Origin of the sequence: Geothrix limicola, assembly GCF_030268085.1 — a bacterium.
Lineage (GTDB): Bacteria > Acidobacteriota > Holophagae > Holophagales > Holophagaceae > Geothrix > Geothrix limicola.
This window is the reverse complement of record NZ_BSDE01000010.1, coordinates 1-55,790: the sequence shown is the minus strand read 5'-3', so window position 1 is coordinate 55,790 and position 55,790 is coordinate 1. Positions and strand designations below refer to the sequence as shown.

Annotated in this window: 54 protein-coding genes, 1 tRNA gene and 1 riboswitch (1 of these 56 running past the window's edge); of the genes, 30 read left to right on the top strand and 25 right to left on the bottom strand. The window is 65.3% G+C overall.

Annotation, left to right across the window (positions count from 1 at the left end; genetic code table 11):
• The 4 genes from deoC to QSJ34_RS18140 all read left to right on the top strand — a co-directional run.
• Nucleotides 1–814 carry the 3' portion of a deoxyribose-phosphate aldolase gene (gene deoC / locus QSJ34_RS18155; protein WP_285578024.1) on the top strand. The gene continues 23 nt to the left of window position 1, outside the view, so the window shows 814 of its 837 coding nt (coding positions 24–837); its start codon lies beyond the left edge, outside the window; the stop codon is at nt 812–814.
• Between the two features lie 42 nt (nt 815–856).
• Entirely contained in the window at nt 857–1,354 is a 498-nt protein-coding gene (locus QSJ34_RS18150) for a roadblock/LC7 domain-containing protein (RefSeq protein WP_285578021.1), read from the top strand.
• A gap of 15 nt (nt 1,355–1,369) precedes the next feature.
• Nucleotides 1,370–1,954, top strand: coding sequence for a GTP-binding protein (locus QSJ34_RS18145; protein WP_285578018.1), 585 nt, complete (start codon nt 1,370–1,372; stop codon nt 1,952–1,954).
• A gap of 80 nt (nt 1,955–2,034) precedes the next feature.
• Nucleotides 2,035–2,110: transfer RNA gene (locus QSJ34_RS18140), tRNA-Asn, on the top strand.
• A 381-nt stretch (nt 2,111–2,491) separates the two neighbouring features.
• Here QSJ34_RS18140 and QSJ34_RS18135 read toward each other — a convergent pair.
• Complete coding sequence (locus tag QSJ34_RS18135) at nt 2,492–3,541, bottom strand: tetratricopeptide repeat protein (RefSeq protein WP_420798883.1); 1,050 nt, start codon at nt 3,539–3,541, stop codon at nt 2,492–2,494.
• A gap of 337 nt (nt 3,542–3,878) precedes the next feature.
• Between QSJ34_RS18135 and QSJ34_RS18660 the strand changes: the two genes are divergently transcribed.
• Nucleotides 3,879–4,334, top strand: coding sequence for a c-type cytochrome (locus QSJ34_RS18660; protein WP_420798887.1), 456 nt, complete (start codon nt 3,879–3,881; stop codon nt 4,332–4,334).
• A gap of 260 nt (nt 4,335–4,594) precedes the next feature.
• Here the strand turns inward: QSJ34_RS18660 and QSJ34_RS18125 are convergent, their stop codons facing one another.
• Nucleotides 4,595–5,758, bottom strand: a complete 1,164-nt coding sequence (locus tag QSJ34_RS18125) for an integrase core domain-containing protein (RefSeq protein WP_285578015.1) — start codon at nt 5,756–5,758, stop codon at nt 4,595–4,597.
• Nucleotides 5,759–6,073: 315 nt separating this feature from the next.
• On the opposite strand from QSJ34_RS18125, the gene QSJ34_RS18120 reads away from it, so the two are divergent.
• Complete coding sequence (locus tag QSJ34_RS18120) at nt 6,074–6,517, top strand: FKBP-type peptidyl-prolyl cis-trans isomerase (RefSeq protein ID WP_420798886.1); 444 nt, start codon at nt 6,074–6,076, stop codon at nt 6,515–6,517.
• A gap of 33 nt (nt 6,518–6,550) precedes the next feature.
• Here QSJ34_RS18120 and QSJ34_RS18115 read toward each other — a convergent pair whose 3' ends face one another.
• The 5 genes from QSJ34_RS18115 to thiC form a co-directional block, all read right to left on the bottom strand.
• Nucleotides 6,551–7,825 carry a trans-sulfuration enzyme family protein gene (locus QSJ34_RS18115; RefSeq protein ID WP_285578011.1) on the bottom strand — a complete coding sequence of 425 codons (1,275 nt, stop codon included), beginning with the start codon at nt 7,823–7,825 and terminating at the stop codon, nt 6,551–6,553.
• Between the two features lie 100 nt (nt 7,826–7,925).
• Nucleotides 7,926–8,026, bottom strand: a riboswitch (SAM riboswitch).
• 77 nt (nt 8,027–8,103) lie between these two features.
• Nucleotides 8,104–8,967 (bottom strand): diaminopimelate epimerase, encoded by an 864-nt coding sequence (gene dapF, locus QSJ34_RS18110; protein WP_285578009.1) that lies wholly within the window; start codon nt 8,965–8,967, stop codon nt 8,104–8,106.
• A gap of 160 nt (nt 8,968–9,127) precedes the next feature.
• Nucleotides 9,128–9,709: a DJ-1/PfpI family protein gene (locus QSJ34_RS18105; protein WP_285578007.1), complete on the bottom strand. Its 582-nt coding sequence runs from the start codon at nt 9,707–9,709 to the stop codon at nt 9,128–9,130.
• A 60-nt stretch (nt 9,710–9,769) separates the two neighbouring features.
• On the bottom strand, nt 9,770–10,216 hold the full coding sequence (locus tag QSJ34_RS18100) for a putative metalloprotease CJM1_0395 family protein (RefSeq protein WP_285578005.1): 447 nt from the start codon (nt 10,214–10,216) through the stop codon (nt 9,770–9,772).
• 54 nt (nt 10,217–10,270) lie between these two features.
• The gene (thiC, locus tag QSJ34_RS18095; protein WP_420798885.1) at nt 10,271–12,112 is read right to left on the bottom strand and encodes a phosphomethylpyrimidine synthase ThiC; all 1,842 of its coding nucleotides are present in this window, start codon (nt 12,110–12,112) and stop codon (nt 10,271–10,273) included.
• Between the two features lie 137 nt (nt 12,113–12,249).
• Here thiC and QSJ34_RS18090 point away from each other — a divergent pair, with 137 nt between their 5' ends.
• From QSJ34_RS18090 to QSJ34_RS18065, 6 genes are all read left to right on the top strand, one after another.
• The gene (locus QSJ34_RS18090; RefSeq protein ID WP_285577999.1) at nt 12,250–12,780 is read left to right on the top strand and encodes a hypothetical protein; all 531 of its coding nucleotides are present in this window, start codon (nt 12,250–12,252) and stop codon (nt 12,778–12,780) included.
• A gap of 60 nt (nt 12,781–12,840) precedes the next feature.
• Nucleotides 12,841–13,149, top strand: a complete 309-nt coding sequence (locus QSJ34_RS18085; RefSeq protein ID WP_285577997.1) for a hypothetical protein — start codon at nt 12,841–12,843, stop codon at nt 13,147–13,149.
• On the top strand, nt 13,146–14,117 hold the full coding sequence (pfkA, locus tag QSJ34_RS18080; protein WP_285577995.1) for a 6-phosphofructokinase: 972 nt from the start codon (nt 13,146–13,148) through the stop codon (nt 14,115–14,117). The genes QSJ34_RS18085 and pfkA overlap by 4 nt, the downstream gene beginning before the upstream one ends.
• 68 nt (nt 14,118–14,185) lie before the next feature.
• Nucleotides 14,186–15,253, top strand: coding sequence for a mannose-1-phosphate guanylyltransferase (locus tag QSJ34_RS18075; protein ID WP_285577992.1), 1,068 nt, complete (start codon nt 14,186–14,188; stop codon nt 15,251–15,253).
• Nucleotides 15,254–15,456: 203 nt separating this feature from the next.
• Complete coding sequence (locus QSJ34_RS18070; protein WP_285577990.1) at nt 15,457–15,816, top strand: phosphomannose isomerase type II C-terminal cupin domain; 360 nt, start codon at nt 15,457–15,459, stop codon at nt 15,814–15,816.
• Complete coding sequence (locus tag QSJ34_RS18065; protein ID WP_285577987.1) at nt 15,816–16,511, top strand: outer membrane lipoprotein-sorting protein; 696 nt, start codon at nt 15,816–15,818, stop codon at nt 16,509–16,511. Before QSJ34_RS18070 ends, QSJ34_RS18065 begins: the two co-directional genes overlap by 1 nt.
• 222 nt (nt 16,512–16,733) lie before the next feature.
• On the opposite strand, the gene fabF is transcribed toward QSJ34_RS18065, so the two are convergent.
• On the bottom strand, nt 16,734–18,044 hold the full coding sequence (gene fabF / locus QSJ34_RS18060) for a beta-ketoacyl-ACP synthase II (protein WP_285577984.1): 1,311 nt from the start codon (nt 18,042–18,044) through the stop codon (nt 16,734–16,736).
• 57 nt (nt 18,045–18,101) lie between these two features.
• Here fabF and QSJ34_RS18055 point away from each other — a divergent pair, with 57 nt between their 5' ends.
• On the top strand, nt 18,102–18,719 hold the full coding sequence (locus tag QSJ34_RS18055) for a TetR/AcrR family transcriptional regulator (RefSeq protein WP_285577980.1): 618 nt from the start codon (nt 18,102–18,104) through the stop codon (nt 18,717–18,719).
• 66 nt (nt 18,720–18,785) lie between these two features.
• Here QSJ34_RS18055 and QSJ34_RS18050 read toward each other — a convergent pair whose 3' ends face one another.
• Nucleotides 18,786–19,703, bottom strand: coding sequence for a flagellar motor protein MotB (locus tag QSJ34_RS18050; RefSeq protein ID WP_285577979.1), 918 nt, complete (start codon nt 19,701–19,703; stop codon nt 18,786–18,788).
• 6 nt (nt 19,704–19,709) lie between these two features.
• On the bottom strand, nt 19,710–20,576 hold the full coding sequence (motA, locus tag QSJ34_RS18045) for a flagellar motor stator protein MotA (RefSeq protein WP_285577976.1): 867 nt from the start codon (nt 20,574–20,576) through the stop codon (nt 19,710–19,712).
• A gap of 103 nt (nt 20,577–20,679) precedes the next feature.
• Between motA and QSJ34_RS18040 the strand changes: the two genes are divergently transcribed.
• Complete coding sequence (locus QSJ34_RS18040) at nt 20,680–21,672, top strand: deoxyhypusine synthase family protein (RefSeq protein WP_285577973.1); 993 nt, start codon at nt 20,680–20,682, stop codon at nt 21,670–21,672.
• Nucleotides 21,673–21,679: 7 nt separating this feature from the next.
• Here QSJ34_RS18040 and QSJ34_RS18035 read toward each other — a convergent pair whose 3' ends face one another.
• The gene (locus tag QSJ34_RS18035) at nt 21,680–22,429 is read right to left on the bottom strand and encodes a class I SAM-dependent methyltransferase (protein ID WP_285577971.1); all 750 of its coding nucleotides are present in this window, start codon (nt 22,427–22,429) and stop codon (nt 21,680–21,682) included.
• A gap of 20 nt (nt 22,430–22,449) precedes the next feature.
• On the opposite strand from QSJ34_RS18035, the gene gluQRS reads away from it, so the two are divergent.
• Nucleotides 22,450–23,346: a tRNA glutamyl-Q(34) synthetase GluQRS gene (gene gluQRS, locus QSJ34_RS18030; RefSeq protein ID WP_285577970.1), complete on the top strand. Its 897-nt coding sequence runs from the start codon at nt 22,450–22,452 to the stop codon at nt 23,344–23,346.
• Nucleotides 23,347–23,356: 10 nt separating this feature from the next.
• Here the strand turns inward: gluQRS and QSJ34_RS18025 are convergent, their stop codons facing one another.
• On the bottom strand, nt 23,357–23,776 hold the full coding sequence (locus QSJ34_RS18025) for a cache domain-containing protein (protein WP_285577968.1): 420 nt from the start codon (nt 23,774–23,776) through the stop codon (nt 23,357–23,359).
• Nucleotides 23,777–23,941: 165 nt separating this feature from the next.
• Nucleotides 23,942–24,205, bottom strand: coding sequence for a 30S ribosomal protein S20 (gene rpsT, locus QSJ34_RS18020; RefSeq protein ID WP_285577966.1), 264 nt, complete (start codon nt 24,203–24,205; stop codon nt 23,942–23,944).
• 206 nt (nt 24,206–24,411) lie between these two features.
• Between rpsT and QSJ34_RS18015 the strand changes: the two genes are divergently transcribed.
• The 5 genes from QSJ34_RS18015 (at nt 24,412) to QSJ34_RS17995 (ending at nt 33,052) form a co-directional block, all read left to right on the top strand.
• Nucleotides 24,412–25,227 carry a transketolase gene (locus tag QSJ34_RS18015; RefSeq protein WP_420798884.1) on the top strand — a complete coding sequence of 272 codons (816 nt, stop codon included), beginning with the start codon at nt 24,412–24,414 and terminating at the stop codon, nt 25,225–25,227.
• A 20-nt stretch (nt 25,228–25,247) separates the two neighbouring features.
• Nucleotides 25,248–27,047: an arginine--tRNA ligase gene (gene argS, locus QSJ34_RS18010; protein WP_285577962.1), complete on the top strand. Its 1,800-nt coding sequence runs from the start codon at nt 25,248–25,250 to the stop codon at nt 27,045–27,047.
• A 127-nt stretch (nt 27,048–27,174) separates the two neighbouring features.
• Nucleotides 27,175–28,770 (top strand): CTP synthase, encoded by a 1,596-nt coding sequence (locus tag QSJ34_RS18005; RefSeq protein WP_285577960.1) that lies wholly within the window; start codon nt 27,175–27,177, stop codon nt 28,768–28,770.
• Between the two features lie 265 nt (nt 28,771–29,035).
• On the top strand, nt 29,036–30,313 hold the full coding sequence (locus QSJ34_RS18000) for an ATP citrate lyase citrate-binding domain-containing protein (RefSeq protein ID WP_285577958.1): 1,278 nt from the start codon (nt 29,036–29,038) through the stop codon (nt 30,311–30,313).
• Nucleotides 30,314–30,322: 9 nt separating this feature from the next.
• Nucleotides 30,323–33,052 (top strand): citrate/2-methylcitrate synthase, encoded by a 2,730-nt coding sequence (locus QSJ34_RS17995; protein WP_285577957.1) that lies wholly within the window; start codon nt 30,323–30,325, stop codon nt 33,050–33,052.
• A 104-nt stretch (nt 33,053–33,156) separates the two neighbouring features.
• On the opposite strand, the gene QSJ34_RS17990 is transcribed toward QSJ34_RS17995, so the two are convergent.
• The gene (locus QSJ34_RS17990; RefSeq protein WP_285577955.1) at nt 33,157–34,467 is read right to left on the bottom strand and encodes a citrate (Si)-synthase; all 1,311 of its coding nucleotides are present in this window, start codon (nt 34,465–34,467) and stop codon (nt 33,157–33,159) included.
• Between the two features lie 272 nt (nt 34,468–34,739).
• Between QSJ34_RS17990 and QSJ34_RS17985 the strand changes: the two genes are divergently transcribed.
• The 3 genes from QSJ34_RS17985 (at nt 34,740) to QSJ34_RS17975 (ending at nt 38,422) form a co-directional block, all read left to right on the top strand.
• A complete protein-coding gene (locus QSJ34_RS17985; RefSeq protein ID WP_285577953.1) occupies nt 34,740–35,621 on the top strand; it encodes a DUF3187 family protein in 882 nt (293 codons plus the stop codon).
• A 37-nt stretch (nt 35,622–35,658) separates the two neighbouring features.
• Nucleotides 35,659–37,188, top strand: coding sequence for a lysine--tRNA ligase (gene lysS / locus QSJ34_RS17980; RefSeq protein WP_285577951.1), 1,530 nt, complete (start codon nt 35,659–35,661; stop codon nt 37,186–37,188).
• Between the two features lie 106 nt (nt 37,189–37,294).
• A complete protein-coding gene (locus tag QSJ34_RS17975) occupies nt 37,295–38,422 on the top strand; it encodes a DegT/DnrJ/EryC1/StrS family aminotransferase (protein ID WP_285577949.1) in 1,128 nt (375 codons plus the stop codon).
• Nucleotides 38,423–38,440: 18 nt separating this feature from the next.
• Here QSJ34_RS17975 and QSJ34_RS17970 read toward each other — a convergent pair whose 3' ends face one another.
• Nucleotides 38,441–38,827, bottom strand: coding sequence for a PilZ domain-containing protein (locus QSJ34_RS17970; protein ID WP_285577947.1), 387 nt, complete (start codon nt 38,825–38,827; stop codon nt 38,441–38,443).
• A gap of 212 nt (nt 38,828–39,039) precedes the next feature.
• On the opposite strand from QSJ34_RS17970, the gene rplI reads away from it, so the two are divergent.
• The 3 genes from rplI to QSJ34_RS17955 all read left to right on the top strand — a co-directional run bounded on the left by rplI (nt 39,040) and on the right by QSJ34_RS17955 (nt 41,017).
• Complete coding sequence (rplI, locus tag QSJ34_RS17965; protein WP_285577945.1) at nt 39,040–39,492, top strand: 50S ribosomal protein L9; 453 nt, start codon at nt 39,040–39,042, stop codon at nt 39,490–39,492.
• 110 nt (nt 39,493–39,602) lie between these two features.
• Nucleotides 39,603–39,902: an HU family DNA-binding protein gene (locus QSJ34_RS17960; protein WP_285577943.1), complete on the top strand. Its 300-nt coding sequence runs from the start codon at nt 39,603–39,605 to the stop codon at nt 39,900–39,902.
• 434 nt (nt 39,903–40,336) lie between these two features.
• On the top strand, nt 40,337–41,017 hold the full coding sequence (locus QSJ34_RS17955; RefSeq protein ID WP_285577941.1) for a methyltransferase: 681 nt from the start codon (nt 40,337–40,339) through the stop codon (nt 41,015–41,017).
• Nucleotides 41,018–41,039: 22 nt separating this feature from the next.
• Here QSJ34_RS17955 and QSJ34_RS17950 read toward each other — a convergent pair whose 3' ends face one another.
• The gene (locus QSJ34_RS17950; protein WP_285577938.1) at nt 41,040–41,951 is read right to left on the bottom strand and encodes a LysR family transcriptional regulator; all 912 of its coding nucleotides are present in this window, start codon (nt 41,949–41,951) and stop codon (nt 41,040–41,042) included.
• An 82-nt stretch (nt 41,952–42,033) separates the two neighbouring features.
• Between QSJ34_RS17950 and amaB the strand changes: the two genes are divergently transcribed.
• Together amaB and QSJ34_RS17940 are read left to right on the top strand one after the other, a co-directional pair.
• The gene (gene amaB / locus QSJ34_RS17945) at nt 42,034–43,548 is read left to right on the top strand and encodes an L-piperidine-6-carboxylate dehydrogenase (protein ID WP_285577936.1); all 1,515 of its coding nucleotides are present in this window, start codon (nt 42,034–42,036) and stop codon (nt 43,546–43,548) included.
• Nucleotides 43,549–43,757: 209 nt separating this feature from the next.
• Nucleotides 43,758–45,461: a sensor histidine kinase gene (locus QSJ34_RS17940; RefSeq protein ID WP_285577934.1), complete on the top strand. Its 1,704-nt coding sequence runs from the start codon at nt 43,758–43,760 to the stop codon at nt 45,459–45,461.
• On the opposite strand, the gene thiS is transcribed toward QSJ34_RS17940, so the two are convergent.
• From thiS to QSJ34_RS17900, 8 genes are all read right to left on the bottom strand, one after another.
• A complete protein-coding gene (thiS, locus tag QSJ34_RS17935) occupies nt 45,448–45,645 on the bottom strand; it encodes a sulfur carrier protein ThiS (protein WP_285577931.1) in 198 nt (65 codons plus the stop codon). The genes QSJ34_RS17940 and thiS overlap by 14 nt on opposite strands.
• 59 nt (nt 45,646–45,704) lie before the next feature.
• Nucleotides 45,705–47,930, bottom strand: coding sequence for an aldehyde ferredoxin oxidoreductase family protein (locus QSJ34_RS17930; RefSeq protein ID WP_285577929.1), 2,226 nt, complete (start codon nt 47,928–47,930; stop codon nt 45,705–45,707).
• A gap of 158 nt (nt 47,931–48,088) precedes the next feature.
• Nucleotides 48,089–48,511 (bottom strand): 4Fe-4S binding protein, encoded by a 423-nt coding sequence (locus tag QSJ34_RS17925; RefSeq protein ID WP_285577927.1) that lies wholly within the window; start codon nt 48,509–48,511, stop codon nt 48,089–48,091.
• A 110-nt stretch (nt 48,512–48,621) separates the two neighbouring features.
• Entirely contained in the window at nt 48,622–49,728 is a 1,107-nt protein-coding gene (locus tag QSJ34_RS17920; RefSeq protein ID WP_285577925.1) for an ABC transporter ATP-binding protein, read from the bottom strand.
• A complete protein-coding gene (locus QSJ34_RS17915) occupies nt 49,725–50,423 on the bottom strand; it encodes an ABC transporter permease (RefSeq protein WP_285577923.1) in 699 nt (232 codons plus the stop codon). The genes QSJ34_RS17920 and QSJ34_RS17915 overlap by 4 nt, the downstream gene beginning before the upstream one ends.
• A 9-nt stretch (nt 50,424–50,432) precedes the next feature.
• Nucleotides 50,433–52,064 (bottom strand): L-glutamate gamma-semialdehyde dehydrogenase, encoded by a 1,632-nt coding sequence (pruA, locus tag QSJ34_RS17910; protein ID WP_285577921.1) that lies wholly within the window; start codon nt 52,062–52,064, stop codon nt 50,433–50,435.
• Between the two features lie 5 nt (nt 52,065–52,069).
• The gene (locus QSJ34_RS17905) at nt 52,070–52,924 is read right to left on the bottom strand and encodes an ABC transporter substrate-binding protein (protein ID WP_285577919.1); all 855 of its coding nucleotides are present in this window, start codon (nt 52,922–52,924) and stop codon (nt 52,070–52,072) included.
• Between the two features lie 78 nt (nt 52,925–53,002).
• Nucleotides 53,003–53,359 carry a winged helix-turn-helix domain-containing protein gene (locus QSJ34_RS17900; RefSeq protein WP_285577917.1) on the bottom strand — a complete coding sequence of 119 codons (357 nt, stop codon included), beginning with the start codon at nt 53,357–53,359 and terminating at the stop codon, nt 53,003–53,005.
• Between the two features lie 73 nt (nt 53,360–53,432).
• On the opposite strand from QSJ34_RS17900, the gene QSJ34_RS17895 reads away from it, so the two are divergent.
• On the top strand, nt 53,433–53,876 hold the full coding sequence (locus QSJ34_RS17895; RefSeq protein WP_285577915.1) for a hypothetical protein: 444 nt from the start codon (nt 53,433–53,435) through the stop codon (nt 53,874–53,876).
• Nucleotides 53,876–55,114, top strand: coding sequence for a molybdopterin molybdotransferase MoeA (locus QSJ34_RS17890; protein WP_285577912.1), 1,239 nt, complete (start codon nt 53,876–53,878; stop codon nt 55,112–55,114). Before QSJ34_RS17895 ends, QSJ34_RS17890 begins: the two co-directional genes overlap by 1 nt.
• Here the strand turns inward: QSJ34_RS17890 and QSJ34_RS17885 are convergent.
• A partial coding sequence (locus tag QSJ34_RS17885) for an integrase core domain-containing protein (RefSeq protein WP_285577910.1) occupies nt 55,111–55,790 on the bottom strand: 680 nt, incomplete at its 5' end. The genes QSJ34_RS17890 and QSJ34_RS17885 overlap by 4 nt on opposite strands.

The following is a 55,790-nucleotide window of genomic DNA, read 5'->3' as shown; positions in this document are numbered from 1 at the left end:
CACCGCCGAAATCCGCGCACGGGTTCCCGAACTGCCGAAGGCTGGCGTGACCCAGCTCCTGGGCTGCACCGAAGGCTACGGCCTGTTCCGCGACGCACGGGGCGTGCATCACCGGGCCCTCGGACAGATCGCTCCCACGGAAGGCCCCTGGGACCTGTCGCCGTTGATCGACCACACCCTGCTGAAGGCCGATGCCACCGGCGCCCAGGTGGAGACCCTCTGCGCCGAGGCGCTGGCCCACGGCTTCGCCTCCGTGTGCGTGAATCCCCTGTGGGTGCCCCTCGCGGCCTCCCTCCTCAAGGGCAGCCGGGTTCGCACCTGCACCGTCGTCGGGTTCCCCCTCGGAGCCTCCGCCTTTCGCGCCAAGGCCTTCGAAGCCGAGACGGCGCTGAAGGACGGGGCCCAGGAGATCGACATGGTCCTCGCCATCGGCGCCGCCCGGGCCGGGGACTGGGAAGCCGTGCGCCGGGACTTCGCGGGCCTGAGGGCCGCCGTTCCCGCACCGGCCGTGCTCAAGGTAATCCTGGAAACCTGCCTGCTGGGCGACGCCGAAAAGGTGCGGGCCTGCGAGCTGGCCCAGGAGGCCGGTCTGGACTTCGTGAAGACCTCTACGGGCTTCTCCAGCGGCGGCGCCACCGAGGCCGACGTGGCCCTCATGCGCCAGACGGTGGGTCCCGCACTCGGCGTGAAGGCCTCCGGAGGCATCCGCACCTACGAGGTCGCGCTCCAGATGGTCCGGGCCGGCGCCACGCGGCTGGGCCTGTCCGCCTCCGTGGCGGTCGTGAGCGGCGGCACAGGCTCCGGAGCCTACTGAAAAGTGCGGTATCCTCCAGCTATCAGTCCCTCGGAGGCGGTCGTGGCAAAGCTGGATCTCATGTTGTTTGAGGAGGAGTACAAACTCCTCCAGGAGATCATTGGCCGCCTGGAGAAGGACGCTTCCGCCAAAGTGGTCTTCCTGGTGGACAAGAACGGTCAGCAGATCGCCGCGGCCGGGGACGTGAAGAGCATCGACGCCACCAGCCTCGCCTCCCTCACAGCCGGCAATGTCGCCGCGACGGACGGCCTAGCCAAGCTGATCGGCGAAAAGGAATTCAGCCTGCTCTTCCACGAGGGGGAGAAGGACAACCTGCACATCTCCATCGTGGGCAAGCGCGGCATCCTCGTCGTGATCTTCGATCAGAATTCCAGCCTCGCCCTCGTGCGCCTGCGCGTGAAGAAGGCCAGCAAGGAGCTGCAGGAGATCTTCGACCAGGTCGAACAGCGCGCCCAGAAGGAATCCGATGCGGGCAGCCGCTTCGAGAGCCCCTTCTCGGAGATCACCGACGAAGACATCGATCGCCTGTTTGGCGACTGAGGCCCAGGACGCGCCATGACCTTCATCAACTACGCGTCCCGCGAGATCAACTGCAAGATCGTCTATTACGGCCCGGGCCTCTGCGGCAAGACGACCAACATCCAGTGGATCTTCGAACAGGCCAACCCCGAAAAGCGGGGCAAGCTCGTCAGCCTCGCCACAGAAACCGACCGCACGCTGTTCTTCGATTTCTTGCCCCTCGACATGGGCACGGTCAAGGGCTTCAAGGTCCGCTTCCACCTCTACACGGTGCCCGGCCAGGTCTTCTACGATGCCAGTCGCAAGCTCATCCTCCGCGGCTGCGACGGCATCATCTTCGTCGCCGACAGCCAGAAGGCCCGCATGGAGGCGAACATCGAATCCATCGCCAACCTGGCCACGAACCTCAAGGAGAACGGGTTCGACATCCGCTCCATCCCCTACGTGCTGCAGCTGAACAAGCGGGACATGCCCTCGGCCGCGCCCGTGCAGGAGATGGAACGCCTGCTCCGGTTCCGCGGTGAGCCCATGATCGAAGCCGTGGCCAACAAGGGCACCGGCGTCATCGAAACCCTCAAGGCCTCCGCCCGCCAGATCCTCATGGAGCTCCAGCGGGCCTAGCCGTGGACCGGGATCACAGATCCCGCACCCTGACGCTTGAAACCACGCGCCCATCCGGTAGAATGGACGTTCGACCTTTTTCCGGAGTAGCTCAGGGGTCAGAGCGGGTGACTGTTAATCACTAGGTCGGGGGTTCAAATCCCTCCTCCGGAGCCAGCAAAACCAAGCACTTAGGCCACCTTGACCCGGTGGCCTTTTTCTTTGGCCTACCGCGGGCCTACCTTCGGGATGAAACTCCGGCCGGGATTGGACCGGCCGGACCCCCTCAGGCCATGTCTATCTGGCCCGCATTTGACTTTGATTGGCGAGGCTGCCTGACCCATGAGTGAGAACGCCAGGCGGTAAGCCCGCTTGCAGCTTGTGCTGGTGGGCTCTGACAGGGGTCAGTGCCCGCATCCCCTCAACAGGGAGTCCAAGCCCACCCTAACCATCAAGAATGCCGACCTTGTGGCGTTGGAGGGCGACAAAGGCAAGCAGGTGAAGGCCATCCTCACATTCGAAGAGCCACAGAACCACTCTGGGAGCCCACAGAACGCGCTACGAGGCCGAATCAGGCCATGGCAGGGATGGATCGCTGGATTCGGTTTCAGACCAAAGGGGGAATGCATCCAGGGCTTGTACCAGGGTCGCGTCGAGGATCGCCTCACCCAGGGCTCGAAAAAAGGGGGGCTCGTTTTCCAGGAGATGGGGAAATACGGCCTGGAACGCGGATTCGAAGGACCAATTGCCGCGAGCGAACTCCCTGACCATCAGGCCCTTCAGTCTGGCCAAACCGCCTTTGATCGGCCGAGATTCTTTGCGGTCTAGAAGGAGTAGGTAGAGTGCGGCCTCGGCTCGGCATTGCAGCGGGGTGGACCGCTCCCCATTCCACGCGCGAACGGCGAGAGCGCGGGCTTCGGTATCTCTGCCTCTGCTGAGTTCGAAGGAGGCGAAGTTGGCGATGTTGTCCCCATCGTTGGGATCGAGTTCAAGGGCGCGGTGGAAGAGGCGCTCGGCTTCGTCGTAGTCCTTTCGGACGTCATTCATGAACGACGCGAGGTTGCCGGTGTGGTGCGCCTCGTTGGGATCAAGCTCCAGGGCGCGACGGTAGAGGCGCTCGGCTTCGTCGTAGTTTTTTCGGACGTTATTCATGAACACCGCGAAGTTGCCGGTGTTGCCCGCATCGTTGGGATCAAGCTCCAGGGCGCGACGGTAGAGGCGCTCGGCTTCGTCGTAGTCCTTGCGGACGTCATTCATGAACGACGCGAAGCTGCTAGTGTTGTCCGCATCGTTGGGGTCAAGCTCCAGGGCGCGACGGTAGAGGCGCTCGCCTTCTTCGTAATTTTTTCGGACGTTATACATGAACAACGCAAAGTTGCTGGTGTTGTTCGCATCGTTGGGATCAAGCTCCAGGGCGCGACGGTAGCCGAGCTTGCGCGTGCCGCTGATGAGGACCCGGCTTCTGCCTGGATCCACGCCGTGTCTCTGGTAGCCCTTGTCCACGAAGGAGGTGTTGGGAACCTTGCCGGTGAGGCGTTCCACCTGGTCGAGTTGTCCCTCCAGCGTGTGTCCATCGAAGGGATTGCCGGGGCAGGTCTGGATGCCCACGCAGAAACCCTCCTTGTGGGTGACTGCTAGGCTCACCTTCACGCCGAATTCATAGGGGCGGTGGGCCTTCCCCTTGCCGCGCGTGTCACATTTTGGATGGCAGGGGTGGTTACTTCGGCCCGTCGCTGAACGCCACGAGACGTCGTCTGAAACCAGGCTGGCTCTATGCATGGATGAAGGGGCCACAAGAGCAGAGAGCTGACGTCCGTTGCCCAAATTACGGACTCGCGAACTCAGATGCCCTGAAGCTCACGTCATACCTCCAGGCGCTCCGTCAGAACCCGAAGATCCCCAGGGGTGAAGGGGGTGTTCGTTGAGGCCACATTTTTTATCCACAATGTGGAGTTTGATCATAGTGCTGTTTGCAACTAACAGCTGTGACAGAAAACAGGAGAAGAGTGCCGCCGTAGCAGCTGTTAAAAAAAAACAATCCTCTGTACAGCGCATAGAAAATCCCACGTGGCTCCTCCACTCGGAGCTTTCGGTGTCGTATGAGCTTCGGCTTGGAAAGCATGTTTTCCTTCACTATTGCCAAATTTGCCACGGCAAAACCGGTGCAGGGGATGGGTTCAATGCATTCAACATACTCCCTCGTCCCCGAGATCTGTCGGACCCGATTTTTCAAAATTCGATGAACGATGAACGCCTTACCGGGACCATCTTCCGTGGCGGGAAAGAGGTGGGGCTTTCAGCCACGATGCCACCATGGGGGAAAACACTTTCACATGATCAGATCAACCAGGTCATGCGATATGTGCGCAACCTTAAACGTGTGGACCATCTGCCTTCCTGAAACGCATCAACCTTTTCCAAAGGCGAAACCCAATGGTGAAACGGGTTGTGCCTTGCCAAAACCTAATCCGGGCCATTGAGGCTCGATCACAGAGGCGAATCCGATGGTGCAATCCACGCGGGGAAGTCGGAATTCACCCCTGAATTGCATCAGCAGAACCACTTTCAAGCCCTTTGGAGAACTACACCCGATCCAAATCTTGCGAATATATAGGCCTTCGGCCGGGTCTGGTGACGAGTCACTCATGTCAGGCAACTCGTTCAGGCCGCGTCCGTCCAGCGGTAGCGATGGTGAAGCCCTCCGCAACGCAGAAGAGTCACTATTCCGGCTGATTCATTGGGTTTCATCTCACTTGGACGCCTCAGTGGGGAATCCTTGTTGAGCCCGAGATGGGTGCGATCCTCGTGGTAGTAGCGCGTGTATTCCTTGAGCAGGCGGGTCAGATGCGCTTCGTCCCGGACTACGACGTGATCCAGAAGGTCGCGCCGAAGGGTCCCAATGGCGCGCTCGCAATGCCCGTTCTGCCAGGGTGACTGGAATCCGATTTGTTTCGGAGTGATGCCCAAGGCCTGCACGAAAGCGCGCGCGGCCCCGAAGATGGCGTCCCGGTCGAACAGAAGGTAGGTCGGGAGATCGTCAAAGGGGAAGGCATCACGAAGCTGCTGCCGCACCCACTCCGCCGTGGGATGGGCCGTGACGCTCACGTGCCGGATCATCCTCCGCCCGTGGTCCAGGATCATCAGGACGTAGAGCAGCCTGAAGTTCCAAGTCGGCACCACGAGGAAGTCCATGGCCGAAATCAGGTCGCGGTGGTTCTCGAGAAAGGCTTTCCAGTTCTGGGCGCGTCGGGGATCGGGTTGCCTTTGAGGCATCCAGCGCGCCACGCTGCGCTCTGAGATTTTGAGCCCGAGCTTCAGCAGTTCGCCATGGATGCGGGGGGCACCCCAAAGCGGATTCTCCCAGGCCATCTGAATGACCAAGCGGCGCAGCGTTGGTTCAAGGTGCGGCCGTCCGCTCCGCCGACGCGACTTGATGCGCCAGAACAAGCGGAACCCGGAACGGTGCCATCCCACCACCGTCGCTGGTTTCACCAGGAGACAGGCTTCCCTCCAGCCCGACCAAACACGGCTCAGGCCGATCCAGAAGGCCCGGTCCCAACGGGTGGTCTTGGATCGTTTGGCGGTTCGTTGGAGCACGGCCAGTTGATGCCGGAGGGTCAGGTTCTCCAGCTCCAGCGTCTGGATTCGGGCCTTCAATCCATCAGGGGATGGCCACATCTTGATGAAAAGCAGACGAGCAAGCCAACGCATCTCAACAGCATGACCTGGCGAGTCGGCGATGCCCCGCCTCCGGGATCGGCTGGCTGTCACGGTTTGATCTGTTCCCGGTTTCGAGCATCTTGTTCCCTGTTCCGCCTCAAACAATTCCCTGATCCACTCGAACGAGGTTCAGCCCGGAAGGAAGGCCCAAACCAAGGCTGGTCGGGTTTTTGAGTCCATGCGGGTCTCTTCAGGATGGTCAAAAATTACCTCGATTCCCTGTTTATTGCCTGTTACCAGGGAATCGAGAGCTTCTCACCCTGTGAGTTGGTCCGATGGATCCACTGCCGAGCCAGACAAGATGAGGGGCCCCAATGGGCCCCTCACGCGTTCCGGAAACAAGGCAGGGCCGGTTCTGGGTTAGGCTCGAAGGGCGATGCCTTTTCGAGGTGGGACATGCTGCGATCTGCTGCGGGCTTGATGATTCTGGCGCTGAGCTTTCCCCTCGCGGCGGGCGACGCGCCGAAGGTTGCGGCGGCGAAACAGCCCGGGCCGAAAGTCCCCGCCGTGGTGACGACCGACAGCGGACTGAAGTATGTGGATGTCGTCGTGGGCACGGGCGCCACGCCCCAGCGGGGGCAGAAGTGCACCGTCCACTACACGGGCTGGCTGGATGACGGGCGGGGCGGGCGCGGCAAGAAGTTCGACAGCTCCCGGGATCAAGGCAAACCCCTGGCGGTCCCCGTTGGCGAAGGGAAGCTCATCAAGGGCTGGGACGAGGGCATCCTCGGCATGAAGGTGGGCGGCAAGCGCACCCTCTACGTGCCCTCGTACCTGGGCTACGGTCCCAGGGGCGCCGGGGATGGTGTGATCCCCCCCAACGCCGACCTGATCTTCGATGTGGAACTGATCTGGGTGAAGTAGCCGCCGGGGCACGCCCCGAGGAGGCGCTCAGGCCTAAGCGAAGCTCAGGGCCTGCGCCAGATCGGCGCGCAGGTCCTTCACATCCTCCAGGCCGATGGACAGGCGGATGAGGTCGTCGCTGATGCCCGCGTTCTTGCGGGCTTCGGGCGTCATGGAGGCGTGGGTCATGGAGGCCGGGTGGGCCACCAGGGATTCCACGCCGCCCAAGCTTTCGGCCAGCGTGAACCAGCGCAGCCGCGTGAGCACGTGGTTCACGCGCGCCTGGCCGCCTTCCTTCAGCTCGAAGCTGAGCATGGCGCCGAAGCCGTCCTGCTGGCGCTTGGCAAGCTCGTGCTGGGGATGGCCGGGCAGGCCCGGGAAGTGCACTTTGCCGACGGCAGGATGGGCCGCCAGGAACTCCGCGATCTCCTGGGCATTGGCCTCGTGCTGGCGCATGCGGAGGGGCAGGGTCTTCAAGCCGCGCAGGACGAGGAAGCAGTCGTGGGGCGACTGCGACGTGCCCAGCAGGTTGTTGACGCTCTGGATCTGCTGGGTGAGGGCCCGGCGGTGCGGCCCCGCGACGACGGCCCCGCCCACCACGTCGCTGTGGCCGTTGAGATACTTCGTCGTGGAGTGGATGACGAGGTCGGCGCCCAGGGCGAAGGGGCGTTGGAGGTAGGGCGAGAGGAAGGTGTTGTCGACGGCCACGAGGCAGTCGGGCTGGCGGTGGCCGATCTCGGCGACGGCGGCGATATCGGTCAGCCGCAGCAGCGGATTCGAGGGCGTCTCGATCCAGATCATGCGCGTGTTGGGACGGATGGCGGCCTTCAGGGCCTCCAGGTCGGAGAGGTCCAGATAGGTGACCTCCAGCCCGTAGAAACGCTTGGCGTGTTCCAGCAGGCGGAAGGTGCCGCCGTAGCAATCCACCGTGGAGATGAGGTGGCTGCCGTGTTCCAGCAGGTTGAGGGCCACGAGGATGGCGCTCATGCCCGTCGAGGTGCAGGTGGCGCCCTGGCCGCCTTCCAGCAGCGCGATGGCCTCCTCCAGCGCCGCGCGGGTGGGATTGCCGCTGCGGGTGTAGTCGTAGCCCGCGTTGGTGCAGATGTCCTTGAACGCGAAGGTGGAGGAGAGGTAGAGCGGCGGCATCACGGCGCCGTAGGCGGGATCGGGCTGGACGCCCGCGTGCACGCACTGGGTGGCGCGGCCCGCGTGGGGCACCAGCTCCGGGCGGTCGATCCAGCCCGCCTTGCCCTCCCGGACGGGAGGCTGGATGGTGAAGTGGTAGGCGGGATTGCCCGGCACGTTGGTGTCTAGAAACTGCTCGCTCACAAGAGCCTCCTGGTGGGGAGGACCCTCGTCGTTTCAGCGCGATCCAAAAAGCGAAGGGGCCCGATTGCTCGGGCCCCTTCGCATGTCAGCTTCTGACACGTCAGCATCTCTCCGCAATCGCTTGCGGCAGGAATTGGCACCTTGCTTTCGCAGGTTGCCAAGGTTTCACAGGGCCCGTCCCTCCACCTTTCTGGATATCGCGTGATGAAACTGACAAAGATCCTACTGAAGCATCAGTATCCGACAAGTCCATTGAACTGCCAAGGAGAATCAATCTCTCAGGGCATCCACTCGGTGCGCAGCCGGCCCTCGTAGACGGCCTGCACGGGCCCGGTCATGAGAATCCGGCCTTCGCTCGTGAAGGCGATGTCGATGGCGCCTCCGGGCATGAGCACCTGCAGATGGTCCTCCACCAGGCCCAGGCGCTTGCAGGCCGCCGCCGCGGCGCAGCTGCTGCTGCCGGAAGCCAGGGTGTAGCCCGCCCCCAGCTCCCAGATCTCGACGCGGATGCGCTTGCGGTCGACCACTTCCACCAGCTGGACGTTCACGCGGTTGGGGAAGTCCGGGTGGCGCTCGATACGGGGGCCCAGCCGCTGGGCCTCTGCGGCCGTGACCTGGCCGGGGAAGATGACGCAATGGGGGTTGCCCATGCTGAGGGCCGTGATGGTGATGGGCCCCGTGGGAAAGAAGAGGAGGGCCTCCAGGACCTCCTGCTGGGCGGGGATGCCCGTGTAGGGAATCTCGCCGGCCCGGAAATCCGGCCTGCCCATGTCCACCTGGATGCGGCTGCCGTCTTCGGTCAGGTAGCTCACCTCCGCGAAGCCTCCGGCGACGTGGATGCGGCAGCGCGACCCCTTCACGTGTCCCGCCTCCAGGAGGTAGCGGGCGAAGACGCGCAGCCCGTTGCCGCTCTTCTTGGATTCGCTGCCATCGGGATTGAAGACCCGCAGCCCGAAGGCCTCGGGATCGCCGGGCACGGGGAAGGGGCCCAGGATGAGGCCGTCGGAGCCGATGCCGCGGTGGCGGTCGCAGAGGGCCTGGACGAGCTTGGGGTTCGGATCGAAGGCCGTCTTCGACGGATCGATCACGATGTAGTCGTTTCCGAGCGTTTGGAATTTGGAGAAGGCGAACACGTTCGTCATGGGCCGTCCTGGGTGTCAAAGCTGGGATCCGGTGGGCTCCCGGTCTCCCGAAGGCATCCAGGGCAGCACGTCCGACCGGCCAGGCGATTCCTTCCAAAGACCAAGCAGGCTAGCACCCGGGCGCGCGGGCAGCAACCGCGCGGCGCCGGACGGCCCTCCCTCAGAGGGTGATGCGGGTGCCCAGCACCTGGAGGAACTGCGCGATCCAGGCCGGGTGGGCGGGCCAGGCGGGCGCGGTGACGAGGTTGCCATCGGTGACCGCGCCGTCGATGGCGATCTCGGCGTATTTCCCGCGGGCCACTTCCACCTCGGCACGGCAGGCCGGATAGGCCGAGCAGGTGCGCCCCTCCAGCACGCCCGCGGCGGCGAGCAGCTGGGCGCCGTGGCAGATGGCGGCCACGGGCTTCTTCGCGGTGAAGAAGTGGCGGACGAACTCAAGCACCTTGGGATTGAGGCGGAGGTACTCGGGTGCGCGCCCGCCGGGGATCAGCAGCGCGTCGTAGTCTTCGGCCTTGAGGTCGGCGAAGGTGGCGTTGAGCGTGAAGCGGTGGCCCGGCTTTTCGGAATAGGTCTGGTGGCCTTCGAAATCATGGATGGCCGTGGCCACGGATTCGCCGGCCTTCTTGTCCGGGCAGGCGGCGTGGACCGTGTGGCCCACGGCCAGCAGGGCCTGGAAGGGCACCATGATTTCGTAGTCCTCTCCGAAGTCACCGACGAGCATGAGGATGCGTTTCGCGGCCATGACGGTCTCCTTGGGAACGGACCCCATGCTAGTCCTCTCCCGGAGCTTCGGCGTGAATTCTCAGGCCACCACGTCGAGGTTCTGGCCCAGGGATTCGGCGGCCTTGGCCTTCTGGAGATCCTGTTGGGCCTGGATGGCCATGGCGGCGGCCGCCGCGGCGACGCTCCGGTCCTGCGGCGAGGGATCCGCGGGCGCCAGGGCCGCGGCCTGGATCTGCTGGGCCTTGGCCAGGGTGGCCCGGGGATCGCCGGGCACGGGGCTGGTGTCGAGGGTGACCTCGCCGCCGATGGCGTAGCTCTTCCCATCGGGGCCTTGCTGGTAGGTGAAGGAGGCCCCGCCCAGGGCCAGGCCCCCGGCCGCCGCCAGGTGGGCGGCCTCGTGGGCGCGCACCTGCCGGTCCCGGGCCTTGAGGGCCTCGATGGCCCGGGACTTGGCCAGGTCGGTGGGGCTGAAGGGGGTTGGGAAGGCCGCCGGGCGATTCCCCCCCACGAGGGGTGAGACGCGCATCGACCATCAAGATGGCGCGGCTGTCCAGGCGGGCAAGGCCCGAAGCGGCCGTTTCTAGCCCTGGATGTAGACCTCGGCACCCTTCTGCACGAAGGTCTCCGCCATCTCCTCCATGCCCTTCTGAAGGGCCTCCTCGGCGTTGTAGCCGTGGGTTTCGGCGTACTGGCGCACGTCGTCCGAGATCTTCATGGAGCAGAAGTGGGGGCCGCACATGGAACAGAAGTGGGCCGATTTGGCGCCTTCGGCGGGCAGGGTCTCGTCGTGGAATTCCCGGGCCGTATCCGGATCCAGGGCCAGGTTGAACTGGTCCTCCCAGCGGAACTCGAAGCGGGCCTTGCTCATGGCGTCGTCCCAGATGCGGGCGCCGGGATGGCCCTTGGCGAGGTCGGCGGCGTGGGCGGCGATCTTGTAGGCGATGACGCCGTCCTTCACATCCTTCTTGTTGGGCAGGCCCAGGTGTTCCTTCGGCGTCACGTAGCAGAGCATGGCGCAGCCGAACCAGCCGATCATGGCGGCGCCGATGGCCGACGTGATGTGGTCGTAGCCGGGCGCGACGTCCGTGGTGAGGGGGCCCAGGGTGTAGAAGGGCGCCTCGTCGCAGACTTCCAGCTGCTTGGTCATGTTCTCCTGGATGAGGTGCATGGGCACGTGGCCGGGGCCCTCGATCATCACCTGCACATCGTGCTTCCAGGCGATCTTGGTGAGCTCGCCGAGCGTTTCCAGCTCGCCGAACTGGGCCTCGTCGTTGGCGTCCGCCGTGCTGCCGGGACGCAGGCCGTCACCCAGCGAGAAGGCCACGTCGTAGGCCTTCATGATCTCGCAGATGTCTTCGAAATGCGTGTAGAGGAAGTTCTCCTTGTGGTGGGCCAGGCACCACTTGGCCATGATGCTGCCGCCTCTGGAGACGATGCCCGTGACGCGCTTGGCCGTGAGCGGCACGTAGCGAAGGAGCACGCCGGCGTGGATGGTGAAGTAGTCCACGCCCTGCTCGGCCTGCTCGATGAGCGTGTCGCGAAAGATTTCCCAGGTCAGGTCCTCAGCCTTGCCGTTGACCTTCTCCAGGGCCTGGTAGATGGGCACGGTGCCGATGGGCACGGGGCTGTTGCGCAGGATCCACTCGCGGGTCTCGTGGATGTTCTTGCCCGTGCTGAGGTCCATCACCGTGTCGGCGCCCCAGCGGATGGACCAGGCCATCTTCTCCACTTCTTCTTCGATGGAGGACGCCACGGCGGAGTTGCCGATGTTGGCGTTGATCTTCACGAGGAAGTTGCGGCCGATGATCATCGGCTCGGTTTCCGGGTGGTTGATGTTGGCGGGGATGATGGCGCGGCCCCTGGCCACTTCGTCACGCACGAACTCGGGCGTGATGCGGCTCTTGAGGCCGGCGGCTTCGCGGCCGAGGTTCTCGCGGATGGCGATGAACTCCATCTCGGGGGTCACGATGCCCTGCTTGGCATAGTGCATCTGGGAGACGTTCTTCCCGGCCTTGGCACGCAGGGGCTTGCGGTCCGCGTGGAAGCGGATGGCGTCCAGGTCCCGGTCCCGCTCGCGCAGCTTGCGGTAGAGGCTGGTGGCCCCTGCCAGTTCCTCCACGTCACCCCGGCCCAGGATCCAGTCCTGGCGGAGGGGCTTCAGGCCCTTGGCCACGTCGATGGTGACGGCGGGGTCGGTGTAGGGGCCCGAGGTGTCGTAGAGCCTGACGGGCTCGTTTTCCGTGAGCTGGTCGCGGAAATCGCGGGTGGGATTGAGCTTGATCTCGCGGAAAGGGACCTGGACCCCAGGCTGGGTGCCGGCCACGTGGATCTTGGTGGAGGCGGGGAAGGGTTTGAGGCAGGCCGCCAGGGCCGTTCCGTCCACGGGGACGGGCGCGGACGCCGGAGCGGAATTCGACTGCATGGTCATGGAAACTCCGGACTTGAGAAAATTCGGGCCGGGCTTGATCCCGAATTACAAAGTTTATCGCGAGGGGGGCAATTGAGACGAATTCAAAGATTATCGGCCCCCAGCCGATATAGGCCTCACGGAGCCCTCCCATGCCGGAAAAGCCCCCAGACAACCAGGCCATTCCTGATCAGCTCATGCAGATTGCCCAGGAGCAGGAAGGCGGAGCCGAGCGGGTGCTCGGCCAGATCGAGGTGGTTCAGCACAGCTTCGAGGAGATCCAGTCCCTCTCCAAGGAGTGCCAGGAGATCCTCAGCAACCTGGTGGCCCCTTCGGAAGAACTGGAAGTCCTCATCGCCAAGCTGGAGGAGATCGGTTTCCACGCGGACAACGGGGCCTACAACATCCAGGGTGCCTTCGACCTCTACCAGTACCAGGATGTGGTGCGGCAGAAGCTCGAGCGGGTGGGCCGCAGCCTCATCGAGGTGTCCCAGTATGTCCTGACGCGCCTGCAGCCCACCGAGGACCACCTGCCGAAGATGGCGCCCTCGGGCCGGGACATCCTCCACCGCGAGCCCCAGATGGCCGACGTCACCAAGGCCGACGCGGATTCCGTGGTGGCGGAATTCTTCGCCAAGGCCCTGAAGGAAAAAGCGGCCAAGAAGGCCGAGGGTTCAATTTAGGTATCCATCTGCCTGAATTTAGGTACCCAACTGGTGGATAATCATCCACTGGGAGGGATCATGCCCCGTCGCGCCCTTTTCATCAGCAGCCTGGCCTTGGGCCTCGTGGCATCGACCCATCCCCAGGAGGATCCCGTCCTGCGCGCCCGCGCCCAGCGGGCCTCGTCCCAGGGCATTTCCGAAGGGGACCTGCCCCCGGTGCCCCGGGGCATCGTGGAACCTCCGCCCCTGCCCCCGCCCGAAGCCCACGTGAAGGACACGCCCCGGGGGAAGAAGGCCAAGGGCAGGGCGAAAAAAGGCAAGGCTGGCGCGAAGAAGAAGGGAACGGCGGCCCGTTCCAAGAAACCGGCGAAAGGGAAGGGAAAATGAAAATCGGAGTCCTGACTTCCGGGGGCGACGCCCCGGGCATGAATGCGGCCATCCGCGCGGCGGTACGGCAGGCGGATTCGCTCGGGCATGAGGCCTGGGGCATCTACCGGGGCTACCAGGGGCTGCTGGACGGGGACATGGAGCCGCTTCCCAGCCGTGCCTGTGCCAACATTCTCCAGCGGGGCGGCACCATGCTTCGGACCGCCCGCTGCAAGGCCTTCCATGATCCGGACGTCCGGGCCAAGGCCGCCGAAAAGCTCAAGGCCGCGGGCATCGAGGCCCTGGTCGTCATCGGAGGGGATGGCAGCTTCCGCGCCGCCGAGACGCTGCTGCGTGAGCATGGCGTGGCTTGCGCGGGCATCCCGGGCACCATCGACAACGATCTGCCGGGCACGGATCGGACTCTCGGGTTCGACACGGCCCTCAACACGGCGGTGGAGGCCATCGACCGCATCCGCGACACGGCCTCCAGCCACGGCCGACTCTTCCTCGTGGAAGTCATGGGCCGGGCCTCGGGCATGCTGGCCGTCCACACGGCCATCGCCTGCGGCGCCGAGGCGGTGCTCTATCCGGAATCCCCGGACGACAGCTACGAGGCCCTGGTGACCCAGTTGGAGGAGAACTGGAAGCGCGGCAAGCGCAGTTCCATCGTCGTCGTGGCCGAGGGGGACGCCGTGGGCGGCCGGGCCATGGCCGTGGGTGAGCGCCTGAAGCGGGACCATGAGCTGGATCTGCGTGTGGTCGTGCTCGGCCACGTCCAGCGCGGCGGCAGCCCGTCGGCCCTGGACCGCATCTGGGGCAGCCGCTGGGGCAGCGAAGCCGTGCGCCGTCTGGATCGCGGCGAACGGGGCTTCTACCTCGGCGAAGTCGCGGGTGCGCTCGTGGCCCAGCCCCTCTCGCGGATCCTCGAACCCCAGCCCGTGCCCCCGGGGGACCTGGGCCGCCTGGTGGCGGTGCTCGCCCGCTAGGGTGCCGGTTGTGAAGTGCCGTGAGGCCGTGGTCTGCTGAAGGGCCGCGTGGCAGCAGGAGGTCGGTGATGACGGACAGTCACAAGGATTCGTTGGTTGCGGTCGTGATGGCCGGTGGCCGGGGTACGCGCTTCTGGCCCCGGAGCCGGAACGCGCGGCCCAAGCAGTTCCTCTCCATCGTCGGCACCGAGACCCTGCTGCATCAGACCGTGCGCCGCCTCGATGGCCACGTGAGCCCCGACCGCATCTTCGTCGTGACCACGGAGGACCTCGCCGCCGAGACGCGGCGCATGCTGCCTGAGCTGCCCGCCGGGAACGTGATCGTCGAGCCCGAGGGCCGCAACACGGCGCCCTGCCTCGCGCTGGCTCTGGTGGAGATCGAACGGAAGTTCCCCCATGCCGTGATGGCCGTGCTGTCGGCGGACCACTGGATCGGCGACCGGGAGATCTTCCTGGAGGACCTCGATCTCGCCGTGAAGCACGCCGCCTGGGAGCGCGAGTTGGTCACCTTCGGCATCAAGCCGACCTACCCGGAAACGGGCTACGGCTACATCGAATCCGAAGGCCACGGCCCCGTGCTCAAGGTGAAGGCCTTCCGCGAGAAGCCGCCCGTGGAGGTGGCCCTGCAGTACCTCGAATCCGGGCGCCACTACTGGAATGCCGGCATGTTCGTGTGGACCCTGGCGGATTTCCGCGAGGGCCTGCACAAGCACGCGCCCGAGGTGCTCGCGCCGCTGGATGCCTGGGTGAAGGCCGGCGCCGATCCGGCGGCCCTCATGGCCACCTACCGGCAGCTGCCCAAGGTGGCCATCGACGTGGCCCTCATGGAGAAGGCGGAAACCGTGGCCGTGGTGCCCACGCGCTTCCGCTGGTCGGACGTGGGTTCCTGGCCCGCCGCCATCGAATTCCAGGAGACCGATTCCGAGGGCAACGTCAGCCAGGGCGAAACGCTCCTGCTGGACACCCGCAACAGCGCCTTCTTCGGCGGCAAGCGCCTCATCGCCGCCAGCGGCGTGGATGACCTCATCGTCGTGGATGCCGATGATGCCCTGCTCATCTGCCGCCGGGACCGCGCCCAGACGGTCAAGCAGATCGTCGAACGACTCAAGGCCGAAGGTCGCGAAGACCTTCTCTAGCCTTCTTCACCAAAGGACAATCATGCAAAGACCCGAAACCCTCCACGTTGAAAAGCCTTGGTGGACGGGGCCCCGTCCGCGAGCCTAGAGGCGAGCGGGAGCACGCCACGGGCGTGGCGTGCGATCCGGGGGTAGTCCCGGAGCCCCCCACGAGGCGAAGCCGAGTGGTGATGATGAACGAATCCTTCCTGCGAGAGAGAATCATGCAAAGACCCGAAACCCTCCACGTTGAAAAGCCTTGGGGCTCCTTTGATCAGTACGCCCTCAACACCAATTGCACCGTGAAGATCCTCACCTGCAAGCCGGGGCAGAAGCTGAGCCTCCAGCGGCACAGCCACCGCGGCGAACTCTGGGTGGCCCTGGATCCGGGCGTGGTGGTGGATCGCGATGGCGAGGAGCTGCGGCCCGTCGTGGGCGAGGAGATCTGGCTGCCCCTGGGGAGCACGCACCGTCTGCGCTGCGATGCGACGACGGCCCATCCGGTGCGCGTGCTCGAAGTGAGCCTGGGCGTGTTCGACGAGGCGGACATCGAGCGCCTTCAGGACGATTACGGGCGCAACTGATGCGCCTATGGCGCCCCGCGGCCCTTCTGCTGGCCGCCCTTCCCCTGCTCGCCCAGAGCGGTGAGGAGATCCTGGCCAAGGTGGACCGTCTGCGCCATCCCTGGCCGGCCTTCACCATGGAGCTGACCCTCAAGGCCGTCGGGGCTTCCCAGCGGTGGAAGGTGTCGGCCCGGGAGAACGGGGATGCGCGCCTCGACGGGCTTTCCGAAAAGGAGAAGGGCCGGGCGGTGCTGCTTCTGGGCGATCAGATGTGGCTGCTGCTGCCGGGCTCGAAGCGTCCGCTGAAGGTCACGCCCCAGCAGCGCCTGATGGGGCCAGCTGCGGGTGGAGATGTGGCGCGCACGCGGTTCCGCGAGGACTACACGGTGCGGACTCTGGCCGAGGAGAACCTGGACGGGCAGGCCTGCTGGCGGCTGGACCTCGCCGCCAAGCGGCCCGCCCTCAGCGCGCGCCAGGTGGTGCTGTGGGTGGCGCGGGAAGGCACCCTTCCACTGAAGGCGGAATTCCGGATGGCTTCGGGCAAGCTCGCGCGGACCGCCCAGTTCGGCCCGCCGGTGCAGGTCCACGGGCAGGCCGTGCTTTCCCGCATGACCCTCGAAGAACCCTCCGGGGCCCGCGCCGAGCTGGTTTTCGGGGCCTGGACCAGGGGTGGGGTGGAGGCTTCGGTGTTCGAACTGCCGAATGGGGATCGGTGATAAACTGATCCCGAGGTGCCCGCAAGGGCTTCCCGCCACCAACCATCCCACCACATGACACCAGTCCCGTTCAGGGACTCCCGCTTCAACTCCCCACCACTCGAAACCCCGCCAAACTTACCCTCACGAAGCGCCCGCACCTCCGGGCGCTTCTTCTTTGGTTCGCTGTGCAGGACTGGGAAAGTTGTTCGGATGGAGAGGGCGCCCCCTCTCACCTGGATCTCAAGCCTGCCCAAAGAGCAGGGCCCCGTTGGTGCCCCCAAATCCGAAGCTGTTGGAGAGCGCCAGGTCCAGGGTTGCGTGCAGCCCCCGCTCCCGCACGAATTCCAGGCCCGGGCGGTCGCAGTCCGGGTCCAGCCGATCCAGGTTGGCGGTGGGCGGCACGATCTGGTCGCGCAGGCTTAGCAGCGAAAACATGGCCTCGGTGGCGCCGGCGGCGCCGAGAAGGTGTCCGGTGACGCCCTTGGTCGAGGACACATGCAGGGGGCGGGATCGGCTGGACGTGACCAGCTGGCCGATGGCGCGCGCTTCTTCGCGATCTCCCAAGGGTGTCGAGGTGGCATGAGCATTCACATAATCGATGCGATCCGGAGACACACCGGCCTCACTCAGGGCCGCCATCATCGCCTGAAGGGCTCCGGTCGCGCCTGGGGGTGGGGACACCAAATGGTGGGCGTCGGAAGAGGCACCATAGCCCAGAATCTCTCCGTAGATTCTGGCGCCGCGCCGTCGGGCGAATTCGTAATCTTCCAGCATCAGGACTGTGGCCCCTTCTCCCAGGACGAATCCGTTCCGATCCGCGTCGAAGGGACGGGACGCCTTGGCGGGATCCTCGTTCCGAAGCGACAGCGTCTTCATGGCCGCGAAGCCACCCAAGGCGATTTCGCAAACCACGGACTCGGCACCACCGGCCAGCATCACCTGGGCGATGCCCTGCTTGATCATGCGGAACGATTCACCAATGGCATGGGCACTGGTGGCACAGGCGGTCACGTTGCAGTGGTTCGGTCCTTTGAATCCGAGCTGCAGCGCCAGCTGTCCTGAAACCAGGTTCGGGATGACTTGAAGGATGAAGAAAGGGCTGATGCGCCGGTAGCCCTTGGACTCCCATTGGGCATGGGTCTCCTGGATCTCGGGAAGCCCCCCCATTCCGCAGCCCACATTCACGCCCAGCCGGGCATCATCCAACCGCTCACGATGGAGGTCCAGTCCGGAGTCGATGTAGGCTTGCAGGCCTGCATAGATGCCCAGGTGCGCGTAGCGGCCGAACTTCTTGACGTCCTTTGGCTCCAGCGAATGGGATAAGGCAGGGCGTCCTGCCCGCGCTTGGTCCAGGATCGGCAGGGGCACCGAAGGCTCGAAATCCCTCACCTCCGCGGCGAAGCGAACCGGCGCCTCCGAGGGGTCGAAACGGGTGATTGGCCCCACTCCGGATCGTGCTTCCAGGGCCGCGCGCCACGTGACTTCGGGGTTAAGCCCAAGGGGATTGGCGGTGCCCATGCCCGTAACCACGACCCTATGCTCTTGACGCATTCAGCCTCCATGACATGCTGAATTTAGATTATAGTCATAATCCAAATAGGACAAGCCATGCCAAGACGCTCCAAAACAGAAGCAGCCCACACGCGAGCACGTCTCCTGAAGCAGGCGGCCCATCTGTTCCGAACCCAGGGTTACCTCGGGACCAGCATTCAGGACATTACCGCTGCCGCCGGGATGACCGTGGGCGGGTTCTATGGTCACTTCAGCTCCAAAGCGGCCCTGTTTGGAGAGGTGCTTCAGGACAACCTGCGCCACAGCGGCGAGTTCCTGTTCGGAGACAAGCTGTCCCAGCTTGAAGGGGAGGCATGGCTGGAATCTTTCATCGCGGGCTATATCTGTGAACAACACAGGGATGCCGCGTCACGGGGTTGCATCCTGCCAGCCATGATTTCAGAGTTTCCCCGCATGGAGGCCGCTTCCAGGGCCCAGCTTGAACAAACTCTCATCCAGGCCCTCAGCCGCTGGGAGGCCAAGGCGGGTCCCGGGAGGGAGGGAACCCTCCTGGCTGCTCTGTGCGCGGGCATCGGCGCACTCGCCATGGCCCGCTCGGTGCAGGATCCGCTTCTTTCGCACCGGATTCTCGAGGTTGTGCGTGCCCAGTTCCTCGGTGACCGGATGCGGTCATCGGCCTCGGGTGTGGAGGCGGGTTCCGGCCTTGCGCCGTGAGCGTTTTTTGGGATGCCTCCTCTCGCAGCCACATCGCGGGCAGCGAGAGGCGCTGCGAACCTAGCCTCAGTGTTTCGGGGTCTCGCGGGCCTCCGGAGAGGGCTCGACTTTCCTTCCCTTATCCAAGGGCTGGGCCTTCTGGCGCTTGGACTCGGCGGCTTCGGTGGCGGCAGAGATCACGACGATGGAGATGCGGCGGTTCTGGGGATCTTTGGGATCCTTGCCTTCGAGGGGGATGGTGTCGGCGTAGCCCGTGACGCGCCGCACCTGGCCGGGGCGGAGGCCGCCGGCGGCGCCTTCCATCACGCGGCGGGCCGCATTGGCCCGCTCGGAGCTTAGCTCCCAGTTCGTGTAGGCCTTGTTGGAATACTGGGCGGCATCCGTGTGGCCGCCGATGACGACGCGATTTGGGAGCTTGCCGAGCTCCTTGGCGATCTCCTTGAGGATCGACATGGTGTAGCTCTTCAGGGTGGCGCTGCCGGAATCGAAGAGCACCTGGGAGGCCTTGTCCTGGATCTGGATTCGCAGGCCCTCGTCGGTGAAATCCATGGTGATCTGATCCTTGAAGGCCTGGAGCAGTTCGTCCTGCTGGAAGGCCTTGTCGATGGCCTCGGCCGTGGCCTCCATGGCCTTGTGTTCTTCCTCGGTGACTTCGGGATTCTCGGCGGTCGTATCGCTGCCGCCGTCCCCATCGGGGCCCGGCGCCATGCCGCGTCCGCCGGGGAGGATGCCCTTGCCGTGGTTGGCCAGGATCTCCTTGCCGCGTTCGGTGTTGAAGAAGTTGGCGTCCTGGAACATCCCGGCGATGCCGGCCTTGGTGTTCTTATCCGCGCTGTTGAGCAGCCACATCAGCAGGAAGAAGGCCATCATAGCCGTCACGAGATCGGCGTAGGCCACCTTCCAGGCGCCGCCGTGGGCTGCGCCGTGGCCGCCCTTCTTCTTGACGAACCGGACCTTGACCTCGGGCTGTTGCTGGTCGGCCATCGGTCATCACCTCGGCTTGATCTGCCGCACCACTTCCTCCAATTCGCCGGAGCCTGGGCGTTCGGTGGAGGGAATGTTGCGCCGGGCGAACTCCACGGCGGTGATGGGGGCCGCGCCGTTGCCGAAGCTGGTGAGGCCGGAGCGGATGCAGTTGAAGTAGAAGGCCTCGACGGCGTTCACGGCGTCGATGTTCTTGGCCAGGGGCTGGAAGACGCCGTAGGCCAGCAGGATGCCCAGGAAGGTGCCCACGAGGGCCGCGCCCACCTTGGCGCCGATGATGTTGGGCGGCTGATCCAGGAAGCCCATGGTGATGACCACGCCCATGACGCAGGCCACGATGCCGAAGGCGGGGAAGGCATCGGCCATGGTGCTCATGGCGGTGCCCGGGGCGGCGTTCTCGGCGTGGTGGACGTCCAGTTCCGCGTCCATGACCATGTCGATCTCGTCCATCTTGGCGCTGCCGTTGATGAGCAGCTTCATGGAATCGCAGAAGAAATCCATGGCGTGGTGGTTGTGCGTGAAGGTGGGATATTTCTTGAAGATCGCGGAATTGTGGGGATCGTTGACGTCCTGTTCCAGCGCCAGCAGGCCGCCCTTCTTGATGTTCACGTAGACCTCGTACTGCATCATGAGGACTTCCATGTAGACAGCCTTGGTGTAGGGGCTGCCCTTGAGGGGCTTGGCGATGTCGGCGGCCACCCGCTTGATGAGGTTCATGGGGTTGGCGGCCAGGAACGAACCGACTCCGGCGCCGAAGATGATGAGTCCTTCCGCGGGCAGGGGGTGCACCAGGGTGGCGATGCTGCCGCCCTCCATCAGGTACCCCCCGATGACCGCGCCGAAGACAACCACCAGGCCGATGATGAAGAACATGCTGCAGCTCCTGCCGATATCATCGGCCAGGAAGGGCCGATGCTGAATTCTGCACTCGGTGCATGGCCTTCCGGCTGGCACAATGAAAGGATTCGGAGGATTTATGGCCCCTACCAGCCCCCAGCTCGGCCCCGTCGGCAGCTATGTGAAGCATCATTTCCGGCATTTCAACGCCGCGGCCCTGGTGGACGCGGCCGAAGGCTACCGGGCCTACCTCGACCAGGGCGGCAAGATGATGGTGACCCTGGCCGGCGCCATGAGCACCGCCGAACTGGGCCTGTCGTTCGCCGAAATGATCCGCCAGGACAAGGTGCACCTCATCGTCTGCACCGGCGCCAACCTGGAGGAGGACATCTTCAACCTGGTGGCCCACGACTTCTATGAGCGCGTGCCCCACTACCGAGACCTCACCCCCGAGGACGAGGCCGGCCTCCTGAGCCGCCACATGAACCGCGTGACGGACACCTGCATCCCCGAGATGGAGGCCATGCGCCGCATGGAGAAGGCCATGCTCGAGGTGTGGATGGAGGCCGATGCCAAGGGCGAGCGCTACTTCCCCCACGAGTTCTTCCAGAAGGTGCTCAAGAGCGGGAAATACAAGGAGCACTACCAGATCGATCCCAAGCACTCCTGGATGCTGGCGGCCCTCGAAAAGAACGTGCCCATCGTCGTCCCCGGCTGGGAGGACAGCACCCTCGGCAACATGTACGCGGCGGCCGTCATCCGCGGCGATGTGAAGAACGTCCACACCGTGCGCACGGGCATCGAGTACATGACCTGGCTGGCCAAGCACTACCAGGAGGTGACCAAGACCTCGACGCTGGGCATGTTCCAGATCGGCGGCGGCATCGCAGGCGACTTCCCCATCTGCGTCGTGCCCATGCTGCACCAGGATCTCGAACTGACCGAAGTGCCGCTCTGGGGTTACTTCTGCCAGATCAGCGACAGCACCACCAGCTACGGCTCGTACTCCGGTGCCGTGCCCAACGAGAAGATCACCTGGGGCAAGCTGGGCGTGGACACGCCGAAGTTCATCGTCGAAAGCGACGCCACCATCGTCGCCCCGCTGATCTTCGCGTACCTGCTGGGCTGGTAGTCGGTCCTCACAAATCCCAAACCAAGAGCCGCGCCCCATCGCGCCCCTTCACGGGGATCACGCGGTGGGGCGTTTCTCCAGGCACTTCGAAGCTGTGGCTGATGAAGCGGCTGCCGGGCTTCATCTCGCGGCGCGTCTTGGCCCAGAGGGCGGGCATGGGCACTGGCGAGAGGAAGGCGAAGGCCACGTCGAAGGTTGCGAGATCCGCGCGCCAGAGGCTGCCCAGGCGGATGTGGGCGTTGGGCCTCGGAAGGCAGCGCAGCCAGGCCACGAGCCAGCTGAAGGGCGAGGCCTCGATGCCGACGAAGACGCCGTCGGGACGGGCCTTGGCGAGGTGGGCCACGGGGCCGCCGAAGCCGCAGCCCAGGTCCACGAAGTTCAGGCCCGATGTTGCTGGCAGGAGCGATTCCAGCTTCTCCCAGGCGTCGCGGCTGGCGTGGTAGAGGGGCACACGGGTGAGCAGGCCCCCGCCGAATATGAGCGCCAGGGCCAGGAAGAGCGCGAGGTAGACCCAGGCGGGGATGGGCGCGCCCCACAGCGCGCGCACGAGGAAGGGCAGGGCCGCCTGCATGAACACCCAGCGGGAACTCAGCGCCATCCAGCGCGACAGGAAGACCGCCAGCACCGCCTGTAGCAGCACCCAGATGAGCGGCGGAAAACGCAGGCCCACGCGCACCAGGGCCACCAGCACCGCGAAGGCCAGGGCCTGCGCCAGCAGCGCGCGCAGGACCGGGGGCAGGCGGCGGAGGAGGGACATGCCTCTATCCTAGACGGATGATGACCGGCCGCTTCGCCCCTTCGCCCACGGGCATCCTTCACCTGGGGAACCTGCGCACGGCGCTGGCTTCCTGGCTGTCGGCGCGGGCCGTGGGCGGGCGCTGGATCATCCGCATGGAGGATGTGGATGGTCCCCGCTGCCGCCGGGACATCGGCGAAGCGCAGCTGAGGGACCTCGCCCGGCTGGGGCTGGAATCCGATGAGCCCGTGATCTGGCAGTCGGATCGTAGCGAAGCCTACCGGGAGGCCTTGGCGAGGCTCCATCGCGCGGACCGGCTGTATCCCTGCGTCTGCACGCGCAAGGATCTGCAGACCCTCGCCGCGGCGCCCCATGCTGAGGATGGTCTGCGCCCCTATCCGGGCCGCTGCCGCGACCGCGGTTGGGAGGGCTTCGAGGCGGCCCTGCGCTTCCGATTGCCGAAAGGGACCGTGTCCTGGGAGGACCGCGTACTGGGACCGCAGGCCGAGGATCCGGCGGGCCTCACGGGGGATCCGCTGCTTTTCCGCCGGGACGGCTGCTTCGCCTACCACCTCGCCGTGGTGGTGGACGACGGCGCCCAGGGGGTGACCGAAATCGTCCGGGGCGCGGACCTGCGATCCGTGACCGCCACCCAGATCCGGTTGCAGGAGGCCCTGGGTCTCCCACGCCCGGTCTACGCGCACCTGGGCATGGTGATATCCCCGGACGGGAACCGGCTCGGCAAGCGGGCCGGGGCCCTGGGGCTCGAGGCGCTGACGGGCCGGGGCCTCCCGATGGAGGTGCTCGTGGGCTGGCTGGGTTGGAGCCTCGGCTGCCTGGACGAGCCCAGGGCCTGCGGGGTCATCGACCTGATCGGATCCTTCGACTGGTCCCGCGTGCCGAAGGGCGACGTGCGGGTCCCCGAGGACTGGAGCTGAGGCACTCCGGCTACAGTTCGCCGGCCATCACCCAGCCGAACAGCACACCTTCCTGGAATTCCCATTGGAGGGTGGCCTTCACCTGGCTGCTGCCCTGAGGCATGAAGAAATGGACCTTGCCCTTGCCCTTGGCGCGGGCGTCCAGGGCCTCCTTGATGTAGAGGCGTCCTCGCGCGTCCTTGAGGTTGGTCATGTTCACGCCGATGAGGCGCGAAGATTCGCCGTGGATGAGGGTCTTCCCGGTTTCATCGAGCACGATCAGGTAGCCGGCGGGCGAGATGTGGAACTTGCCCGAATTGGCCTCCTTGATGAGCGCCACGGCTCCGTTGCCGTAGTAATAGGTGATGGCGTCCTTCAGCATGGCCGTGCCGTCGGCCGCCAATGGCAGAGCCGCGAGCAGGCAGAGAAGGGTGCGGGCCGACTTCAGCATGGTGCCTCCATGAACCACCCTCTATCGGTCCCCCTGAAACCCTTCTTGATCTCTGGATGGGCTCGGTTCCGTTCTGTGATCGAAGGCACGTCCTCGTTCTTTCTGGAGATCTTGGTAAAAAAACGGACCCGCCTGGGCGGGTCCATTCAGAGGAAATTCGGCGTCTTAGGCCAGCTTGTTCACTTTCTCGGCCAGGCGGGACTTGGTGCGGTCCGCGGCGTTCTTGTGCATGACGCCCTTGCGGCAGGCCTTGTCGACCAGGCCCTGGGTCAGGGGCAGCTGCTTGGCGGCCTCGGCCTTGTTGCCACCGGCGATCAGGGCCAGGAAGCTCTTGACGGCGGTCTTCAGGGTCGAACGGTTGCTGCGGTTGCGCAGGCGGGCCTCGGCATCGCGACGGGCCTTCTTGGCGGCAGACTTGTGATTGGCCATGTTCGATTCTCCAGCTTCCGGGGCCGTCCCCCGTACAGGGACTTGGGGAAGCGCGAAAGACCATCCTATCGCAAACCGCCCGAAGGTCAAGGGCAAAAGGCCGGGCTCAAAGCCCAATCGCCCCCTTCCGAAGCGGGCCTCCCCAGGGCATCCTAGTCGGAGGCGATGGGCCTCCCGGGAAGGATGGGGTCATGCCGCAGCAGAAATTGGAGTCCGTCGTTGATATGGCGGCGAAGGCGAAAGCCTTGCGCAGGGACATCCTGCTGCAGGTCTACAAGGCCCAGAGCGGACACCCCGGGGGCAGCCTCAGCTGGATCGATTTCGGCGTGGCGCTCTACTACCACGAGATGACCGTGTTCCCGGAGGATCCCTCCAACCCCGCCCGGGACCGCTTCGTGCTGTCCAAGGGCCATGCCTGCCCCGCCCAGTACGCGCTGCTGGCGGACCAGGGCTTCTTTCCCAAGGCCTGGCTGGAGACCTTCCGCCAGTACCCCACCAAGCTCCAGGGCCACGCCGAGAACCACTACACGCCGGGCGTGGAAGTGACCACCGGCAGCCTGGGCCAGGGCCTGCCCCAGGCCGTGGGCATCGCCATCGGACTGAAGGTGCAGAAGTCCGACAGCCGCGTCTACTGCGTGGTGGGCGACGGCGAAAGCCAGGAGGGCGTGATCTGGGAGGCGGCCATGGCCGCGGCGCACCACAACCTCGACAACCTCTGCGTCTTCCACGATCTCAACGGCCTGCAGATCGATGGCGCCGTGAAGAAGGTGATGAACATCCACCCCATCGCCGAGAAGTGGCAGGCCTTCGGCTGGGCCGTGAAGGAGATCGACGGCCACGACTTCACGCAGATCCTCGAGGCCCTGGCCTGGGCGCGCACCATCAAGGGGCAGCCCGTCATGATCTGTGCGGCCACGGTGAAAGGCAAGGGCGTGAGCTTCATGGAGAACCAGTCAGGCTGGCACGGCGTGGCGCCCAAGCAGGAAGAATTCGAAAAGGCCCTGGCCGAGCTCGCCGACTAACCGACTGAGGATTGACCTGCATGGATGCTTTGCGACACACCTTCGAACAGCGGCTGGCGGCGGCCCTGCCCGGCGTGGACATCACGCTGGAGCGGCCCAAGTCCGGCGAGCTGGGCGACCTGGCCTTTCCCTGTTTTCGCGCCGGCAAGCAGCTGGGGAAGAACCCCGTGCAGCTGTCGCAGGAGCTGGCCGCATCCATCGCCATCGAAGGGGCCCAGCTGGTGGCCGCGGGTCCCTACCTGAACCTGAAGCTGACCGCGGAGACTCGCGCCAAGGCCGTGCTGGGCGCCATCCTGGAAGCGGCACCGGAGCGCCCCTATGGCTTCCGGCCCGCCAACGGCAAGAAGGTGATCGTCGAGTACAGCTCGCCGAATATCGCCAAGCTCTTCACCATCGGCCACCTGCGCTCCACCATGATCGGCCACGCCCTGGCCCAGACCCACCAGGCCCTGGGCTACGACGTGATCCGCCTCAACCACCTGGGCGACTGGGGCACCCAGTTCGGCACCCTGCTCGCCGCCTACACGCGCTGGGCCCAGGACGGGAACGCCGATCTGGAGCGGGACTTCGACTGGGCGGAGCCGGCCCCGGACAAGCGCCGCACGCCCCTGTTCCGGCTTTTCCAGTTGTATGTCCGCTTCCATGCCGAGGAAGAAAATGATCCCGCCATGCGCGACGAGGCCCGCGGCTGGTTCAAGCGGCTGGAAGCCGGAGACGCCGAGGCCCGGCGCCTCTGGAGCTGGTTCCGCGAGATCTCGCTGAAGGAGTTCCAGCGCATCTACGACCGCCTGGGCGTGAGCTTCGACACCCTGGCCCAGGGTGAGGCCTTCTACGAAGACCGGCTCGTACCCACGATGCAGCGCCTCGAAGACGCGGGCCTGCTGGTGGAGGGCGACAAGGGCGCCCGCATCATCAACCTCGAAGACGTCGGCATCTCTACGCCCTGCCTCGTGCAGAAGGGCGACGGCACCAGCATCTACGCCACCCGCGACCTGGCGGCGGCCCTGTATCGCAAAGAGGCCTACGGCTTCGACCGCTGCCTCTACGTGGTGGGCACCGATCAGGTGCTCCACTTCCAGCAGATCTTCGCCGTGCTCGACAAGCTGGATCCCTGGTTCAAGGGCCGCATGCTGCACACGCCCTTCGGCATGGTCAAGCTGCCCGAAGGCAAGATGAGCACCCGCAAGGGCAACGTCATCTTCCTGGAGGATGTGCTGGACGAGGCCCGCGAGCGCGTGGCCGCCATCATCGACGAAAAGAATCCCGAGCTGGCCGACAAAGCCGAGGTGGCCGAGATGCTCGGCATGGGCGCCGTCGTGTTCTTCGACGCCATGAACGACCGCGTGAAGCCCATCACCTTCACCTGGGACCGCGTCATCGCGCTGGATGGCGACACGGGCCCCTACGTGCAGTACGCCCACGCGCGCATCATGAGCGTGCTGCGAAAAGCGGGAGGCGACTGGGCCGCGAAGGCTCAACCCGGCGCATGTGTGGGCCCCGTCGTGCCCTTCGAGCCCGCGGCGCTGCCTGCGGATCTGGTGGGTCTCGAAGCCCCGGAAGCCCAGGCCCTGCTCTTCGAACTGGCCGGCCTGCCCGGCGCCATGACCGCCGTGGTCGAAGGCTGCATGGCCACGCCCCTCGCCCGCCAGCTGGTGGCCGTGGCGCGCTCCTTCAGCGGCTACTACACCAACTGCCCCATTCTCGCCCCCGAGAACACCCCGACTGTGCGTGACGCTCGCCTCGCTCTGTGCGTGGCGACGGCCCGCGCCCTGCGCCAGGGGCTGTTCCTCATGGGCATCCAGGCCCCGGAGGAGATGTGAACCTCCACGCAAGATCCCTGTTTCAGATGTGAAGCACGGCCTTTCTTAAATTCGTTCTTTCGAGGTTTGACGCTGCTTGGTGCTCCGGCGCCATGGCGGTGATCGATTTGAGTGTGAGGAGCAGGCGATGACCAAGTATGTGTTCGTGACCGGCGGTGTGCTGAGTTCCCTGGGCAAGGGGATCGCGGCGGCTTCCTTGGGCGCGCTGCTGGAGGCCCGCGGGCTGAAGGTGACGCTCATGAAGATGGATCCCTACCTCAACGTGGATCCGGGCACCATGTCGCCCTTCCAGCACGGCGAGGTCTTCGTCACGGACGACGGCGCCGAGACGGATCTGGATCTGGGCCACTACGAGCGCTTCACGTCGGTTCCCACCACCCAGAACCACACCATCACGACGGGCCGCATCTACAACACGGTGATCCAGAAGGAGCGCCGCGGCGACTACCTGGGCAAGACCGTGCAGGTGATCCCCCACATCACGGACGAGATCAAGGCCGTGATGAAGAAGGTCGCCAAGGACATGGACGTGGTGATCGTCGAGATCGGCGGCACCGTGGGCGACATCGAGAGCCAGCCCTTCCTCGAGGCCATCCGCCAGTTCAAGCTGGAAGCTGGTCTCGGCAACGCCATCAACATGCACCTCACCTATGTGCCCTTCATCAAGGCCGCGGGCGAGCTGAAGTCGAAGCCCACCCAGCACAGCGTCAAGGAGCTGCGCGCCCTCGGCATCCAGCCCGACGTGCTGCTCTGCCGCGCCGAGCAGGACATTCCCCGCGACCTGAAGGACAAGATCGCCCTGTTCTGTTCCGTGACGCAGGACGCGGTGTTCAGCGCCCGGGACGCCCACTCCATCTATGAAGTGCCCCTCAACCTGCACCTCGAAGGCCTGGACGCCAAGGTGGCCGAGCTGCTGGGCCTGGGCGAGAAGAAGCCCGACCTCAGCGCCTGGCAGAACCTGCTGCAGCGCATCCGCAACCCCAAGGGCAGTGTGCGCATCGCCGTGGTGGGCAAGTACGTGGAGTTCAAGGAGAGCTACAAGAGCCTCATCGAGGCGCTCCACCACGCGGGCTACGGATTGGAAACCCACGTGGACCTGAAGTGGATCGAGGCCGAGGACCTGGAGGACCAGGATCCGGCGAGCTTCCTGCAGGACTGCCATGGCGTCCTCGTGCCCGGCGGCTTCGGCGTGCGGGGCACCCGCGGCATGATCAAGTCCATCCAGTACGCCCGCGAACACAAGATCCCCTTCTTCGGCATCTGCCTGGGCATGCAGATGGCCTCCGTGGAATTCGCGCGGAACGTGGTGGGCCTTGAGGGCGCTGATTCCACCGAGTTCGACGACGCGCCGAAGCACCGCGTCATCTTCAAGCTGCGCGAGCTGGTGGACGTGGAAGAGCTGGGCGGCACGATGCGACTGGGCGCCTACCCCTGCCACCTCGCCGCGGGCAGCCAGGCGGCGAAGGCCTACGGCAGCGCGGACATCAGCGAGCGCCACCGTCACCGCTACGAATTCAACCACGAGTACAAGAAGGCTCTCGAGGACCAGGGCCTGATCTTCACGGGCATGAGTCCGGATGGCGTCTTCGTGGAGATCGTGGAATTGAAGGATCACCCCTACTACCTGGCCTGCCAGTTCCATCCCGAATTCAAGAGCCGCCCCCTGAATCCGCACCCGCTCTTCACGGCCTTCGTGAAGGCCAGTGTGGCCAACCGGGGCTGAGCCAAGCCAACAAGATCCAGCGTGTGTCGCGACAGGGGAAAACCCTCTGTCGCGACTTTTTTTTACACAAAATCTTCAGCTCTGATGCAGGCTACTAGGGCAGACAGGGGATTCTGGCAAGGGCCTCCGGGGAGATTTTGACACAGGACCAAAGAGTGATCTTTGGCTTGGTTTCGAAAATGATACATGTATCATTTATGCGGACCCGGACCATCGGCACGGACCGGAACTCCAGCTCATTGCCAAGGTCGACGGAGGAGGGATCATGCAACTTTCGGGCTTGCGGTACGGCTCCAAACTTCTGCAGCTGGTTGAATTTCCCGTGGCTGAATTCATTGACGGCTCGGCCACCAACCAGGACATTCAGCAGTTCCTGGAAAAGCATAAGAAGCTGGTGGTGAAGCCGGCCTTCTACGGCGGCGTGGGCAAGAAGGGCAAGGCGGGCCTGGTGCGCATCGTGAGCACCCTCCAGGAGGCGCTGCAGGCGAAGCGGGATCTCTTCTTCGCCCAGCACACCTACGGCAACAAGACAGTCACGGCCAACGGCGTGACCATGGAGGCCTTCGTCCCCTCGGATCTGGAGGTCTACTTCAGCATCTCCAGCTCCAGCGTGCATCGCGGTCCCGTGTTCACCATCACTCCCTGGGGCGGCGTCGACATTGAGGAACTGCCCGCCGAGAAGAAGGCGGTGGTGGAGATCGATCCCTTCATCGGCATCAACGCCTTCGAGATCACGAACGCGCTCACGGACACGGGCTGCCCCGAGGCCTTCATCTCCGCGCTGGTCCAGCATCTGCCCAAGCTGTGGGAACTCTACGATGGCTACGGGCTGACCACGGTCGAACTCAATCCCATCCGCGTGCAGCGCAAGGGCAACCAGATCCTGCCCGTGGCCTGCGACGTGAAGGCCAGCTTCGATCAGGACAACCCGTCCTGGAAGCGCATCGGGCTGCCGGAGGATCTCTTCCAGACCGAGACGACGGCCTTCGAGGCCGACATCAACGAGCTGCGCACCTACCAGGGCCAGAGCGACGTGCTGGAGATGAACCCCAACGGCAGCATCATCCCCTTCATGTTCGGCGGCGGCGCCAACAGCGCCGGCACGGAAACGCTGGGTGAGGCGGCCATCTTCTCATCGGATTTCGGCGGCAATCCGCCCTACGAGAAGATGTACGAGATCAGCCGCATCGCCTTCGAGCACTGGTACGACAAGGCCAGCATGCTCCTGCTCATCGGCGGCAAGGCCAACAACACGGACATCTACGTGACCTTCAAGGGCGTGTTCGACGCACTGCGCGACCATGTGTCGAAGGCCGGGTGGAAGCCCCTCTACGTGGTGATCGGGCGGGGCGGGCCCAACGTGGTGAAGGGCATGTTCTACGCGAAGGACATCCTCGACCGCCTGCGCCTGCCCTACAAGGTGTTCGGCCACGACACTTCGATGATCCTCACGCTGGAATACGCGAAGAAGGTCGACGAGTGGTGGCGCGCGGAAGGCGCGGAAGCCTATCGCAAACAGGTTGAAACGCAGGTTCGGGCCTAGGAGACAGCCATGCGACGACTGAAGACCAAACCCTTCCCCTACTATGTCGGGCTGCACTCCCTCGAAGAGCTCGTGACCCGCGAGAACCGCGTCTGCGTGATGAACATCCTGGGCAGCGAAAGCCGCAAGGTGACGCCCGTGTCCCACGAGTACAGCGGCGGCAACATCGTGGCCGGCGTGCAGTACGGACGCCGCGGAACCTTGGAGACGAAGATCGGCAGCATCCCCGTCTACCGCAGCATCCGCGAAGTCATGGAACACGGCATCACCTTCGACATGGGCGTGGTCTACATTCCGCCCCTCGGCGTCTGCAAGGCCGTCTCCGAACTGGTGACGCACAACGAGGCCCTCAAGCGCATCGTCATCGTCACGGAAAAGGTACCCGCCCGGGATTCCCGCAACATCCGCGCGCTCTGCCAGGAAGCGGGTGTGGATGTCATCGGCGCCAACTGCCTGGGCATGGCCAATGCCTGGGACCGTGTGCGCATCGGCGGCAGCCTCGGCGGCGACCATCCCGAAGAGACGCTGGTGAAGGGCTCCATCGCCATCCACTCGAATTCCGGCAACTTCACCACGACCATGGCGGAGTACCTCCGCACCGCGGGCTTCGGCATCAGCACGGCGGTATCCAGCGGCAAGGATGTCTACATCCATTTCGCGCTGCCCGAATTCCTCTATGCGGCGCAGAACGACCCCCGCACCAAGGCCGTGGTGATCTACGTGGAGCCCGGCGGCTACTACGAGAAGATGGCCCTGGACTGGATCAAGGATCGCCATTTCGGCTTCACCAAGCCGATCATCGCCTGCGTCACGGGCCGCTGGAAGAAGAACATCACCCGCGCCTGCGGGCACGCCGGGGCCCTCTCGGGCAGCGGTGATGACGCGGAAAGCAAGGAACGCTGGTTCGACGAGTATTTCGGCGTGGACGTCTTCGACCCGAAAACCCGGCAGGTCAGCAAGCGCGGCGTGCGCGTGCCCAGCATCCAGTACATTCCTGACGCGGTGCGGGCCGTCTACGAGAAGATGGACGAGAAGCCTGACTTCGAAACCACGGGCGACCTGTCGCTGAAGCTCTGGCTGGGCGACACGATGATGAAGCTCCCGCCGGCCCTGGACCTGCCCATCGTGCAGGCGCCCTCGCCCTACGACCACCAGATCGTGGAGGTGAACAAGCAGGTGGGCGCCCACTACCTGCGGCAGAACATGGCCGACAAGTCCGGCGCCTCGCGCATGAGCCCCGAGACCCAGGTGTCCGAACTGCACGGCAAGTCTGTGCTGGATCTCTCCAGGCGGACTCTGGAGGAGAACCTCTTCTTCTCGCTGGCGAAGGTGATGCCCGAGAAGACCGACGTCCCCACCCTGAACCTGATCCTGAACCTCTTCATGAAGATCGATGAACGCCGCATGGAGATCATCGACGTGGGCCGCGCCAACGGCTGCACGCCCAATGCCTACCTGGCCTCCCAGATCGCCCTCGTGGGCGACAAGGACCTGCTGGCGAAGTCACGGGAGCACGCCAAGTTCATCATCGACCTCATCCGCGAGTTCGGTCTGGACGAGCACACGCGAACCTTCCCCGCCGAGCTGGATGATTTCGTCGCGAAGCACCTGCTGAGCATGGAACCGTCACGCAAGACCGACGTGTCGGACCTGCTCTTCAAGGAGGTCAAGAAGTCGAAGAAGTCCTGCGTGGCCCTGCGGGTCTGCCAGCACATCATCGACCTTGCGGAAAAGCGCGGCCTCGAAATCCGCGACACCTACGAGTTCCTGCTGGCCACCATCGCCGTGTGCGTGCTGTGGAACCCCATGCTGGAGAAGCGCATCAGCCGCCAACTCGTGGAGGATTCGGTCACCTACTTCTACCTGCTGTCGCGCATCGTGGCCTACTCCGTGGTGAACCGCGAGCACAACCCGCACTGGAAGAAGCTGGTGGATCAGAAGCTGTCGAACCTCAACCACAGTTTCACGGAGAACGCCTTCAAGGTGCTCTTCAGTCGGGTGCCCGATCCGGCGGAACTGCTGGAGTTCCAGACCCTGCTGGGCCTCACCATCACCAACGGCCCGGGCACGCTTTCGGCCAAGGGTGCCAAGGAGAGCGTCAGCGCCCGCAACGACATCTCCATGGCTTTCGTCGGCTTCCTGGCGAACACGGGCCGCGCCCACGGCGGCAACGGGTACGAGGCCATCGACTTCCTCGTCGAACAGTTCAAGGATGTGAAGCTTCCGGATCCCGGCGATCCGAACCACGGCCTGGATCTCAAGGCCATGGCCAACCGGGCGGCGAAGGCCTACGGCGCCTACAAGAAGCAGGTCCGCGAAGAGTCGGAGGATGGCGTCGTGAAGCCCATCCCATGCATCAACCACCCGATCTTCCGCGGCAACAAGATCAATGTGGATCCTCGGGAGCAGTTCGTATCGGGCATGCTGGGCGAGAAGGCGATCTACAACGCCTTCTGGGAGTTCTACCGGCACCTCGTCAAGGAGCTCTACGCCGAGGGCGTGACGAAGAACGTGTTCTGCGTGAACGTGGACGCCGTGCTGGCGGTGATCACGCTGAAACTGGTGTGGAAGGATCTGCAGGCGGGTCGCATCACCTTGCGTCAGGTGCAGGAGCTGGCCTTCACGCTCTTCCTCTTCGGCCGCAGCGTGGGCGCCTCCGCCGAGATCGCCGACCACCGCGACCGCGGCATCGACATGGACTGCCGTACGCCGGAGCAGCATCTAACTTTTGTGTTCTAAGTTCTCCGGGGGTCCCGCGCTGCGCGCACACCCCCGGACCCCCGCGAAAAGGCCCGGCGAAGCCGGGCCTTTTCGCGTCCACTACTAATGTGAAGGAGTCGGGTCTACTTCCGGCCGCCCTTGGCCGCCCACTCCTCGAGCATGGCGGTGGTGACGGACTTGGGGCGCTCCAGGGGATAGGACAGGGCGCGGTCCCAGGTGATGTTGGCGAGCACGCCGAGGCCGCGGCCCACACCGAAAAGCACGGTGTAGAAATCGTATTCGCGCAGGCCGTAGTACCACTGGATGACGCCGCTCTGGGCATCGACGTTGGGCCAGGGGTTCTTGGTCTTGCCCTGCTCGGTGAGCACGCCGGGGGCCACGTGGTAGATCATGTTGACGAGCTTGAAGAGCGGGTCCGTCGGAAGGTGCTTCTGGCAGAACTCCATCTGCGCGGTGTAGCGGGGATCGGTCTTGCGCAGGATGGCGTGGCCGTAGCCGGGGATCACGTGACCGGAGTTCAGCGTGTCCCAGAGGGCCTTCTTCACGTTCTCCTCAGTGGGCTCGGCGCCGTTCAGCTGCTTCTGGAAGCTGAGGATCCAGTCGAGCACTTCCTGGTTGGCCAGGCCGTGGAGGGGGCCCGCCAGGCCGTTGAGACCCGCGCTGAAGCTGTAGTAGGCGTCCGATAGCGCCGAGGCCACCAGGTGGGTGGTGTGGGCGCTGACGTTGCCGCTTTCATGATCGCTGTGGAGGATGAAATACATGCGGGCCACGTCGTCATAGGGCTTGGCGATGCCCATCATGTGCGCGAAGTTGGCGCCCATGTCGAGGCCCGGCTTGGGGGCGATGATGTCGCCGTTCTTGTACTTGTAGCGGTAGATGAAGGCGGCGATCTGGGGCAGGCGGGCGACGAGGTCCGAGGCGTCCTCGAACATGGGATCCCAGTAGTCATTCTTCTTCATGCCGTGGTAGGCGGCGGCGAACTTGCTGTCCTTCTGCATGGAGAGGACGGCGGCCGAGAGCATGACCATCGGGTGGCTGTCCTTGGGCAGGGCGCGGATCACGTCGAAGACGTACGAAGGCACCTGGCCGCGGATCTGGAAATCGGCCACCAGCTCTTCGGTGTCTTCCTTGGTGGGCACTTCACCGGTGAGGAGGAAGTACCAGAAGGATTCCACCGTGGGGTACTCGCCGCCGGGGGCCGTGGGCAGGGCCGCGAAGGTCTCGGGGATGTTCTTGCCGCGGAAGCGGATGCCTTCCTGGTAGTCGAGGTAGGAGATGTCCGTCACGAGCGCGTGGATGTCGCGGGCGCCGCCCAGGGCCTGGCTGATGGTCACCTGATCGATGACCACGTCGCCGAATTCCTTGTTCAGTCTTTGGGTGCGGGGGCGGTGCTCCTGAATCTTCTCCAGCAGTCGGGCTTTTAGGCGGGTCATGGGCGGCTCCTGTGCAAAGGTGGAGGGGATGGGCAGGCCGAACTAATCATTATGCGTGGCTCTTTTATCGAAGCCACCGCAAACATTCGTGAGTATCCGAGTATTCAATCTGGTCGGGCCAGGGGGGTCTCGGCAGAGTATTACCGTTGCACAAAGGATCTTCCGTGACCTTGATCAATCTCTCCTTTCGGGTCTTCAAATCCTCTTTCCCACTGATCTTGGGGTTTGCAACCTGTGGCCTCCGGGCCCAGGAGACTCCCCGACCCAACCGGGTGGCCTGGTTCGAGGGATTCCCGGAGCCCCAGCCCCAGGGCGTGACGGAACTGGCGCTGGAGGCGACGAGCCAGATGTTGCGTCCCGATCTCGAACGCACCTCCGATGGCCGCAGCTTCGCCCGGCTCGACGGCGAGGAGTGGCAGCTGACGGGAGACTGGGCCATGAAGGCCGGATCCTCGCGGATCAACGTCCGGGCCCGCCTGGCCTCAAGGTCCGGCGGCATCGCCGACCAGGCCATGTGGAACTGGCACCAGATGTTCAACCTGCCCCAGGGCGGTCGCGAGGATGCCCCGAAGAACCGCCTGGCCTACCACCTGGAGCGGGATGGCCGCGTTGTGGGCGATCTGTCGAAGCCTGGCGTGACGCTCATGGATCTCGACGTGGCCTGGGTGCGGCCCTTCGGAACGGCGGACGCGGGCGGTCGCATCGGCGCCTCGATCCAACTGCCCACGGGCAAGCAGTCCGATTTTTCCGGCGACGGCGGCACGGACGGCCTGATCGGCGGGGCCCTCTGGCGCCGCTTCGGACGCTGGAAGGTGTTCGCCCAGGCCGAGCGGGTGATGCTGGGCCTCCCCGAGCACAGCCCCCTGCGGGCGGTCCTGGGCCAGACCTCCTTCAACCGTGCCTGGACCAGTCTCGCCTGGCAGGGCGAGGGGCCGGGCCTCATCTCGGGCCTCGGCCTCGAGATCAGCCTCGGCTATGCCGGCAGTCCCTACCGCACGGGCCTGAACCGCCTGGACCGCGCCGGCTGGCAGCAGCACTGGACCTTCCGGCACACGCGCCTGCCCCGCTGGCGCTTCGGGTTCTCCGAGGAGGCGGGATCCTTCACGGCCCCGGACATCTCGGCCTTCACGGCCTATCGCTTCGGAGATCGATAGGCCTCCGCTAAACTAATTGGTTCGTGCCGGAGTTCCCATGCAGCCCAACCAGTACCGCGACGCGCGCCTCGACAAGCTCGAAAAGCTGAAGGCCCTCGGCCTGGACGTGTGGCCCCGGAAGGCGCAGCGCACCCACGGCCTGGCGGAACTGGCGGCGACCTATGCCGACGCCGAAGCCTGGCCCAACGAGAAGCTGGAGGGCCTGGGCCTCTCGGTTTCGGTCATGGGCCGCGTGCTCACCATCCGCGAGATGGGCAAGAGCGTCTTCGCCCACCTGACGGAGAACGGCGAAAAGGTGCAGGCCTTCTTCCGCATGAACGACATGAGCGAGGCCGCCTGGGAGACCCTCAAGCTCCTCGACATGGGCGATTTCATCAGCGTCACCGGCCCCCTCATGCGCACCAAGACGGGCGAGCTGAGCGTGCGCGTGAAGGAGCTGCAGTTCCTCAGCAAGGCCCTGCTGCCCCTGCCCGAGAAGTGGCACGGCCTGCAGGACAAGGAGCAGCGCTACCGCCAGCGCTACCTCGACCTCATCTCCAACGGCGACGTGCTGAAGACCTTCCAGACCCGCTCGCGCATCGTGAGCGCCGTGCGGCGCTTCATGGAAGAGCAGGGCTACCTCGAAGTCGAGACGCCCATGATGCAGCCCATCCCCGGCGGCGCCACGGCCCGGCCCTTCATCACGCACCACAACGCCCTGGACATGGACCTCTACCTTCGCATCGCGCCGGAGCTCTACCTCAAGCGCCTCATCGTGGGGGGCTTCGAGAAGGTCTTCGAGATCAACCGGAATTTCCGCAACGAAGGCCTCAGCCAGCGCCACAACCCCGAATTCACCATGATGGAGTTCTACGCCGCGGGCCAGGATCTGCGCGACATGATGGCCCTCACGGAAGGCCTGGTCTCCAGCCTGGCGAAGGACGTGGTCGGCTCGGAAACCCTGCCCTGGGGCGAGCAGGAGATCTCGTACGCCGCGCCCTTCCGCCGCCTCACCATGAAGGACGCCATCGCCGAGTACGGCCACCTCGACCGGCACCTGCTGGAGGATGGCGACTGCGTGCGCACCTTCGCCAAGGCCGCCCACATCGAGGACGTCGAGAAGAAGACCGTGGGCACCCTGCTGGGCGACCTCTTCGAGCACTACGCCGAGAAGCAGCTCATCCAGCCCACCTTCATCACGGACTACCCCATCGAGCTGTCGCCTCTGACGAAAACCCTGGAAGGCGACGACCGCTTCGTGGACCGCTTCGAGCTGTTCATCGGCGGCATGGAGCTGGCTAACGCCTACTCCGAGCTGAACGATCCCATCGATCAGATGGGCCGCTTCCAGGCCCAGATGGACGAACGGGAATCGGGCAACGACGAGGCCATGCTGCTGGACCAGGACTTCATCACCAGCCTGGAGCACGGCTTTCCGCCCTGTGGCGGCGAAGGCATCGGCATCGACCGCCTCGTCATGCTGCTCACCAACAGCGCGAGCATCCGCGACGTCATCCTCTTCCCCCTCATGAGGCCCCACTCTGCTGAGCGGGGCGAAAGCCCTGCGAAGCAGGAGGACGCGACCTGATGTCGCGTCCGATCGTGGGCGGAACCGTTCGGTTGTAACCCCGCCCGATGTGACTGAATCGCCTTTGACCCGCTGGCATACTTGAAAACCGAATTTGGAGGCTCCCATGCCTGTCCCGATGCTTGAGCTCGCCCCGCAGAACGCCGCCGTCAAGACCAAGGTCCTGGAGGGCCTCTCCGGTCTCATCGACCGCTCGGCCTTCATCCTCGGCGAGAACGTGAAGGGGCTCGAAGCGGAGATCTCCGCCTATGCCGGCGCCGCCCATGCGGTGGCCATGTCCAGCGGCACGGACGCGCAGCTGGCGGCCCTCATGGCCCTGGGCATCGGGCATGGCGACGAGGTGATCGTCCCCAGCTTCACCTTCTTCGCCACGGCGGGCGTGGTTTCGCGCCTGGGTGCGAAGCCTGTCTTCATCGATCTGGAACCCGCCACCTTCAACGCCACCGGTGCCCTGGTGGAAGCGGCCATCACGCCCCGCACCAAGGCCATCATGCCCGTGCACCTCTTCGGCCAGCTGGCGGACATGCCGGGCATCATGGCCGTGGCGAAGAAGCACGGCCTGCCCGTCATCGAGGACGCCTGCCAGAGCCTGGGCGCCAAGGGCTGGGGCAAGTCCGCGGGCCAGTTCGGCGACATGACGGCCTACAGCTTCTATCCCACGAAGAACCTCGGCGCCTTCGGCGACGCGGGCATGACGGCCATCCGCGATGACGCGGCGCTGGCTGCGCGGGTGCGGCGCATCCGCGTGCACGGCATGGAGCCCGTCTACATGCACCACGAGGTGGGCATGAACGGGCGCATGGACGAGTTCCAGGCCCTGGTGCTGCGCGCCAAGCTGCCCAGCCTCGACGGCTGGCACGAAGGCCGCCGCAAGCACGCCGCCTGGTACCTGGAGCGGATGAAGGGGCTCGGGGCCGACGAGGTGGTGCTGCCCCTGGAAGTGGTGCCTGACGGCCGCCACATCTACAACCAGTTCACCATCCGCGTGAAGGGTGGGAAGCGCGACGCGCTGCAGGCCCACCTGAAGGAGCGCGGCATCGGCAGCGCCATCTACTACCCCATCTGCCTCCACGAGCAGCCCTGCTTCAAGGATCTGGGCTACAAGGCGGGCCAGCTGCCGGAATCCGAGCGGGCCGCCAAGGAAGTGCTCAGCCTGCCCGTCTACCCCGAGATGACCGAGGCCATGCGCGAGGAAGTGGCCACGGCGATCCTGGGCTTCTTCGGCAAGAAGTAGCCCCTAATTTCCCTGGGCCTAGTTTCCTTGGGCCTGGGAGGCTGTCGCGGCATCGATCCAGGTGTCGATGGCCGCCTGGGTCGTATCGTCCACGCCCAGGAACTGGATGCCGATGCCGACCATCTCCATGGGGTCGGCGGAGGGGCGTCCGCCCAGGACGTAGGACACGGCGGCGATGATGGGGGCCTTGGGCAGCTCGGCGTGCATCAGCACCAGGCCCTCGAGGACGGCGCCGCGCTCGAACAACCGGGCATCGCGTGCCCCGACCAGGGCGAAGCAGCCCCCGCTGCTCAGGTTGGTGATGCGCACGTCCTGGTAGGCATGTCCCTTCAGGATGAAGGAGATGCCGAACTCGGGGCCGACGATGATGCGGCGGGTATCGCGGCGATCGGCATAGGTGCTCATCCGGGGCTCCGAGGGGGAGGAAATCCTGGCTTGGGTATCGGGTCCTCCCAGGATAGACTGGATTTTCCGATCGGCCTTAACCCATCGGGGGAAAGGGAGGGTTCTCATGGCCCGGCCCTGACGGCGCAGGACGCCGTCTCACCCACGCGGGGACAACGCGAGCAGCATGGCGCTGGCCGGACTCAAACCCTCAATCCCCTCAGGGAGAACCCATGGAAATCCTTCTGATCGAAAACGTGCAGCACCTCGGCGTCCGCGGCGATGTCGTGAACGTCAAGGACGGCTACGCCCGCAACTTCCTCCTGCCCCGCAAGATGGCCCTGCCCGTCACCGCCGGCAACAAGCGCCAGATCGAGCTGGAGAAGGTGCGCGCCGAGAAGCTCCGCGCCAAGGAACTGGCCGATGCCAAGAGCCTGGCCGAGAAGCTCGAAGCCATCAGCCTGGCAGTCTCGAAGAAGGCCGGCGAGAGCGGCCACCTCTTCGGTTCCGTCACCAACGCCGACGTGGCCGAGCTCTTCAAGGGCAAGGGCTTCACGCTGGACCGCCGTGACATCACCGTGCCCCACATCAAGGACGCGGGCACCTACGTCGTGGATGTCCGCCTCTACAGCGGCGTGCACGCCAAGGTCAATCTGGAAGTCAGCGCCACCGCGGCCGCTGAGTAATCCACCATTCCCCATCCCCTCCTGTGGCCGGCCCCCGAGGGGAAGCCGGTCGCGCCGGGATTCGCGTGTCATCGGGGATCCCGTTCATTCCCTCCTCAAGGAGAAGCTCCATGGCCAAGACCACTTCCAAGCCCGAAACCCTCGGCATCGCTGAACTCGCCGCCAACCTCGCGGAGGCCCAGGACCTGTCCAAGGCCCGCGCCAAGGCCATCCTGGACGGCGTGCGCGATCACATCGTCGAGACCCTGCTCACGGGCAACCGCGTGAACCTCTTCGGCCTCGGCACCTTCGAAGTGCGCGCGACCAAGGAGAAGATGGGCCGCAACCCCAAGACCGGCGAAAGCATCCAGATCCCCGCCGGCCGCAAAGTCGTCTTCAAGACGGCCAAGGGCCTCAAGGATCAGATGTAAGGATCGGCAGAGAACGCCGCAGAAGGCCGCCGAAAGGCGGCCTTCGTCGTTTAAGAGAGACGACTTTGCGGCCGTGCAAAGTCGTCTTCACCATCCGACCGAAGCGCAGCGGAGGGAGGGTGGGGCCGCATCGGCGTAGCCGATGGCGGGGGCGAAGCCCCGAGGGCCGGAGGTCCGAGCCAAGACGGCCAAGGGCCTCAAGGATCAGATGTAAGGATCGGCAGAGAACGCCGCAGAAGGCCGCCGAAAGGCGGCCTTCGTCGTTCAGGAGAGACGACTCGGCGGCCGTGCAAAGCCGTCTTCACCATCCGATGGGCGAGGCGCCGAGACCCGAGCCATGACCGCCAAGGGCCTCAAGAATTCAACCTGCTCTAGACTCGGCTTGATGGAATGCCCCACTGAACGCCCCTCAACCGACAGGATCTGGTGACGCCATGGATCGTTCCTCACGCAATCGGCTCACCGAGAAGCTGCTCCCTCAGTTCGCGGGGGAGACCTTGTTTAATGCTCTCGCCCGGGCCGTTTGCCGCGCCGGATGCCTGCCGCGGAAGGAGTTGTACGAAGCCTGGGAGGTGGCCCGAAGGGTGCGCCGTCGCTTCCGGGGGAGGCGGGTCGTGGACCTGGCGTGTGGGCACGGGCTGCTGGCGCAGGCCCTCCTCCTGCTCGACGACAGCTCCCCCGATGCCTGGGCCGTCGACCAGAGGATCCCCAAAAGCGCCACGACTCTGGAGGCGTCGCTGAACGAAGCCTGGCCGCGACTGCGGGGTCGGGTCCACCATGTCGAGGCCGACCTCAGGGACGTGCCGCTGTTTCGAGATGATCTGATCGTCTCCGCCCACGCCTGCGGGGGGCTGACAGATCTGATCCTGGAACGGGCCGTCGAGGTGGGGGCCTGTGTGGCCGTCCTGCCTTGCTGCCACGATCTCCAAAGTTCCGATCTCGGCGGCCTGGAGGGGTGGCTGGATGGTCCGCTCGCCATCGACGCCACCCGCGCTGCGCGGCTGCGGCCCAGGGGATACCGCGTGATCACGCAGGTGATTCCGGGGGACATCACGCCCAAGAACCGTCTTCTCATGGGCGCACCCGAAGCGGCCCAAGCCTCCTTGCTCCCCTAGCCGGATCCCCCGGAACGCCCGCCTAGGATCCGAATTCCGCCGGGCTCAGGGACTGCAGGTAGCGCGTCAGCAATCGCTGCTTCTCGTGGCTCGCCTTCACCTTCTTCTGGTAGATGGAGAAGCGGTCCTCCGTGGGGCGGATGGCGGGGAAGAGGGCCACGAGGTCGCCGCGCCGGAGTTCCTCGAGCACGGCGTAGCGGGGCACCAGCAGGGCGCCCATGCCCTCCATGGCGGCATGCACCATGGCCCGGATGTGGTTCACGGCGATGATGCGGTCCAACTGCGGCTGTTCGCGGTCAGGCACGGCCATGAGGAAGCGGTTCCACCAGGCGCCCGCCTTGTCCAGGGAGAGCACGGGGCAACCCGACAGGTCCCCGGGAAGGTGCAGGCGGTGCGCTTTCCTGAAAGCCTTGGAGCAGGCCACCACGTAGGTTTCGCGAAAGAGCGGCGCCTTCTTCAGCGTGGGCAGGGGGTGTTCCTGGCAGTCGATGATGAGGTCGAGGTCGTCGCGCAGCAGGGGGCCCAGCAGGTCGTGGCTGAGGGTGAAGTCGATCTCCAGATCCGGGTGGGCGGTGAGGAAGGGCTGCATGTGCTTCATGAGGATGCTGCTGCCGAATTCGACGGTGGTGCCCACGCGCAGGCGCCCCCGCGCCAGGGTCTGGTGCCGTCGCAGGTCGTCGGCCGCCGCGTCGAGGGTGGCGAAGGCCTGCTCGCAGGCCAGGTAGAGGCGCCGGCCTTCTTCGGTCAGGCCCAGGTCCCGGCCCTTGCGGTCCAGCAGCGGCACGCCGGCGAGGTCCTCCAGCTTGGCCATGGCGTGGCTGACGGCGGACTGGGTGCGGCCCAGCTTGCGGGCGCAGGCCGTGAAGCTGCCCGCCTGGGCCAGGGTGTAGAAGGTGCGCAGCTGGGGCAGGTCGAGGAGGGTGTCCATGATCATGAATCATATTCATGGATGGCGTGAATCGAATGAGTTTTGTTGTTGAAACAAAAAGCGATATTAATGGATCGTGGAGGCAGTCATGGAAAAGATCCTGAATTCGCTGGGTATTTCAGATGTGAACCCCGGGGGCTTCTCGGGCGCGTGGACGGGCAGCGGGAAGGCCCAGAAGGTCGTGTCCCCCATCAACGGCGAGACCCTGGCCACGGTCACCAACGTCACCCCCCAGGAATTCGAGGCCATCCTGGCGAAGAGCCACGCCGCCTTCGCGTCCTGGAAGCTGGTGCCCGCGCCCAAGCGTGGCGAGGTGGTGAAGGCCCTCGGCGACGAGTTGCGCAAGCACAAGGCGGCGCTGGCCGAACTGGTCACGCTGGAGATGGGCAAGACCCTCCGCGAGGGCCTGGGCGAGGTGCAGGAGATGATCGACATCTGCGACTTCGCCGTGGGCCTTTCGCGCCAGCTCTACGGGCTCACCATGCCCAGCGAGCGCAAGCAGCACCGCCTCCAGGAGCAGTGGCACCCCTTGGGCGTCGTGGGCGTCATCACGGCCTTCAACTTCCCCGTGGCCGTGTGGAGCTGGAACACGGCCCTGGCCCTCGTTTGCGGCGACACGGTGCTGTGGAAGCCGTCGTCCAAGACGCCGCTCACGGCCATCGCCTGCACGAAGATCGCCGAGAAGGTGCTGCGCGACTTCGGTTTCGATCCCGCCATCTGCAGCCTGGCCATCGGCAAGGGCAGCGACATCGGTGACCTCATCAACACCGATCCCCGCGTGGCGCTGGTTTCCTACACGGGTTCCGTACCCGGCGGCCGACACGTGGGCAAGCTGGTGCAGGAGCGCTTCGGCCGCCACATCCTCGAGCTGGGCGGCAACGGCGCGGTGATCGTGAGCGACAAGGGCGATCTGGAGATCGCGCTGCGCTCCATCTACTTCGGCGCCATCGGCACCTCGGGCCAGCGCTGCACCTCCACCCGCCGGGTCATCGTGCACGAGTCCATCTACGGCACCTTCAAGGCGCGCCTGCTGGAGCTCTACGCGAAGACGCCCATCGGCGACCCCCGCGATTCGAAGAACCTCATGGGTCCCCTGGTGGACGCCGGTGCCGTAGATACCATGCTGACGGCCATCGAGACGGTGAAGGCCGAGGGCGGAAAGATCCTCTGCGGCGGCGAGAAATTGCCTCACGCAGGTGGCTGCTACATTACGCCCGCCATCGCCGAAGTGAAGGGCAACCTCGCCATCGTGAAGGAAGAGACCTTCGCGCCCGTGCTCTACCTCATGACCTACCGGACCATCGAGGAGGCCATCGCCCTCCAGAACGGCGTGCCCCAGGGCCTTTCCAGCGCCATCATCACCAACGACCAGCGCGAGAGCGAGCTCTTCCTCTCGGCGGCGGGCAGCGATTGCGGCCTGGCCAACGTGAACACGGGTACCAGTGGTGCCGAGATCGGCGGGGCCTTCGGCGGCGAGAAGGAAACGGGCGGCGGCCGCGAAAGCGGGTCCGACGCGTGGAAGGCCTACATGCGCCGCCAGACCAGCGCCATCAACTTCAGCGGCCAGGTGGAGCTGGCCCAGGGCATCACCCTCGAACTCTGAGGACGCGCGAATTCAGATATGGAAGGGGGGCTTCGCCCCCCTTTTTTGTCGAGTCCATGCCTCTGGCGACGATTCCCTTGGACAGGGCCCCAGGGCTTCCCGCTAAGCTCAGGGCAACCACTCGAGAGGCGCCCTTGAAAGGGCCAGATTCCTTCATCCTGTCCTCGGACCCGGCTGCGGCCACGGCGCCCCGGCCCGCAGGAGAGGGCATGGCGTCACGGATGCGACAGACCGCGCGGGTCCTGCTGGTGGGGGCGTGGATGCTGGTGGCCGGCCTCCACCTGGCCTTGCGCCCGGAGCAGCGGCGTCTCACCTGGCCCCTCGGCTACCTGCTGCTCGAAGCCCTGGCGGCCGCCAGCCTCGCCTACCGGGCCTGGCGCACGCCCGGGGAAAGCCGCACCGCCTGGTGGCTACTGGCCGCTTCGGCCTTCCTGGAAGTGCCGAACCTGATCTTCAACAGCCTCGAACTCCAGGGCCTCCTTCCGGCCTGGGCCGAGCACCTGCAAAGCTACCTCGCCCTGGGCACCGGACTCCTCGTGCTGGCGGGGGTACTGAGCTTCCCGATGGGGCACGACCGGGGCCTGAGGTTCCGGCGGCGTGCCCTGGACAGCCTCATCTTCGCGGCCTCACTCCTGTTTCTGCTCTGGGTGATGGGGATCCAGGGATCCCTCCACGCGGCGGCCCACGGCATCGGCCTGCGGGTCTTCGCCGCCTACCTGAACGCCGCCCTCTTCGGCGGCGGCCTGGTCTTCATGACCTCGTACCATCCGGACTGCATCCGGGGGCCCCTGGGTTGGCTGGCGGCCTCGTCCCTGGCCTGGCTGGCGGCGCTCTCCGGCTGGACGCTGAGCGGCCTTCCACCGGTGGTGGCCATTCACGGATGGATCATCGTCGCCGCCGCCATCCCGCTGTTCCAGGGCCTGGCGGCCTGGTCGCCGAAGTCCGTGGAGGAGATCGTCGTCGAGGTGGACTTCGACCGGAGTTCGGGGCTGTTCTCCTACCTGCCGGTCCTGCTTGCGGTGCTGGTGCTGGCGGCCCTGCTGGCCTGGGCGCCCCGGCAGGTGACGCGGGAGACCTATGCCCTCTTCCTCGCCGTGGTGGTGCTGCTCCTGCTGCGGCAGTTCCAGGCCATCCTGGATCTCCGGGCCGCGCGCAGCACCCTCGAGGCCCGCGTGCAGCACCGCACGAAGGCGCTGGAGCAGGCCCAGGACACCCTCATCCGCACGGAGCGCATGAACACCCTGGCCCTGATGGGGGCCGGGCTCGCCCACGATCTCAACAACCTGCTCTGCGCGGTGAAGAGTTCCGCGGACCTGGCGCTCCTGAACCTGGAGGAGGGCCTGCCGCCTGGCGTCGAGGATCTCACGCGCATCAGCGGGGCCGCGGATCGCGCGGCGCTGCTCACCCGCCGCCTGATGGAATTCGCGCGACGCGAAGTCGAAGCGCTGGCGCCCGTGGAGCTCGGCCGCGAGATCCATGGCATGGAGGAGACTCTCCGCCTGCTGCTTCCGCGGTCGGTGGACCTCCGCATCCAGGTGGGCGCCGAGGCCATGGTGGTCTGGAGCACCCGCCTCCGGCTGGAGCAGATGCTGGTGAACCTCGTGGCCAATGCGGGCGATGCCATGCCCAAGGGCGGCACGCTCCATGTGAAGGTGGCGCGTAGCGGGGATCAGGCCCTGATCGAAGTGGCCGACAGCGGTGTGGGCATGGGGCCTGAGGTGCTGGCGCGCATCTTCGATCCCTTTTTCACCACCAAGGCGCCGGGCAAAGGTACGGGCCTGGGCCTCTCTTCGCTCAAGGCCATGGTGGAAGAGGGGAACGGCCGTCTGGAAGTGGAAAGCGAGCCGGGGAAGGGATCCCGTTTCCGTCTCCTGATGCCACTGATGCGGTCCGAGGCGCTCAGCCCCCGCTGATGAGGTGGATGACCTTGACCACGGCGCCATCGGGAACGCTGGCGGTGTCGTAGTCCTTCTTCTGGATCAGGGCGTCGTCCACGTGGATGACGAGCATGGGGAAGCGGTAGTTCTTCGCGCGCAGCACGTCCCGCACGGTCATGCCCGGGTGCCACTCAAGGGGTTCCTCGTTCACCACGATCATGTTCGTATTCCGCCTTTGCTTTTCACGAAGAGAATCGGCCGCGTCCGCGGCCGATTCTCTCAGAGGTACTGCTTCACGACGTCGACCACTTCGGGGAAGGCATCGAGGCCCAGCTCCTTCAAGCGCTCCAGGGTGGGCACGCCGTCGAGGGTCCAGCCGCGGCGGGTGTAGACGCTGTCCATGAGCTGGGAGAAGCGGCCGGTACGCCACTTCCGGTGCATGGCCATCTTCTCCTCTGTGGTCTTGCCCACGGGATCGAGACCCATCTCGGTGATGATCTGCTGGTCGTAGCGCTCGGCGCGGGACTCGTATTCTTCCTTCGTGACGGGGCCCATGGAACGGTAGGGCGCCGCATCGTGTTCACGCAGGCCCTTGCCCATGCGGATGTTGAACACGCGCTGGAAGTTGTAGACCTTCGCGGATTGCACGATGAGGTCTTCCTTCGTGATCTTGACGCCCGTGGTGGCGCTGAAGAGATCCACGTAGTTCTGCACGTGTTCGGGCACCTTGTGGGCCTCGGGCTGGGAGCTGTTGTTGGACGGCACCACATCGTTCCAGGGCAGCTTGCAGAAACCGTTGAGACCGAACCAGGTGCGGAAGAGGGGGAAGTAGTAGAGCGCTTCGGCCTTGTCCTCGAAGGTGGGCAGCTGCTTGTTCACCATGTCCATGAAGATCAGCCAGGCCTCGTCGTGCTGCGGCCCCTTGTTGGTGAGGGCGTAGCCGCCCTGCTGGGCGAGGGATTCCTTCGAAAGGTACTGGGAGTACTCCAGGCCCTTGTTCTCCATGCCGATGTCGTTGATGAGCTGCGGATCGCCCCAGCCGTTGGCAATGAAGAGTTCCTTCATCTTCTTCACGCCCATGCCGGCGATCTTGCCGAAACCCTCGCCGCGGGCCATCTGGTGCATCATCTCGAGGTCCGCCTCGGCGTTGCCCCAGGTCATGTCCAGGCCGCCCGTGCGTTCCTTGTTGAGAATTCCGCGCTGGTAGCACTCCATCACGAAGGCGCAGAGGGTGCCATAGGTGATGGTGCAGATGCCGTAGGTGTCGCAGTAGAAGTTCAGCTCGAGCAGGTAGTCGGGATCGAAGACGCCGCAGTTGGAGCCCAGGCCCGCCGCGTTTTCGTACTCGGGGCCGTCGACCGTGACCGTGTCGCCCTTGTAGGGGCCGGTCTTCAGTACGAGTCCGTCGGCACCCTTGGCGCAGGCCATGGAGCAGCCGTACCAGCATCCGTCCACCGTGTGCTGGGTGCAGCGCTGCTGCCAGTAGCTGCTATCGATCTTGTGCGTGTCGGGATGGGAGCCGTACTGGAAGTTGTGGACAGGCAGCAGGTCGTAGGCGTCCATGATCTCGACGATGTGGGCCGTGCCGTTGCGGCGCATCATGCACTGGGAACCGTCGTTCTCGCGGATCTCCTTGTGGTACTTGATGCCGGTTTTCGCGATGGTCTCGGGATCGACAGGATGGTTCATGTCGCCGGCGACCTTGGGCCCGCGCACCACCAGGGCGCGGATGCGCTTGTCGCGGAACACGGTGCCGATGCCGCCGCGGCCCGCCTGCTTGAAGCGCACGCACTTGCGGCGCCGGTCATAGAAGGAGAAGTTGAGCATGCCGATGAGGCTGTGCTCGGCGGCGGCGCCCGTGGACACCACGGAGACGTTGGGCAGGTCGGCCTCGTTCTCCGCGTACATGTGCGTGAGGATCTCCGCGAGGACGTGGCTGTCCACGGGATCCGTGGGCGCCTCCTCGATGCGGATGATGCCCTTCTGGCCATCGATGAACAGGATGATGTCCCTGTCGGACTTGCCCTGCAGCTCCAGCGCATCGAAGCCCGAGAACTTCAGCAGCGGGCCGTAGAAGCCGCCCACGTTCGAATCGATGGGAATGTCGGTCTGGGGCGAGAGGCTCACCACCAGTGACTTGCCGGTGCCCGCGTACTGGGTCATGCCCGCCACGGGCCCGGGGCTGATGACGATCTCGTTTTCGGGGTCGTTCCAGCGGGTGGTGGGTTTCACCGCGTTCCACAGGTGGTAGAGGCCGAAGCCGCGGCCCCCGATGAAGACCTCCTTCATCTGCCGGGTGACGGGCTTTTCCGTGATCTCCAGCGAATCCACGTTCACGTACAGGGTGCGGTTCGTGTAGCCCTTGTCCGGCAGGCTGGGCGTGTAGGCGATCTCCTTCAGCACCTTGTGGGCGGCGCGGATGGCTTCGAGCCCGTCGAGGTACTCGGTGCGCTGGGTGTAGTCGATGTCCATGACCTTGCTGGGATCGAAAACGAGCTGGCTCATGTCAGTTCCTTTCCTGGGAAGGATTCACCACGGAGGCACGGAGAACACGGAGTGTGGATCGGGCGTTCACGGAGAAATGAAAGAGGCACTTCTCAGTGGTGATCTCCGTGTTCATGTCTCGGTGCCCTCCGTGTCTCCGTGGTGGGTCTTCAGTGCGCTCAAATGATCCGGACGGCCGGCTCGGGGACTTCCACGATGGACAGGGCGCCGTGGGGGCAGACCTTCACGCAGATGCCGCAGGACGTGCACTTGTGGGGAGTGATCCAGTCGGAGTTCCGCATGAAGGCTTCCTTCTCGCAGAAGCCGATGCACATGTAGCAGCCCACGCAGATCTTCTTGTCGATCATGACGACGCCGAGCTTGTTGCGCTTCAGGGCCTCCGTGGGGCAGACCACGACGCAATCGCCGCACTGGTCGCAGAGCACGGCCTTGCCGCCGCCGTCCTCGTAGGCCTTGATCTGGAGGGCGGCCTGGGCGGGATCATCCACCTTGAAGACCTTGATGGCGCACTCCATCTCGCACTCGTGATTGCAGTTGCGTCCTGCATCACACTTCTGGAAATCGATCACCAGCTGTCTCATGGCGCGGGCGCCTCCGGACGGGGTTCAAGGATGCAAAACCACACTGGGGAAGGCACCGCCATCCCTCTGCTGAGGCTAGTCCTGGGCCCAGGAGGCCGCAATGGTCGCGGTCACAGTTCGGTGTCGGCGCCTCCTGTGCGGATCAGGTGGACGGCCGTCGCCTTGAAGGCCGCCACGACGGGACGGCCCGGCTCCAGAGCCAGTTCGGACAAGGATTGGGGCGTGACCCAGGCGGACAGCTCGAAGCCGCAGTCCAGCTCGATGCGGTGGAAGGGGCCGCAAGGAATGATCTTGGTCACAGTTCCCGGGAGCTGGTTGCGGGCGCTGCTGGTGTTGTCGGTCTGTAAAGACAGCGTCACATGCTCAGGACGGATCCCCACGAGGACGGCCTGGCCCGGCGCCGCGTCCCCGAGGGCCCAGATCGCACGGGAGCCGACGTCGAGGGTGAGCAGCCCATCCACCGCGGCCCTCACCCGGCCCTGCGCCAGGGTTTCCATGCCCACGTAGGCTGCGACGAAGGGGTCCTCCGGATGGTTCATCACCTGGGCGAGGCTGCCTTCCTGGACGATGCGGCCCGCGCTCATCACGGCGAGGCGATGGGCCAGCCGCGTGGCCTCGCCCTGGTCGTGGGTGGCGAAGACGGCGGTGGTGCGTGTCTCCGACAGGATGCGGCCAAGGTCCTCCAACAGTCCCGCCCGGGTGGGGGGATCCAGGGCGGAGAAGGGCTCGTCGAGAAAAAGGATCTCGGGATTCAGCGCGAAGGCGCGGGCGAGGGCCGTGCGCTGGGCCTCGCCGCCCGAGAGCCGTCGGGCCGAGCGGTCGAGCAGGTGGCTGATGCCGAAACGGGCCGCGCTGGTCTGGATCCGCTCGTCCCGCACCCGGCTGGGCAGGCCCCGCCATCGCAGGCCCGCGGCCAGGTTTTCGTGCACGGTGGTGTCGAAGAGGTGGGGCTCCTGGAACACCATGGTCACGCGGCGACGGTAGGCCTGCCGCATGGCCGGGGCCTTCAGTGCCTCGCCTTCAAAAGACAGGGAGCCATCGGCCTCCAGGAGCGCCGCCAGAGCGAGCATGAGCGACGTTTTTCCGGCGCCGTTGGGGCCGATGAGGGCCAGGACCTCGCCGCGGTGCAGGGCGAGGTCGGTCACCTGGAGCACCGGCACGCCGCCACGGCGGACCACCAGGTTCTTGGCCTCGAGGAGGGTCTCAGGCGCGCTCATCGCGGGCGCTCGCGCTGCTGCAGGTGCGTGAGCAGGGCGTTCACGCCGAAGGTGAGCAGCAGAAGGATGAAGCTGAGGGCGAAGGCCACATCGAAGTTGCCGCGGCTCGTTTCCATCACGGTGGCCGTGGTCAGGACGCGCGTGCTGCCCTTGAGGTTGCCGCCCACCATGATGGAGGCACCCACCTCGGAGATGACACCGCCGAAGCCCGCCATCACCGCGGCGAGCAGGGGCAGGCGAGCCTCGCGCAGCAGCATCCAGACCATCTGGGTGCGCGTGGCTCCGAGGGAGAGGATCTGCAGGCGCAGGCCCGGCGGCAGATGCTGGAAGGCGGCGAGGCCGAGGCCCGCGACGATGGGCGTGGCGATGACCGCCTGGGCGAGGATGATGGCCGCGGGCGTGTAGAGGATGCCGAGGAAGCCGAGGGGTCCGTTCCGCCAGAGCAGCACGGTCACGAAGAGGCCCACCACCACGGGGGGAAGGCCCATGCCCGTGTTCAGAAGGGCGATGACGAGGCGCTTGCCCGGGAATTCATTGAGCGCCACCCCCAGGGCCAGACCGAGCCCGAGGATGACGCTCAACAAGGTGGCCAATCCCGAAACCTTGAGAGAGAGCAGGGTAATCCGGAGGACTTCGGGATCCAGCGTGAGCAGCAGCTCAAGCGCTTTGCGGAGGCCCTCCCAGATCAGATCCACGAGGCTCCTTTATTCAGCTTCGAGGAAGGGGAACTTGATGTCCCGGGGCGGCGTGAAGCTCTCCTTGATGGTGCGCGGAGAGGTCCAGCGGATGAGGTTCAGGAGGCTGCCGGCCTTGTCGTTGGTGCCCGAGGCGCGGGCTCCGCCGAAGGGCTGGTGGCCCACGACGGCGCCGGTGCACTTGTCGTTGATGTAGAAGTTGCCCGCGGTGTTGGCCAGGGCCTCGGTCAGCTGGTTGATGACGTAGCGGTCGCGGGCGAAGATGGCGCCGGTGAGGGCGTAAGGCGACGTCTGGTCGAGCACCTTGAGCGTCTCCTCCAGCTTCGCGTCGTCGTAGACGTAGAGCGTGACGACGGGCGCGAAGATCTCTTCCTCCATGGTCACGAACTTCGGGTTCGTCGTGAGGATGATGGTGGGCTCGATGAAGTAGCCCTTGCTCTTGTCGCCCTTGCCGCCGGCGAGGATCTCCGCGTCCTTGGCGTTCTTGGCCAGCTCGATGTACTTCATCGTGCTGTCGAAGGCCGCCTCGTCGATGACGGCGTTGAAGAAATTGCGGAAGTCCCGCACGTCGCCCATCTTGATTTCGGCGAGCAGGCCCAGGAGCAGGGTCTTCATCTCCGCCCAGCGCGAGGCGGGGATGTAGACGCGGGAGCAGGCGGAGCACTTCTGGCCCTGGTATTCGAAGCCCGCGCGGACGATGGCCGCGGCGGTCTCTTCCGCATCGGCGGAGGCGTGCATGAAGATGTAGTCCTTGCCGCCGGTCTCGCCGACGAGGCGGGGATAGCTCTTGTAGCGGGACAGATTGTCGCCGATGGTCTTCCACATGCTGTTGAACACACCCGTGGAGCCGGTGAAGTGCAGCCCCGCGAAGTTGGGATCCTCCAGCGCGATCTTGCCGATCATGGAGCCGCGGCCGGGGATGAAGTTGATGACGCCGTCGGGCAGGCCCGCTTCCTTGAAGAGCTGCATGAGGTAGTAGTTCGACAGGATGGACGTGGAGGCGGGCTTCCAGACCACGGTGTTGCCCATGATGGCGGGGGCCGTGGCCAGGTTGGCGCCGATGGCCGTGAAGTTGAAGGGCGTGACGGCCAGCACGAAGCCTTCGAGAGCCCGGTAGTGGACGCGATTCCATACGTGGGGATCGGAGATGGGCTGGTGCTTGTAGATGTCTTCCATGAACTTCGCATTGAAGCGGAAGAAGTCCGCCGTCTCGCAGGTGCTGTCGATCTCCGCCTGGTAGGCGCTCTTCGACTGGTTCAGCATCGTCGCGGCGTTCAGGATGTAGCGGTACTTCGAGGAGATGAGGCTGGCCATCTTGTGGAAGATGGCGGCGCGATCCTCCCAGGGCGTGGCCTCCCAATCCTTCTTGGCGGCCATGGCCGCGTCGATGGCCATGCGCACCTCGGCCTCGCCGGCCTCGTGGTAGCGGGCCAGCACGTGCTGGTGGTCGTGGGGACAGACCGCCTTCTGCAGCTTGCCGGTGCGGATTTCCTTGCCGCCGATGATGAGGGGGATGTCGAGCTCCTGGTTGAACTGGCGGTCCAGCTCGGCCTTGAGCCGGGCCCGTTCCTTCGATCCGGGGGCGTACGACAGGATCGCCTCGTTGTGGGATTCAGGCAGGCTGAAGATCGCATTCGACATGGGGTTTATCTCCTTCCGGCGTCCACGTTCGGAACATCGGCATCTGGAAAGAATAACGGCGACCCATAGAGTCCGATTCCGAATTCTTTGATTCGTTTCTGGACAACTTTCGACACCAGGAAGTCAGCAAAGGCGCGGGCTCCAGCCCCATTCACCTTGGGGAACCGCATGGGGTTTACTTCGATGACGTGGTAGACATTCCTGAGTGTGGGATCGCCTTCATGAAGAATGATCAGGCTGATATTTCTGCGCATCGCCAGGTAGGTGCCTCGGTCTGACAGGGTGTAAGCCTTCTTTTCGGACGCGACAGCCAAGGTCTGGCCCATGCCCTGGCCGGTCTCCTGGTACCAGGGCTGGCCCTCCGCGGTGATGCCCGCGGCCTTCCACAGCTTCAGCTCCTGCGCATGGGTGCCCGAATGGTCACCGCGCGACAGGAAGAGCGAGCGGGTCTTTGCGATGCGCTGGAAACCTTCCAGGGCGCCGCGCTTCGACACGCCCGCGGGATCACCGGGTGGTCCCAGCAGGACGAAATCGTTGTGCATGACGATGCGGCGCCGGATGCCGGCGCCATCGGCCAGGAGGGCTTCTTCCGCTTCGGGGGAATGGACGAGCAGCACGTCGGCCTCGCCGCGCCTGCCCATGGCGATGGCCTGACCCGACCCCACGGCGATGGTCTTGACGGCGTAACCGCTCTGCTTTTCGAAGAGGGGAAGGAGGTCGTCCAGCAGGCCCGAATCCTGAGTGCTGGTGGTGGTGGCGAGTATGACGGCGGGCTGCGCGGGCGGCGCGGCCGGCAGCAGGGTTGCGGCCAGGAGGATGACGAGTGCCAGGGCCCCATGCCGCCATCTGGATCGATTCACGTGAGCCTCCAGTCGATAGTCTCTCAGGGATACATCGATTCGTGTGGACTTGTGCGGATGGTTTTGCGGAATGTCACATCAGGCGAGGAGGCGCTTCCTGAACGCCTTCACATCGGCTTCGATGGCGGCGGAGGCCTTGGCCTGGATGTCGCGGAAGCGGACCAGGGCCTCGCGGCCCAGGTCCGTCACCTGGGCGCCGCCGCCGCGGAGTCCGCCCTTCGCCGCCACCACCACGGGCGATTTGAAGCTCTGGTTCATCTCGTCAATCAGCAGCCAGGCCTTGCGGTAGCTCATGTCGAGCTCGCGGGCTGCGGCGGAGATGGAACCCGCGCGATCCACCGCCTCGAGAAGGTCGGCCTTGCCTTTGCCGATGGCGATGTTCTCGCCGTGGGCGATGCGGATGCGGATGGTGGCCTGGGGGGCGGGTCGGCTCATGGTGGGTTCCGGGAATCGGACCATTATCGGCGGGAAGGGCCTGCAGCGGCGGTGATTCTGCTAGAAAAGAGGCATGGATACGGTGAGCGCGGATCGACCCGCACGGCGAACGTTCCGGGAGCTCCTCTTCCCGGAAAGGCCCCGCTTCTTCGCCTGGGCCCGGCCGGTCCAGCTCGTGCTGCGCAGCCTCCACCTCGCGGCCATGGCGCTGGTGGTGGGAGGTCTGCCCTTCGGCGCCGACTTCCACGCGCTGCGGGGCGCCATCCTGGTCACCGTCGCGACCGGGTTTCTGCTGTTCGCCATCGACCTCGCCAAGGATCTGGCCATTCTCACCCAGGGCAGCGGCGTTGCCGTGCTCGTGAAACTCGGCTTGCTCGGCATGGGTCTCCTCCAGCCCGCTTCCCGTCTGACCTGGTACCTGGCTGCCACCTTGGTCGCTTCCGTCGGTTCGCACATGCCGGGGAGCTGGCGGCATTTCTCTTTCCTCACCTGGAAGGTCGTGAGGTACTCGGAGTGATGCTGACGCCCACCCTCGCCCTCGACCTCATCCTGGAACGCCTGCCCCGCCCGGCGGCGGACCTGCGGCCCCTGCAGGACACCCTCGGCCTGGCGGCGGCCGAGGATCTGCATTCCCGCGCCACGGTGCCGCCCTTCACCAATTCGGCGATGGATGGCTATGCGGTGCGCGCCGAGGATCTGGCCTCGGCTTCGCTGGATCATCCGGTGCGGCTGCGCGTGCTCGGTGACCTGGCGGCGGGAGGCGTATCCCACAGCGTGGTGAAGGTCGGGGAGGCGCTGCGCATCATGACGGGGGCGCCCCTGCCCGAGGGCGCCGACGCGGTGGTGCCCGTGGAGGACACCCGGTGCGGAGAGGGGCCGGGCGGCGATTGGATGGAGGCCTGTAAGCCGCTCCGTGCGGGCATCCACATCCGTCTGGCGGGCGAGGATCTGCAGAAGGAGCAACTGCTCGTGAAGGCCGGCCATCAGCTGCGCCCGGGCGATCTGGGCGTGCTGGCGGCGGCGGGCCTGCCCGCGCTGCCCGTGCATCCCCGTGTGCGCGTGGCGGTACTCACCACGGGCGACGAACTGGTGGACGTCTCAGACGAGCCCGGCCCGGGCCGCATCCGCGATGCGAACATCCACGCGCTGTGCGCCCAGGTGGCCGCCTGCGGCGCGATCCCCGTGCCCTTTCCGCGGGTACCCGATGATCGCGAAACGCTGAAGCAGACGCTGCTGCGGGCCCTGGAGGCCGACGTGGTGCTCACGACCGGTGGCATCTCCGTGGGCGATTACGATTTCATGAAGGGCCTGTTCGAAGCCCTCGGCGCCGAGCGCATCTTCTGGAAGGTGGCGCAGAAGCCCGGCGGCCCCCTGGGCTTCTGGATGCTGCAGGGCAAGCCTGTGTTCGGCATCCCGGGCAATCCCGTGGCCGCCATGCTCATGGTCGAGGAGTACGTGCGGCCCGCCCTGCGCAAGCTGATGGGGTTTGCGAACCTGCATCGGCCCGTGGCGGAGGCGAGCCTCGAAGGCGGCTGGAGCGGCAAGGTCGGCGATCACCGCACCACCTTCCTGCGGGTGGTGGCGCGGCGCGAAGGGGGCCACCTGAAGGCACGCCTCACGGGTCCCCAGGGCTCGGCCATCCTGTCCTCCATGCTCACGGCCAACGCGCTGGCCGTGATTCCCGAAGGGCTGGATCGCGTGGCGCCCGGAGGCCCGGTGACCCTCCACCTCACGGAGGAGGCGGAGGATCACTAGGTGTCGTTGCCAACGAGGTTGTTCAGCCTTGTGACTGGGGGCTGACTGCCTAAGGCCGAATGAGGCCTATGGTGATTGTAGAAGTGGAGCCAGGCGCTGAGTGCTTGGTTTCGTTCATTTGAACTCTGCCAGGTAGGGCCGTAGGCCCACTCCCGTAGGGCGGTCTGGATCAGACGCTCGGCCTTGCCGTTGGTTCTCGGACGGTAAGGCCGAGTCCGGCTGTGCTTGAGGCCATAGGACTCGCGCATGGCCTTGAACTCCTTAGACCGGTAAGGTGACCCGTTGTCGGTCAGTAGCTTGCGGGCCGTAATGCCCTGGGCCAGGAAGTGCAAAAGCGCCCTCTGGAGGAAAGCAGCTGTGGTGCCCTTCTTTTCGTCCGGCAGCACCTCCATGTAACAGGCCCTGGAGTGGTCGTCGCTGCAGACGTGTAGCACCTGGTAACCCGCCTTGCGATTCTTGTGGTGGCGGATGCCCGTGGCGCGGTGGCCCACCTCGTGGAAGTTCGCCAGCTTCTTCGTGTCCAGGTGGAGCAAGTCGCCTGGGGCATCGTGCTCGTAACGGTTGGGTGGCTCCTTTCCCTGGAGATCTGAAACGCGGGAGATCCCGGCCTTTCGCAGCCAGAACCCCACCGTTGAACGCGGAACGCCCAACTCCGAGGCGATCCGGACTGCCGCCT

Coding starts and splice junctions, on each gene's coding strand:
- QSJ34_RS17990 (WP_285577955.1), bottom strand. CDS start 34,467: ATGACCCGCCTAAAAGCCCGACTGCTGGAGAAGATTCAGGAGCACCGC.
- QSJ34_RS18040 (WP_285577973.1), top strand. CDS start 20,680: ATGGCCCCTACCAGCCCCCAGCTCGGCCCCGTCGGCAGCTATGTGAAG.
- QSJ34_RS18050 (WP_285577979.1), bottom strand. CDS start 19,703: ATGGCCGACCAGCAACAGCCCGAGGTCAAGGTCCGGTTCGTCAAGAAG.
- QSJ34_RS18000 (WP_285577958.1), top strand. CDS start 29,036: ATGCAACTTTCGGGCTTGCGGTACGGCTCCAAACTTCTGCAGCTGGTT.
- QSJ34_RS17960 (WP_285577943.1), top strand. CDS start 39,603: ATGGCCAAGACCACTTCCAAGCCCGAAACCCTCGGCATCGCTGAACTC.
- QSJ34_RS18105 (WP_285578007.1), bottom strand. CDS start 9,709: ATGGCCGCGAAACGCATCCTCATGCTCGTCGGTGACTTCGGAGAGGAC.
- QSJ34_RS18085 (WP_285577997.1), top strand. CDS start 12,841: ATGCCCCGTCGCGCCCTTTTCATCAGCAGCCTGGCCTTGGGCCTCGTG.
- QSJ34_RS17890 (WP_285577912.1), top strand. CDS start 53,876: ATGCTGACGCCCACCCTCGCCCTCGACCTCATCCTGGAACGCCTGCCC.
- QSJ34_RS17955 (WP_285577941.1), top strand. CDS start 40,337: ATGGATCGTTCCTCACGCAATCGGCTCACCGAGAAGCTGCTCCCTCAG.
- QSJ34_RS17925 (WP_285577927.1), bottom strand. CDS start 48,511: ATGAGACAGCTGGTGATCGATTTCCAGAAGTGTGATGCAGGACGCAAC.
- QSJ34_RS18005 (WP_285577960.1), top strand. CDS start 27,175: ATGACCAAGTATGTGTTCGTGACCGGCGGTGTGCTGAGTTCCCTGGGC.
- QSJ34_RS17930 (WP_285577929.1), bottom strand. CDS start 47,930: ATGAGCCAGCTCGTTTTCGATCCCAGCAAGGTCATGGACATCGACTAC.
- QSJ34_RS17920 (WP_285577925.1), bottom strand. CDS start 49,728: ATGAGCGCGCCTGAGACCCTCCTCGAGGCCAAGAACCTGGTGGTCCGC.
- rplI (WP_285577945.1), top strand. CDS start 39,040: ATGGAAATCCTTCTGATCGAAAACGTGCAGCACCTCGGCGTCCGCGGC.
- thiC (WP_420798885.1), bottom strand. CDS start 12,112: ATGCAGTCGAATTCCGCTCCGGCGTCCGCGCCCGTCCCCGTGGACGGA.
- QSJ34_RS17895 (WP_285577915.1), top strand. CDS start 53,433: ATGGATACGGTGAGCGCGGATCGACCCGCACGGCGAACGTTCCGGGAG.
- QSJ34_RS18660 (WP_420798887.1), top strand. CDS start 3,879: ATGTGGAGTTTGATCATAGTGCTGTTTGCAACTAACAGCTGTGACAGA.
- QSJ34_RS18055 (WP_285577980.1), top strand. CDS start 18,102: ATGCCAAGACGCTCCAAAACAGAAGCAGCCCACACGCGAGCACGTCTC.
- QSJ34_RS18075 (WP_285577992.1), top strand. CDS start 14,186: ATGACGGACAGTCACAAGGATTCGTTGGTTGCGGTCGTGATGGCCGGT.
- argS (WP_285577962.1), top strand. CDS start 25,248: ATGGATGCTTTGCGACACACCTTCGAACAGCGGCTGGCGGCGGCCCTG.
- QSJ34_RS18090 (WP_285577999.1), top strand. CDS start 12,250: ATGCCGGAAAAGCCCCCAGACAACCAGGCCATTCCTGATCAGCTCATG.
- QSJ34_RS18070 (WP_285577990.1), top strand. CDS start 15,457: ATGCAAAGACCCGAAACCCTCCACGTTGAAAAGCCTTGGGGCTCCTTT.
- QSJ34_RS18065 (WP_285577987.1), top strand. CDS start 15,816: ATGCGCCTATGGCGCCCCGCGGCCCTTCTGCTGGCCGCCCTTCCCCTG.
- thiS (WP_285577931.1), bottom strand. CDS start 45,645: ATGATCGTGGTGAACGAGGAACCCCTTGAGTGGCACCCGGGCATGACC.
- QSJ34_RS17995 (WP_285577957.1), top strand. CDS start 30,323: ATGCGACGACTGAAGACCAAACCCTTCCCCTACTATGTCGGGCTGCAC.
- QSJ34_RS18035 (WP_285577971.1), bottom strand. CDS start 22,429: ATGTCCCTCCTCCGCCGCCTGCCCCCGGTCCTGCGCGCGCTGCTGGCG.
- QSJ34_RS17950 (WP_285577938.1), bottom strand. CDS start 41,951: ATGATCATGGACACCCTCCTCGACCTGCCCCAGCTGCGCACCTTCTAC.
- QSJ34_RS18145 (WP_285578018.1), top strand. CDS start 1,370: ATGACCTTCATCAACTACGCGTCCCGCGAGATCAACTGCAAGATCGTC.
- QSJ34_RS17975 (WP_285577949.1), top strand. CDS start 37,295: ATGCCTGTCCCGATGCTTGAGCTCGCCCCGCAGAACGCCGCCGTCAAG.
- pfkA (WP_285577995.1), top strand. CDS start 13,146: ATGAAAATCGGAGTCCTGACTTCCGGGGGCGACGCCCCGGGCATGAAT.
- QSJ34_RS18025 (WP_285577968.1), bottom strand. CDS start 23,776: ATGCTGAAGTCGGCCCGCACCCTTCTCTGCCTGCTCGCGGCTCTGCCA.
- QSJ34_RS17940 (WP_285577934.1), top strand. CDS start 43,758: ATGGCGTCACGGATGCGACAGACCGCGCGGGTCCTGCTGGTGGGGGCG.
- gluQRS (WP_285577970.1), top strand. CDS start 22,450: ATGACCGGCCGCTTCGCCCCTTCGCCCACGGGCATCCTTCACCTGGGG.
- QSJ34_RS18120 (WP_420798886.1), top strand. CDS start 6,074: ATGATTCTGGCGCTGAGCTTTCCCCTCGCGGCGGGCGACGCGCCGAAG.
- QSJ34_RS17900 (WP_285577917.1), bottom strand. CDS start 53,359: ATGAGCCGACCCGCCCCCCAGGCCACCATCCGCATCCGCATCGCCCAC.
- lysS (WP_285577951.1), top strand. CDS start 35,659: ATGCAGCCCAACCAGTACCGCGACGCGCGCCTCGACAAGCTCGAAAAG.
- dapF (WP_285578009.1), bottom strand. CDS start 8,967: ATGACGAACGTGTTCGCCTTCTCCAAATTCCAAACGCTCGGAAACGAC.
- motA (WP_285577976.1), bottom strand. CDS start 20,576: ATGTTCTTCATCATCGGCCTGGTGGTTGTCTTCGGCGCGGTCATCGGG.
- amaB (WP_285577936.1), top strand. CDS start 42,034: ATGGAAAAGATCCTGAATTCGCTGGGTATTTCAGATGTGAACCCCGGG.
- QSJ34_RS18100 (WP_285578005.1), bottom strand. CDS start 10,216: ATGCGCGTCTCACCCCTCGTGGGGGGGAATCGCCCGGCGGCCTTCCCA.
- rpsT (WP_285577966.1), bottom strand. CDS start 24,205: ATGGCCAATCACAAGTCTGCCGCCAAGAAGGCCCGTCGCGATGCCGAG.
- QSJ34_RS17970 (WP_285577947.1), bottom strand. CDS start 38,827: ATGAGCACCTATGCCGATCGCCGCGATACCCGCCGCATCATCGTCGGC.
- fabF (WP_285577984.1), bottom strand. CDS start 18,044: ATGCGTCAAGAGCATAGGGTCGTGGTTACGGGCATGGGCACCGCCAAT.
- pruA (WP_285577921.1), bottom strand. CDS start 52,064: ATGTCGAATGCGATCTTCAGCCTGCCTGAATCCCACAACGAGGCGATC.